General features: G+C 49.9%; 50 protein-coding genes and 1 riboswitch (1 of these 51 running past the window's edge). Of the genes, 30 read left to right on the top strand and 20 right to left on the bottom strand.

Annotated features, from left to right (window positions below; all coding sequences use genetic code 11):
- Positions 1-123 precede the first annotated feature (123 nt).
- The 10 genes from VNQ80_RS00470 to VNQ80_RS00515 all read left to right on the top strand — a co-directional run bounded on the left by VNQ80_RS00470 (position 124) and on the right by VNQ80_RS00515 (position 11,349).
- Positions 124-1,518: an OmpA family protein gene (locus VNQ80_RS00470; RefSeq protein WP_325635247.1), complete on the top strand. Its 1,395-nt coding sequence runs from the start codon at positions 124-126 to the stop codon at positions 1,516-1,518.
- A 162-nt stretch (positions 1,519-1,680) separates the two neighbouring features.
- Positions 1,681-1,866, top strand: coding sequence for a CsbD family protein (locus VNQ80_RS00475; RefSeq protein WP_325635249.1), 186 nt, complete (start codon positions 1,681-1,683; stop codon positions 1,864-1,866).
- Between the two features lie 91 nt (positions 1,867-1,957).
- Positions 1,958-2,734, top strand: a complete 777-nt coding sequence (gene surE / locus VNQ80_RS00480) for a 5'/3'-nucleotidase SurE (RefSeq protein WP_325635251.1) — start codon at positions 1,958-1,960, stop codon at positions 2,732-2,734.
- A complete protein-coding gene (locus VNQ80_RS00485; protein ID WP_325635253.1) occupies positions 2,735-2,992 on the top strand; it encodes a hypothetical protein in 258 nt (85 codons plus the stop codon). It begins immediately after the preceding gene.
- The gene (locus VNQ80_RS00490; protein WP_325635255.1) at positions 2,989-3,861 is read left to right on the top strand and encodes a 1,4-dihydroxy-6-naphthoate synthase; all 873 of its coding nucleotides are present in this window, start codon (positions 2,989-2,991) and stop codon (positions 3,859-3,861) included. Before VNQ80_RS00485 ends, VNQ80_RS00490 begins: the two co-directional genes overlap by 4 nt.
- A 112-nt stretch (positions 3,862-3,973) precedes the next feature.
- Complete coding sequence (gene secA, locus VNQ80_RS00495; RefSeq protein ID WP_325635257.1) at positions 3,974-7,264, top strand: preprotein translocase subunit SecA; 3,291 nt, start codon at positions 3,974-3,976, stop codon at positions 7,262-7,264.
- A gap of 12 nt (positions 7,265-7,276) precedes the next feature.
- A complete protein-coding gene (locus VNQ80_RS00500) occupies positions 7,277-7,723 on the top strand; it encodes an SPOR domain-containing protein (RefSeq protein ID WP_325635259.1) in 447 nt (148 codons plus the stop codon).
- Positions 7,710-8,897 carry a M20 family metallopeptidase gene (locus VNQ80_RS00505; protein WP_325635261.1) on the top strand — a complete coding sequence of 396 codons (1,188 nt, stop codon included), beginning with the start codon at positions 7,710-7,712 and terminating at the stop codon, positions 8,895-8,897. The genes VNQ80_RS00500 and VNQ80_RS00505 overlap by 14 nt, the downstream gene beginning before the upstream one ends.
- Before the next feature lie 9 nt (positions 8,898-8,906).
- Positions 8,907-9,422, top strand: coding sequence for a GNAT family N-acetyltransferase (locus VNQ80_RS00510; RefSeq protein ID WP_325635263.1), 516 nt, complete (start codon positions 8,907-8,909; stop codon positions 9,420-9,422).
- A gap of 139 nt (positions 9,423-9,561) precedes the next feature.
- Positions 9,562-11,349, top strand: coding sequence for a glycoside hydrolase family 15 protein (locus VNQ80_RS00515; protein WP_325635265.1), 1,788 nt, complete (start codon positions 9,562-9,564; stop codon positions 11,347-11,349).
- Here the strand turns inward: VNQ80_RS00515 and VNQ80_RS00520 are convergent.
- Positions 11,339-13,534, bottom strand: coding sequence for a bifunctional alpha,alpha-trehalose-phosphate synthase (UDP-forming)/trehalose-phosphatase (locus VNQ80_RS00520; RefSeq protein WP_325635267.1), 2,196 nt, complete (start codon positions 13,532-13,534; stop codon positions 11,339-11,341). The two genes, VNQ80_RS00515 and VNQ80_RS00520, sit on opposite strands and share 11 nt — an antisense overlap.
- A gap of 123 nt (positions 13,535-13,657) precedes the next feature.
- The gene (locus VNQ80_RS00525; protein WP_325635269.1) at positions 13,658-14,968 is read right to left on the bottom strand and encodes a M28 family peptidase; all 1,311 of its coding nucleotides are present in this window, start codon (positions 14,966-14,968) and stop codon (positions 13,658-13,660) included.
- 244 nt (positions 14,969-15,212) lie between these two features.
- Between VNQ80_RS00525 and VNQ80_RS00530 the strand changes: the two genes are divergently transcribed.
- On the top strand, positions 15,213-15,527 hold the full coding sequence (locus VNQ80_RS00530; protein ID WP_325635271.1) for a rhodanese-like domain-containing protein: 315 nt from the start codon (positions 15,213-15,215) through the stop codon (positions 15,525-15,527).
- A gap of 21 nt (positions 15,528-15,548) precedes the next feature.
- Positions 15,549-15,737: a DUF6358 family protein gene (locus VNQ80_RS00535; RefSeq protein ID WP_325635273.1), complete on the top strand. Its 189-nt coding sequence runs from the start codon at positions 15,549-15,551 to the stop codon at positions 15,735-15,737.
- A 2-nt stretch (positions 15,738-15,739) separates the two neighbouring features.
- Here VNQ80_RS00535 and VNQ80_RS00540 read toward each other — a convergent pair whose 3' ends face one another.
- The 7 genes from VNQ80_RS00540 to trmD all read right to left on the bottom strand — a co-directional run bounded on the left by VNQ80_RS00540 (position 15,740) and on the right by trmD (position 21,960).
- Positions 15,740-16,474, bottom strand: a complete 735-nt coding sequence (locus tag VNQ80_RS00540) for a 2-phosphosulfolactate phosphatase (RefSeq protein ID WP_325635275.1) — start codon at positions 16,472-16,474, stop codon at positions 15,740-15,742.
- Between the two features lie 9 nt (positions 16,475-16,483).
- Entirely contained in the window at positions 16,484-17,566 is a 1,083-nt protein-coding gene (gcvT, locus tag VNQ80_RS00545; protein ID WP_325635277.1) for a glycine cleavage system aminomethyltransferase GcvT, read from the bottom strand.
- Positions 17,567-17,711: 145 nt separating this feature from the next.
- The gene (locus tag VNQ80_RS00550; protein WP_325635279.1) at positions 17,712-18,053 is read right to left on the bottom strand and encodes a single-stranded DNA-binding protein; all 342 of its coding nucleotides are present in this window, start codon (positions 18,051-18,053) and stop codon (positions 17,712-17,714) included.
- Between the two features lie 153 nt (positions 18,054-18,206).
- The gene (gene trpC, locus VNQ80_RS00555) at positions 18,207-18,989 is read right to left on the bottom strand and encodes an indole-3-glycerol phosphate synthase TrpC (RefSeq protein ID WP_325635281.1); all 783 of its coding nucleotides are present in this window, start codon (positions 18,987-18,989) and stop codon (positions 18,207-18,209) included.
- Positions 18,986-19,630, bottom strand: a complete 645-nt coding sequence (locus VNQ80_RS00560) for an aminodeoxychorismate/anthranilate synthase component II (RefSeq protein WP_325635283.1) — start codon at positions 19,628-19,630, stop codon at positions 18,986-18,988. Before VNQ80_RS00560 ends, trpC begins: the two co-directional genes overlap by 4 nt.
- Positions 19,631-19,640: 10 nt before the next feature.
- Entirely contained in the window at positions 19,641-21,050 is a 1,410-nt protein-coding gene (locus tag VNQ80_RS00565) for an anthranilate synthase component I family protein (protein ID WP_325635285.1), read from the bottom strand.
- A 232-nt stretch (positions 21,051-21,282) separates the two neighbouring features.
- Positions 21,283-21,960, bottom strand: coding sequence for a tRNA (guanosine(37)-N1)-methyltransferase TrmD (gene trmD, locus VNQ80_RS00570; protein ID WP_325635441.1), 678 nt, complete (start codon positions 21,958-21,960; stop codon positions 21,283-21,285).
- Positions 21,961-22,027: 67 nt separating this feature from the next.
- On the opposite strand from trmD, the gene VNQ80_RS00575 reads away from it, so the two are divergent.
- Positions 22,028-22,762, top strand: a complete 735-nt coding sequence (locus VNQ80_RS00575; RefSeq protein ID WP_325635287.1) for an AAA family ATPase — start codon at positions 22,028-22,030, stop codon at positions 22,760-22,762.
- A 76-nt stretch (positions 22,763-22,838) separates the two neighbouring features.
- On the opposite strand, the gene metE is transcribed toward VNQ80_RS00575, so the two are convergent.
- From metE to VNQ80_RS00590, 3 genes are all read right to left on the bottom strand, one after another.
- Positions 22,839-25,160 (bottom strand): 5-methyltetrahydropteroyltriglutamate--homocysteine S-methyltransferase, encoded by a 2,322-nt coding sequence (gene metE, locus VNQ80_RS00580; RefSeq protein ID WP_325635289.1) that lies wholly within the window; start codon positions 25,158-25,160, stop codon positions 22,839-22,841.
- Positions 25,161-25,271: 111 nt separating this feature from the next.
- Positions 25,272-25,388: riboswitch (SAM riboswitch) on the bottom strand.
- A 55-nt stretch (positions 25,389-25,443) separates the two neighbouring features.
- Positions 25,444-26,133 (bottom strand): response regulator transcription factor, encoded by a 690-nt coding sequence (locus VNQ80_RS00585; protein ID WP_325635291.1) that lies wholly within the window; start codon positions 26,131-26,133, stop codon positions 25,444-25,446.
- A gap of 14 nt (positions 26,134-26,147) precedes the next feature.
- Positions 26,148-27,968 (bottom strand): ATP-binding protein, encoded by a 1,821-nt coding sequence (locus tag VNQ80_RS00590; RefSeq protein WP_325635293.1) that lies wholly within the window; start codon positions 27,966-27,968, stop codon positions 26,148-26,150.
- Between the two features lie 120 nt (positions 27,969-28,088).
- On the opposite strand from VNQ80_RS00590, the gene VNQ80_RS00595 reads away from it, so the two are divergent.
- Positions 28,089-28,493, top strand: coding sequence for a hypothetical protein (locus tag VNQ80_RS00595; RefSeq protein WP_325635295.1), 405 nt, complete (start codon positions 28,089-28,091; stop codon positions 28,491-28,493).
- Between the two features lie 20 nt (positions 28,494-28,513).
- Here the strand turns inward: VNQ80_RS00595 and VNQ80_RS00600 are convergent, their stop codons facing one another.
- The 4 genes from VNQ80_RS00600 to VNQ80_RS00615 form a co-directional block, all read right to left on the bottom strand.
- Positions 28,514-29,245: a TylF/MycF/NovP-related O-methyltransferase gene (locus VNQ80_RS00600; RefSeq protein ID WP_325635297.1), complete on the bottom strand. Its 732-nt coding sequence runs from the start codon at positions 29,243-29,245 to the stop codon at positions 28,514-28,516.
- Between the two features lie 3 nt (positions 29,246-29,248).
- Positions 29,249-30,679, bottom strand: coding sequence for a pyruvate kinase (gene pyk, locus VNQ80_RS00605; RefSeq protein WP_325635299.1), 1,431 nt, complete (start codon positions 30,677-30,679; stop codon positions 29,249-29,251).
- A gap of 211 nt (positions 30,680-30,890) precedes the next feature.
- Entirely contained in the window at positions 30,891-31,313 is a 423-nt protein-coding gene (locus VNQ80_RS00610) for an IPExxxVDY family protein (protein WP_325635301.1), read from the bottom strand.
- Positions 31,306-31,626 (bottom strand): hypothetical protein, encoded by a 321-nt coding sequence (locus tag VNQ80_RS00615; protein WP_325635303.1) that lies wholly within the window; start codon positions 31,624-31,626, stop codon positions 31,306-31,308. The genes VNQ80_RS00610 and VNQ80_RS00615 overlap by 8 nt, the downstream gene beginning before the upstream one ends.
- Before the next feature lie 77 nt (positions 31,627-31,703).
- Between VNQ80_RS00615 and VNQ80_RS00620 the strand changes: the two genes are divergently transcribed.
- From VNQ80_RS00620 to VNQ80_RS00665, 10 genes are all read left to right on the top strand, one after another.
- Positions 31,704-31,940: an acyl carrier protein gene (locus VNQ80_RS00620; RefSeq protein ID WP_079717265.1), complete on the top strand. Its 237-nt coding sequence runs from the start codon at positions 31,704-31,706 to the stop codon at positions 31,938-31,940.
- 27 nt (positions 31,941-31,967) lie between these two features.
- The gene (fabF, locus tag VNQ80_RS00625; protein ID WP_325635309.1) at positions 31,968-33,221 is read left to right on the top strand and encodes a beta-ketoacyl-ACP synthase II; all 1,254 of its coding nucleotides are present in this window, start codon (positions 31,968-31,970) and stop codon (positions 33,219-33,221) included.
- A gap of 55 nt (positions 33,222-33,276) precedes the next feature.
- Complete coding sequence (gene rnc / locus VNQ80_RS00630) at positions 33,277-34,008, top strand: ribonuclease III (protein ID WP_325635312.1); 732 nt, start codon at positions 33,277-33,279, stop codon at positions 34,006-34,008.
- A 161-nt stretch (positions 34,009-34,169) separates the two neighbouring features.
- Positions 34,170-35,555 (top strand): histidine--tRNA ligase, encoded by a 1,386-nt coding sequence (gene hisS / locus VNQ80_RS00635; RefSeq protein ID WP_325635314.1) that lies wholly within the window; start codon positions 34,170-34,172, stop codon positions 35,553-35,555.
- 65 nt (positions 35,556-35,620) lie between these two features.
- Entirely contained in the window at positions 35,621-37,732 is a 2,112-nt protein-coding gene (locus VNQ80_RS00640) for a M3 family metallopeptidase (protein WP_325635316.1), read from the top strand.
- A 277-nt stretch (positions 37,733-38,009) separates the two neighbouring features.
- Positions 38,010-40,349: a TonB-dependent receptor gene (locus tag VNQ80_RS00645; RefSeq protein WP_325635318.1), complete on the top strand. Its 2,340-nt coding sequence runs from the start codon at positions 38,010-38,012 to the stop codon at positions 40,347-40,349.
- A gap of 22 nt (positions 40,350-40,371) precedes the next feature.
- Positions 40,372-41,592: a DUF4374 domain-containing protein gene (locus VNQ80_RS00650; RefSeq protein WP_325635320.1), complete on the top strand. Its 1,221-nt coding sequence runs from the start codon at positions 40,372-40,374 to the stop codon at positions 41,590-41,592.
- A complete protein-coding gene (locus tag VNQ80_RS00655) occupies positions 41,592-41,930 on the top strand; it encodes a hypothetical protein (RefSeq protein ID WP_325635322.1) in 339 nt (112 codons plus the stop codon). Before VNQ80_RS00650 ends, VNQ80_RS00655 begins: the two co-directional genes overlap by 1 nt.
- Before the next feature lie 2 nt (positions 41,931-41,932).
- Entirely contained in the window at positions 41,933-42,208 is a 276-nt protein-coding gene (locus VNQ80_RS00660) for a hypothetical protein (protein ID WP_325635324.1), read from the top strand.
- 8 nt (positions 42,209-42,216) lie between these two features.
- Positions 42,217-43,803 carry a PepSY-associated TM helix domain-containing protein gene (locus VNQ80_RS00665; RefSeq protein ID WP_325635326.1) on the top strand — a complete coding sequence of 529 codons (1,587 nt, stop codon included), beginning with the start codon at positions 42,217-42,219 and terminating at the stop codon, positions 43,801-43,803.
- A gap of 12 nt (positions 43,804-43,815) precedes the next feature.
- On the opposite strand, the gene VNQ80_RS00670 is transcribed toward VNQ80_RS00665, so the two are convergent.
- Positions 43,816-45,579, bottom strand: coding sequence for an ABC transporter ATP-binding protein (locus VNQ80_RS00670; protein WP_325635328.1), 1,764 nt, complete (start codon positions 45,577-45,579; stop codon positions 43,816-43,818).
- Positions 45,580-45,630: 51 nt separating this feature from the next.
- Positions 45,631-46,434 carry a tRNA pseudouridine(38-40) synthase TruA gene (truA, locus tag VNQ80_RS00675; RefSeq protein WP_325635330.1) on the bottom strand — a complete coding sequence of 268 codons (804 nt, stop codon included), beginning with the start codon at positions 46,432-46,434 and terminating at the stop codon, positions 45,631-45,633.
- A 115-nt stretch (positions 46,435-46,549) separates the two neighbouring features.
- On the opposite strand from truA, the gene VNQ80_RS00680 reads away from it, so the two are divergent.
- Both VNQ80_RS00680 and folE read left to right on the top strand, forming a co-directional pair.
- Positions 46,550-46,966 (top strand): 6-pyruvoyl trahydropterin synthase family protein, encoded by a 417-nt coding sequence (locus VNQ80_RS00680; protein ID WP_325635332.1) that lies wholly within the window; start codon positions 46,550-46,552, stop codon positions 46,964-46,966.
- A gap of 22 nt (positions 46,967-46,988) precedes the next feature.
- Positions 46,989-47,621, top strand: a complete 633-nt coding sequence (folE, locus tag VNQ80_RS00685; RefSeq protein ID WP_325635334.1) for a GTP cyclohydrolase I FolE — start codon at positions 46,989-46,991, stop codon at positions 47,619-47,621.
- 7 nt (positions 47,622-47,628) lie between these two features.
- On the opposite strand, the gene VNQ80_RS00690 is transcribed toward folE, so the two are convergent.
- Positions 47,629-50,094 (bottom strand): DUF5686 and carboxypeptidase regulatory-like domain-containing protein, encoded by a 2,466-nt coding sequence (locus VNQ80_RS00690; RefSeq protein WP_325635336.1) that lies wholly within the window; start codon positions 50,092-50,094, stop codon positions 47,629-47,631.
- Between the two features lie 85 nt (positions 50,095-50,179).
- Here VNQ80_RS00690 and VNQ80_RS00695 point away from each other — a divergent pair, with 85 nt between their 5' ends.
- The 3 genes from VNQ80_RS00695 (at position 50,180) to VNQ80_RS00705 (ending at position 54,373) form a co-directional block, all read left to right on the top strand.
- Positions 50,180-53,359 (top strand): S41 family peptidase, encoded by a 3,180-nt coding sequence (locus VNQ80_RS00695; protein ID WP_325635338.1) that lies wholly within the window; start codon positions 50,180-50,182, stop codon positions 53,357-53,359.
- 180 nt (positions 53,360-53,539) lie between these two features.
- Positions 53,540-53,746: a hypothetical protein gene (locus tag VNQ80_RS00700; RefSeq protein ID WP_325635340.1), complete on the top strand. Its 207-nt coding sequence runs from the start codon at positions 53,540-53,542 to the stop codon at positions 53,744-53,746.
- 243 nt (positions 53,747-53,989) lie between these two features.
- Positions 53,990-54,373, top strand: a complete 384-nt coding sequence (locus tag VNQ80_RS00705) for an HU family DNA-binding protein (RefSeq protein WP_325635342.1) — start codon at positions 53,990-53,992, stop codon at positions 54,371-54,373.
- A 344-nt stretch (positions 54,374-54,717) separates the two neighbouring features.
- Here VNQ80_RS00705 and VNQ80_RS00710 read toward each other — a convergent pair whose 3' ends face one another.
- Positions 54,718-55,362, bottom strand: a complete 645-nt coding sequence (locus VNQ80_RS00710) for a hypothetical protein (RefSeq protein WP_325635344.1) — start codon at positions 55,360-55,362, stop codon at positions 54,718-54,720.
- A gap of 263 nt (positions 55,363-55,625) precedes the next feature.
- Here VNQ80_RS00710 and gcvP point away from each other — a divergent pair, with 263 nt between their 5' ends.
- Positions 55,626-57,671, top strand: the 5' portion of a protein-coding gene (gene gcvP, locus VNQ80_RS00715; RefSeq protein WP_325635346.1) for an aminomethyl-transferring glycine dehydrogenase. The gene runs 834 nt beyond the window's last position; only the first 2,046 of its 2,880 coding nucleotides appear in the window; it begins with the start codon at positions 55,626-55,628; the stop codon falls past the right edge of the window.

Genomic DNA, 57,671 nt, shown 5'->3' on the forward strand with positions numbered 1-57,671 from the left:
AGAAAATCATAAAAAGGAAAAAAACTGGAATAGTATTTGCAAATATTGCGGGAATCAAACTATTGGTTATTTTTGCGAGAAATTAGACAATTAAAAATTTTTAACCTTAAAAAAAACAAGAGTATGAATTATTCTACAATCAAAACGGCAGTTGCTTGCTCGCTTGTAGCGGCCTTCGGGCTCACAGATACAGTGCAGGCACAAGAGCCGACTGTATTTGGAGGAAGATCCCAATACAGGACATGGTCTATTGGTGTGAATGGTGGTTTTACTACGCCTTCAGTGATTATCGGTGGATCGAATGCGTTCAACCAAAAAGTAGGTTTCGGCGAGTACAAATTACGCGAATACTACGGCATCACCATCCGCAAGCAACTATCAAGCTGGTTTGGTTTGGAGGCTGCTGGTAACCGCGGTCGTATCTTCACGTACAACAACAATGGTGTAGGACACAATATGTTGTTCGGCGCTGCAAACGGTGGTGCGGCAGGGGCTTCTTACCAATCCGCTGAGACTTCCGTTCAATACGCAGCTAGCTTAAACGGTGTATTCCAGTTGGCAACAATTGATTTCCTACGTCGTGAGAACGCTGTCAATTTCTACGCAAGCGTAGGTTATGGTCTGATTGCTTTTAACCCAGTGGCTTACACTGATGCAGACGGTTCAGCTGGTGCTTGGGATAATAAAGGTGCGTGGGGCGAAGAATTCCCTGGTGAGCGTACCGGTGCCCATGACCGTGATTTCAAACGTGAAACCTACATCCCTGTTGGTGTGGGTGTGAAATTCAAGTTGTCTGATCGTGTGGCATTGAACTTGGGTTATACGATGAACTTTGTTGATGACAAAGCATTGTTCGGCCCAGTTGTTGACCGTGCAGCTAACGACAAATTCTCTTACACTTACGCTGGTTTAGAATTCTCTTTGGGTTCTTCTTCGAAACCGGATTTGACTTGGCACAACCCTGTGTCTACCTTGTATGACGAGTTGAAAGATCCTTCACTCCGCAACGAGCTGGAAGCATTGAAACAACGCGTATCTACATTGGAAGGCATTGTTGATGAGTTGAATAATGACGAAGACGGTGATGGTGTTTCTGATCGCTTTGACAAGTGCCCAGGTACTCCTGCTGGTACGCAAGTTGACGGTGCTGGTTGCCCGATTAAGTTCCCAGAGCCTGAAACCAAGAGTGTTTCTGGAACGTATTCGAACATCCAATTTGAGTTTGATAGCTCTGTATTGAAGACCGAATCATACTCAATCCTTGATCGGTTGTCTTCTGAATTGCGCGAAAGCGGTGCCACCGTTACATTGGACGGCCACGCTTCTGCTGAAGGTTCTGAAGCTTACAACATGACGTTGTCAAAAGACCGTGCTAACTCGGTAAAACAATACTTGGTTAACTCTGGCGTTGACGCAGCCAAAATTAACGTTCAAGCTTTCGGCGAATCTGCTCCGATCGCTTCAAACGCTACTGAAGAAGGCCGCGTACTTAACCGTCGCGTTGAAATCAAGAATTAAGCAAGATTCAATAAGAAATTGCTGATAAGAGAACGGCCAATCCAATACGGATTGGCCGTTTTTCTTTTGGGCTGTTTTACGTCTGCCGATCTATCGTGGGTTGAGGCAAACATTCCTGCCGTATACGTGTTAATATATCAGTATTAACTAGAACATATAACGATGAGTAATTTAAAGTTAAAAGGAACTTGGAATGAGTTGAAAGGAAAGGCCAAACAGCAATACGCGGAACTGACGGATGATGACCTGCTGTATGAAGAAGGCAAGGAGGACGAGCTGATTGGGCGTATCCAAAAGAAAACTGGTAAAGCGCGAGACGAGGTTGTCGATTGGCTGAATCAGTTATAGTCGGGTAACTGAAGCCGACTTAACGTAACAATTAGACGAAAGCGTTATGGGTATAAACACCGGTAACGCTTTTTCTTTTTAACTTAGCCGCATGGTAAAAAGGAAACCCTCTATCCTGGTCGTGAATGATGACGGTATTACGGCCCCAGGCATCAAAGTATTGATCGAAGAAATGCAGCAAATCGGCGATGTTACTGTGGTAGCGCCCGAAGGACCCCAATCCGGCACAGGACACGCGATCACTATCGGCAAACCCCTGAGAATCGATCGCATATACATTTACCCTGACGTGGAAATGTACAAATGCTCGGGTACACCCGTAGACTGCGTCAAGTTGGCCGTGAATAAAGTTTTTAAAGGTAGGAAACCCGATATCTGCGTTTCAGGCATCAACCATGGGCTCAACAATTCAATCAACGTATTATACTCCGGTACCATGTCTGCCGCAGTGGAAGGCGCCATTGAAGATATCCCTTCGATTGGATTTTCCTATGACGATTTGGAGTATGACGCCGACTTTTCCAACTGCAGGCCCTATGTTCGTAGCATCACCAAGCAAGTCTTGGCCAACGGATTGGCTAAAGGCACGTTGCTTAATGTAAACTTTCCGAAGGGTGACGAGATAAAAGGGATTAAAATATGTAGACAGGCCGACGCAAAATGGGCGGAGGAGTTCGATGAACGGACTGATCCCAGCAATCGCAGTTACTACTGGCTCACCGGTGTGTTCCAGCTGCGCGATCGCGGCGAGGATACCGACGTATGGGCATTGCAAAACGGATATGCATCAATTGTACCGGTCCAATTCGATATGACCGCCCACCATGCGATACCTGAACTCAATTCTTGGAGCTTTGACACAAAGTAAATGAAGAGAAATTCATTTATCTTAGGGTGTCTTTCGGGGGGAGTATCCCCAGCGGTTGCTTATTTACTGAAAGTGTCCGCTTCATTGGGTACCACCATGCATCCGTTGAGTCTATATGTTGTCGCTGGAGCTTTCAATCTCTTACTTATCCGTTTTTTTTACGCGAAGGGGCTAGACCGGTGTGCACAAGGCGTGCTATTGATTACTTTTGTAGCGGTGCTGCTTTTGATTTTTATCGACAAACTGTCGTTAGTATGAGACTTTCGCTTGGATTTTCCCCTTGCCCCAATGACACGTTCATTTTTGACGCGCTTATTCACCATAAGGTTGATACGGAAGGGCTTAGTTTTGATGTATACTACGACGATGTGGAAACACTGAACCGAAAGGCATTCAATGCTGAAATGGACATAACTAAGCTAAGCTATCACGCATATGCGTATGCAGCAGATAAGTACATTTTGCTAGACGCTGGGAGTGCGCTGGGGTTTGGTGTGGGACCGCTGTTGATTAGCAAGGATCCGGAGCTGGCGAATCGGTTGTCGGCGGTTGACGGTGGTGGGTTGGCGGTCGAGAGGCAATTAACGATAGGTATCCCTGGAAAATATACGACCGCAAACTTTTTGTTGGGTTTAGCATTCCCAGGATTGGCCAACAAGCAAGAGATGGTTTTCTCAGCGATTGAGCAAGCGTTGGTCGACGGGCATATCGATCTTGGCCTTATTATTCATGAAAATCGCTTTACCTATCAAGATAAGGGGCTACATAAGGTTATGGACCTCGGTGATTTCTGGGAAAGAACGACGGGTGCGCCCATTCCATTGGGCGGTATTGTGGCAAGCCGCCGCTTACCTGACAGTATAAAACATAAAGTAAATCGTGTTTTACGCAAAAGCGTCGAGTTTGCACTTGCCAATCCGCAGTCCGGCATCGACTTTATCCGCTCGCACGCACAAGAAATGAGCGAAGAAGTCATGTATAAACACATCGAGCTGTATGTCAATCGGTTTTCGGTTGCGCTCGGCGATGAGGGGCGTGCCGCTATTCATACGCTTTTTAACAAGGCTTGGGCACTGCAATTGGTACCCCAGACCGCTAAGGACCTGTTCCTAGAATCTACAATCTAACATCGGCAATCTAAAATCTAATGACTAACTTTGCCCAGTATGTCATATTGGCGGAGATTGGTTTTTGGTGCCATTATTGACGATGAGGTGTGTCAGATAATAAACAATAGACATGTTAACATTCTTAAGTAAAATATTCGGCAGTAAGTCAGACCGGGATATCAAGCATATTCAACCGTTGGTAAGCAAAATCCAAGAAGAGTATCCGAAACTGGAATCCCTTACGAACGATGAGCTGCGGGCGAAGACGAGTGATTTTAAAAGACGTATCGCAGATTTTCTTGGTGATATCGATAAGGAAATAGCGTCTTTGAAAGCTGAAGCGGATCAAGAAGGTGTCGAGATGGTCGAAAAGACGGCCATCTACGACAAAATAGACAAATTGGGTAAGGATCGCGACCGTCAATTGGAAGAAGTGTTACTGCAATTGCTGCCAGAGGCATTTGCTGTCGTGAAAGAAACGGCACGGCGCTTTACCGAAAACAGTGAAATAACCGTTACTGCATCTGATTTTGACCGTGAGCTTGCCGCGTCGAAACCACATATCAAAATTATAGGTGACCAGGCGATTTGGCAAAACACGTGGGTAGCGGCTGGAACCGAAGTAACGTGGAACATGGTTCATTACGACGTGCAATTGATCGGTGGTATCGTCCTTCATGAAGGCAAGATTGCCGAGATGGCCACGGGTGAGGGTAAAACATTGGTGGGTACATTGCCGGCCTACCTCAACGCACTATCTGGCCAAGGCGTCCATATCGTAACGGTAAACGATTATCTCGCACGGCGTGACTCCGAGTGGAATGGTCCGTTGTTTGAGTTCCACGGACTGCGCGTAGATTGTATCGATAAACACCAACCTAATTCGCCCGCTAGGCGCAACGCCTACATGGCGGATATCGTGTTTGGCACAAACAACGAGTTCGGTTTTGACTACCTGCGTGATAACATGGCGCAGTCGCCGGAAGCGCTGGTACAACGGAAGTTGCATTTCGCCATGGTCGATGAGGTGGATTCGGTGTTGATTGATGACGCACGTACGCCGTTAATTATCTCCGGTCCGATACCACGGGGCGACCAGCATGAGTTTTACGAGCTTAAGCCGCGTATTGAGCGGTTGGTCAATACACAGAAAGCATTTATCAACGGTGTATTGAACGAGGCGAAAAAAGCGATTTCTTCAGGCGATACAGATGCCGAAAGTGGCGGCCTCGCCCTCTTGCGCGCCCACCGGGGGTTGCCGAAAAACAAGGCTTTGATTAAGTTTCTGAGTGATGGCAATAACCGGCAAGTGCTCCAAAAAACGGAAAACTTCTACCTGCAGGAGCAAAGTAAGAACATGCCCAAGGTGGATGCCGAGCTTTATTTCGTCATCGATGAAAAGAATAACCAGGTAGAACTCACTGAAAAGGGAATCGAACTGATTACCGCTTCGGGAGAGGACCCCAATTTCTTTATCATGCCCGATGTGGGTAGCGATGTGGCCGAAATTGAGAAATCGGCCCTTAGCCCGGAGGAAAAGCTGTCTAAGAAGGAGGAATTGATGCGCGACTTTTCTGTTAAATCGGAGCGTATCCACTCGGTAAACCAACTCCTCAAGGCCTATACGCTCTTTGAGCGCGATGATGAGTATATTATTGACGACGGCAAGGTTAAAATTGTAGACGAGCAAACCGGCCGTATTATGGAAGGCCGCCGTTATTCCGACGGGTTGCACCAAGCGATTGAAGCCAAAGAAAACGTAAAAGTCGAAGATGCCACGCAGACCTACGCGACAATTACCCTGCAGAACTATTTCCGCATGTACCATAAGTTAGCTGGTATGACGGGTACCGCGGTTACGGAAGCGGGTGAGCTTTGGCAGATCTATAAATTGGATGTGGTTGAGATACCGACAAACGTATCCATCCAGCGTGACGACAGGCATGACTTGATTTATCGGACCGCCCGTGAGAAATACAATGCGGTAGCCGCGGAGATCCATCGGCTCACCCAAGAGGGACGTCCCGTGCTGGTGGGTACTACCTCTGTGGAAATATCAGAGCTACTCAGTCGGACGCTTAAATTGCGTGGCGTAAAGCACAACGTGTTGAATGCGAAGCTGCATCAACGCGAAGCCGATATCGTTGCGGAAGCCGGCCAGCCAGGTATGGTGACGATTGCCACCAATATGGCCGGTCGTGGTACGGATATTAAGCTGGGCCCCGGTGTAAAGGATGCCGGTGGATTGGCGATCATCGGTACCGAGCGACATGAGTCTCGGCGTGTAGACCGCCAGCTGCGGGGCCGTGCCGGCCGTCAAGGCGACCCGGGGTCATCGCAGTTCTTCGTATCGCTCGAAGACCCACTGATGCGGTTATTCGCCTCCGAGCGGATTTCCAATATCATGGTAAAGATGGGCGTAGAGGAAGGTGAGGTTATGCAGCATAGCATGCTTACCAAATCCATAGAGCGCGCACAGAAGAAGGTCGAAGAAAACAACTTCGGTATCCGTAAACGCCTGCTTGAGTATGATGACGTGATGAACTCCCAACGGAGTGTTATCTATGCTAAACGTAAAAATGCGTTGTTCGGCGAGCGCTTGGATGTGGACCTGAACAATACCGTATTCGATGTGGTAGAAGACATTGTGACGACATACAAGGAGGGAGGTTCATACGACGACTTCCAACTGGAGGTAATCCGTGTTTTCTCATTGGACCCCGGTATCGATGCGGCAGAATTTACAGATCGCAGCGTCGTATCCCTTACGGACAAGCTTTTTGAGCACGTTATTTCCTTTTATCGTGGGAAAGCCGAGAAAATTGCGAAACAAACGCTACCAGTGTTGACCGATGTGTTTGCTACGCGGGGCGAGCAAATCGAAAATATTGTCGTTCCATTCTCAGATGGCCTTCGCGGTATCCAAGTGGCAACCAATCTGAAAAAGGCTGTCGAATCGGGTGGCAAAGAAGTGTTCAAGTCGTTCGAAAAGGGAGTCGTCCTCGCGTTGATTGATGAGGCCTGGAAAGAACACTTGCGGGATATGGACGAGTTGAAACAATCTGTCCAAAATGCCGTATATGAGCAGAAGGACCCTATCATTATCTATAAAATGGAGGCCTTCAACTTGTTCCGCGACATGCTTATTGAGATGAATAAAGACATTGTTGGTTTCCTATTCAAGGGAGAGATCCCCCAGCAACAGCCCCAAGACGTGCGTGAAGCGAGACCGGCGCCTCGGCAGGAGGCTCGGGTAAAAACATCTAAGCCCGAACTTGTTGGGGCTGGTGGTGGTGCCCCCGTAGAAGATACCCGCGAGCTACAGCGTACCCAACCCGTTCGAAACGAACAGAAAGTAGGTCGGAATGACCCCTGTCCTTGTGGCAGTGGTAAAAAGTATAAAAACTGCCACGGCGCGTAATTGATAAAGGTTATGGAAAAAAAAGGTTTCGTTGTACTCATCGTCCTATTCCTTGGTTTTTCCTGTATGGATAGCTTCTCCCAGCAACGTGGCGCGGTAGAAGTTGTGGCCGACCCATTGATTAGCCTGATGCAACGGAGCCGGAAGGGTACCAATATAACGGCTACCTCTTCAACCCGGCCGCCCGTAGATAAGGAAACTGCTACGCGTACCACAATGATGGGCTTCCGTGTCCAGATCTATTCGGGATCGGACCGCTCGGAAGCTTACGCCGAACAGGCCCGTTTCAAACGGTTGTACAGAGGTATCGATACCTACTTGAGCTACGAGGAGCCTAATTACCGGGTGAAAGTCGGTGACTTCAGAAGTAGAAACGAAGCGCAGGACCTTATGCAGGGCCTTCGGAAACAATTCGACAATGTGTTCGTCTTTACTGAAGAAATCTATGTATATCAATAAAATCCGTTCCCTTGCCGCCGAGATCCATGAGCAGACGGTGGGATGGCGACGGCACTTGCATCAAAACCCAGAACTTTCTTTCGAGGAATACGAGACGTCGGCTTTTGTAAAAGCCCAGCTAGACAGCCTCCATATTCCATATACCCCCATGGCCGATACAGGGGTGGTTGCACACATTCATGGCGGGAAGCCTTCTGATAAGGTCGTGGCGCTTCGGGCCGACATGGATGCGCTACCCATTACCGAAGTGGGCGGGCGTGAATATGGGTCAAAGCGTACCGGAGTAATGCACGCCTGCGGCCACGATGTACATACTGCCTCGCTATTGGGCACGGCGTATATCCTTCAGTCACTGAAAGCGGATTTCGGGGGAACCGTCAAACTCATATTCCAGCCTGGCGAGGAGCGTCTACCGGGAGGTGCCAGTCTTATGATCAAAGCGGGGGCACTGCAAAACCCCGCGCCGCAAGCGGTCATCGGGCAACATGTGATGCCACTTATTCCCGCAGGGAAGGTGGGCTTCCGGGCCGGAAAGTATATGGCATCTACGGATGAATTATATGTAGCCGTCAAAGGCCGGGGGGGGCACGGTGCCCAGCCCCAGCAGAACATAGACCCTGTGGTAATCACGGCACATATTATCACTGCCCTACAACAGGTTGTCAGCCGCATCGCTGACCCCAAAATGCCAAGCGTATTGTCCTTTGGCAAAGTTATCGCCGATGGCGCTACCAATGTAATCCCTGATGCCGTGTACCTTGAGGGGACCTTCCGTACATTTGACGAAAAGTGGCGGAAAGAGGCACACGAGCGGATGGTAAAAATGGCCGTCGGCATTGCCGAAAGTATGGGCGGATCATGCGACTTTGAGGTACGTAGCGGTTATCCCTTTCTGGTTAACGAAGAAAAGCTGACAGCTGAAATCCGTGGTTATGCGGAGGATTTCCTCGGCAAGGAAAATGTGGTCGACCTCGATCTTTGGCTCGCTGCTGAAGACTTCGCTTACTATTCACAAGTAGCAGATGCCTGTTTTTACCGTTTGGGCACCCGTAATGAGGCCAGGGGCATTACCTCCGCTGTGCATACCCCCACATTCGATATCGACGAAAACGCGTTAGCGCTGAGTACGGGTTTGATGGCCTATATTACCCTGCGCCGACTGGGTAGTGCGTAATTCACTTCCATGACCTTGAATAATGTAATGCTACGAGCAGCGACGGTAGCAGATTTACCTATTATCCGCCAGTTGGCCCATGATATCTGGTGGCCTACCTACGGGAGTTATCTCGCCCATGATCAGATCAGCTTGATGCTGGAATTGATTTATTCCGAGCCTGCATTACTGGGGCAGTTTGAAAAGGGACAGTACTTTACCTTGGCCCTTCGGGATCAAACTGCGGTTGGGTTTGTCGGTTTCCAGCCCAAAATCGGTCAGTCACAGGTCATGCGGATTGAAAAACTCTATGTCACTTCGTCCGAGCGGGGGAAAGGTACAGGAAAGCTGCTAATCAACCATGTTTCCCAACGGGCGCTCGACGCGGGCTGCTCTGCACTGGAACTGAATGTGAATCGGGATAATCCGGCTACGACGTTTTATGGCCGACAGGGGTTCGTTATTGTCGATACGGTGGACATCCCATACCATGGATATATCCTAAACGACTACGTGATGCGGAAAGAAATAGGGAGCCAAGAATAAAAGTCCCGAATGAAGAGAGATCGATAAAATTTCTTTTATATAATGCTCGTTTATATTGCATATAAAAGAAATTTACCTAAGTTTGAGACACATCGCACTCGCATTTCCATTTTTTTGAAATGTGATTAATAGGATACATATGGGAAATCGACATGTATATCATAGTGGAGTTATAGGAAATTGCAGTTACTTGGCACACGTCCAGAAAGACAGCAATGTGTCTTGGTTGTGCTGGCCCTCTTTTGACAGTTCGTTCGTTTTCGGTGGGTTGTTGGACGCCCAGAAAGGTGGGCGGTTTTCCATCCAGCCGGTGGGCGAATTCACGAGTAAACAATACTATATCGAGAATACTAACGTGCTTCGTACAGAGATAACCACGGCGGAAGGCACTTATCGAATTACCGATTTTGCTCCCCGTTTTAGACAATATGAGCGTTACTTCAAGCCGTTAATGCTCGTTAGGAAAATAGAGCCGTTGTCGGGGCGGCCACGGGTACGGATTATCTGCGAGCCGGTAAGCGCTTACGGCGCACAGACGTACAATAAGTTCCGGGGGAGTAACCATGTCGAATTCAGCAATGGTGTTGAGCAGATACGGCTGACGACTGACGTTCCCGTAAGCCACTTTTTCGGTGAGGAGACATTTGTTTTGGGAGGAACCAAGTACCTCGCCCTTACTTATGGCCAGCCGCTCGAAGCACCGTTGGAGCGCACCGTTGAACACTTCCTTCGAGAAACTACGAATTATTGGCGTACTTGGATAAAACACGCTACCATATCCGCTTTCTATCAGGAGGCTGTCATCCGTTCAGCACTTGCCTTAAAAATCCACCAGTATGAAGACACTGGAGCCATTATTGCGGCAGGCACTACGAGTTTGCCAGAATATCCCGGTAGCGGCCGCAATTGGGACTACCGCTTCTGCTGGCTGCGCGATAGCTACTATGTTATCACCGCATTAAACCATATCGGCCAGTTTGAGGAGATGGAACTTTACTCAAATTACATTACGAATATTACCCATGCAGATACGGGCCGGCTACAACCCTTGTATGGAATAAACGGCCAGTCTGAACTGACAGAGCAGCTACTGGATAATTTGGCGGGCTACCAAGGTAATAAGCCGGTGCGGATAGGTAACCAAGCCTATGAGCACATTCAGAACGATGTATACGGCCAGGCGATGATTGCGTTGCTTCCATTGTATACAGACTACCGTTTCGTTTTCAAAGAGCGGTCCGACGCGGGGCGTTGGGTTGATTATATCTTGGAGAAAATCGAAAAGACAATCGATGAAAAGGATGCAGGTATCTGGGAGTTTCGGAATTTCGCCAACCACCATTGTTACACCAACCTCTTCCAGTGGGCGGGAAGTGCTGCTGCACAAAAAATCGGAAAGGTCATCGGCGACCAGCAATTGATTAAGCGTGCGGGAGCATTGATGGAGCGCGCAGCACATTATATCGAATCCTGCTATGATGCTGAGCGACAGGTGTATACCAATGCAATGGGAAGTCCGCATTTGGATGCCAGTACGTTGCAGCTGATTATGATGCACTATCTCGACCCCTCATCCGAGCGGGCGCGCAACCACCTGGCAGCACTCGAAAAGGAGCTGAAGACCCCTGAAGGGCTTTTTTACCGCTATTTGCATTCGGATGATTTCGGCAAGCCTAAGTCGACATTCCTTATTTGTGCATTTTGGCATGTTGAGGCTCTGGCTTGCGTTGGCCGGGTAGATGAGGCGATTGCAACGTTTGAGAAATTGCTTACTTATGCGAACCACTTGATGTTATTCAGCGAGGATGTAGATGAGTCTGATGGGAGTCAATGGGGCAATTTCCCCCAAGCGTATAGCCATGTGGGGCTTATGAATGCGGCGTACCGGATCTCGATGAAACTCGATCGTCCGATTTTTAAGGGTTAGTGGCTGGGGTTTCGTTGGCCAGTTTCTGAAGCAGGGTGCGCGCGTCTCGTTGGCGTTTTAGGTAGAACCTCGCAGCCGATACTTCTGTGCCTACTTTGATGGTAAAAGCCTCCCGGGGCAGCACGTGGAACGTATCTTCGTCGGTACGGTCATCACCGATCGATAGGATAAAATCATATCGGTTTTCATGAAGGATATCCAATGTTGCTCGTCCTTTGTTCACCTCGGCACTCCGTATTTCCACCACTTTATCGCCATCGAGCAGCTGCAGCCCATATGAAGCCGAATAGTCACGTAGACCCTCAATCAATTCGTTTGCACGGAGGGCCCCCAGATCGCGTTGAACTTTGCGATAATGCCACGCTAGCGAGAAGCTTTTTTCTTCCACGAACGCTCCAGGTGTACGGTCTGCATACGATTCCATGAAGGCCCCTACTTCTTCTTTCCAAGTACTGGATAAGCCGCTCTTTAGGCGCCATTCCGAGTCGGGTTCTTTTGTCCAAACGCCGTGCTCTGCAATTAGGCTGTACGGTTTATTTTGGAACCATTTTTCAAGGGTGCTATGCTTTCTGCCGCTGATGATGACCAAATGGTTGTTGATATCAGTCTCCAGTGTATCAAGCAACCGGTAGAGCTCGTCATCGGGTGATGCTTTGTCTATATCGTCTTGGAAACCTACTAGCGTGCCATCGTAGTCGAGCAATAGCAGTCTGCTGGCGGCCTCTTTATAGTGGGTGATGATTTGGTCTTCAATAACCGGTCCGACCAACCTAGCCCTCGTGGTGGATTGTACTCTTTTCGTCTCGTCCAGTCTATTCATAAATAAAGTTGCCCAATGTTGTACTGTAAATTTAAATACGATTTGGCGCATGGCTTCCATGCGTTTGTTTACCTCGGCTACCGGCATGTTTAGCGCGGTCAGCAGCGCGTCTTGGATGTCGTTTACATTGTTTGGGTTAACGATCAGCGCATCGATCAGTTCATTGGCGGCACCTGCCATTTCGCTGAGGATAAGTACACCCGTATGATCGTTACGGCTGGCAATGTACTCTTTGCTAACCAGGTTCATCCCATCGCGCATAGGGGTCACTAAACAAACGTCAGCGACATTGTATAGTGCCGATATTTCTTCCACAGGGTAGCCATGATAAAAATAAGCTACTGGGTACCAGTCATAAAAACCGTACTCCGCATTGATGTGGCCGACCAAGCGGTCAATCTGGTCTTTAAGCTCCCGGTATTGAGGAACGGTGTCTCGTGAGGGTACCACGACCATGTATAACGTCACCCGCTTATGGAACGCTGGGTTTTTTGCAAGAAACAATTCAAAAGCTTCAAGCCGCTGCAAGATTCCTTTACTGTAATCCAGGCGGTCTATGGATAGAATGATTTTCTGGTCCTTGAAATTCGATTTTAACTCGGTGACACGCGCCACCACTTTCTCGTTTGACGATAGCACGGAAAACCGGTTGCTATCGATACCCATGGGGAACGGCTCAACAACGATGGTACGCCCGTCCACTTCCAGCTTGTTGGAGTTACTGTTGGTACCGGTAAGCCGGGTGGCTGAGCTGATAAAATGCCGTACATCATCAAATGTATGGAAGCCGAGTAAATCTGCCCCCAACATTCCCGCTAGCAGTTCTCGACGCCAAGGAATCAAGCGAAATAGTTCTTGCGAAGGGAATGGGATATGTTGGAAAAAGCCGATGGAAGCATCGGGTAATGCATCCCGGAGCAAGCCGGGGAGCAACAACAGCTGGTAGTCGTGGACCCAAATGGTATCGTCGGGCCCGGCTACTTTGAGCACGAGGTCTCGGAATTTTTCGTTCACCCGGATGTAGATTTGCCAATTTTCCAGTTCGTAGACAGCATAGTTGGGCATGTAGTGGAAAATTGGCCATAACACCTCGTTGGAGAACCCCTCGTAAAAGCCTTTTACCTCGCTATTGTCGAGGAAGATGGGAACGAGCCGTTTCTCTTCCAATAATGCGGTGAAATGAGCTTCCTGTTCAGGGCTGTCGAGGATAATGCCCGGCCAGCCAATCCACGTATTCTCACCCTGTGCGTGGATGGAAGCCAGGCCGGTTGCCAAGCCACCTTCACTGGGGTGCAACGCATATCCGTCACCATCTTCTGTTATTTTTATGGGTAATCGATTGGATACAATAATGGTTTTACTCACAGTATTTGATTTTATATGCATTGCTTGGCCCATAGGGCGGCACCGCAAAAGCGAGCATGTCAGCCGGGTTTCAACTGCTCACTAATATAATGATAACGCAACTAACAACCAAAAGTTTGGCGCTTACCGCTCCAATTTGGGAACCCGGGTAGGTGTGTCTTTACCCGACACGATACTCCTCGCCCCCATTGCAATCGCTTGGATGGACGACACGATGTTGTTGATGTCCAGCGTTTCCACCTCGTCTTTAACGGTGTGGTAGTATCGGTCTTGATCAATCTGTACAGTTGCAAATGTGTGGGCTGGAACGCCCAACGCTGCTAAAGACGCGTTATCACTTCGATAGAATAGATTTTGAGCGGGATAAGGGTCGGGGTGAAAGGTGAAATCGGTGTTTTCCACGTTCTGCTGCATGATTTTCGCCAGGTTGGACTGATCATAGCCAGTTACGTATAACGAGTTGGGGCCAAACCGGGAATCTTTGCCGATCATCTCGATGTTAATCATTGCTACCACTTGGTCAGCATTGATTTGCGTTGAGAAATACGTTGACCCTACGAGGCCCATTTCTTCAGCTGTAAAAGCGACGAAGAGCAGGGTACGCGCATTATCATTTCGTTTTTTATAATAATTGGCCAGGCTAATGACGGCCGATACGCCGGAGGCATCGTCATCGGCTCCATTGGCAACGGAATCCTGGCCTACGGCATCAATAATGCCAATATGGTCATAGTGGGCCGAAAAGATCACATATTCCTGTGGTTTTGATTTACCCGGTAACATGCCCACCACATTAAACAAGGGTTGCTCTTCAATGCTGTTGGTGAATGCAACGCGGAAGGATGTAGGTATGTTGTTACCCAGTACATAAACGATCGACGGGGTCGGGGAAGTGCTATGATGATCCGGCTTGATACGATCGCGCATCAGGAGGTCCCGGTATCGATTAAACAGGTTGGCAAAACTGGTGTCGATGACGACGATGGCGTCTTTTCCGCCGGTTGCAGCTTCCCGGAAGCGTTGTGCAAAGTCCTCCCCAGCTCCGATTTTAATCAGCGAAACACCGGGATCGGTATTCCAATTCACGCCGGGCCTATTGCTCGATATAATGATGTGGTCTTGGGGTATCTCTACACCGTCGAACGTCACCTCCCACGTAGCGATGCGAATTTGCGATACTTCAAATGTCTGCCTGAAATGGGGCTCATCAGCAAAGGGTTGCAGTCCAATCCTAGTGAATTCCGAAGCGATGAAATCGGCAGCGCGTTCCACCCCGGGTGTAAATGCCGCCCTTCCCTGCATATCGTCTGCCGCGAGGGTATGCAATATCCTTTTCACCTCATTGGTGTCAACCACCCGTTGCGGTGATTGGCGGGCAGCACATCCCGCTAGTAAACAAAGCGCCAACAAAATCTGGCCTAGCCGTTTAATCATCACGTAATCGTTATAATATATTCAAATTTAGACAATTTTCCCTACTATCCTGCTTCTTATTTGGTGGATTAGCACTATCTTTGGGTACGACAAAGTAAGGCGATGAGCTCGACGTGATTGAAAAAGCGTTATTCCCCTTCATGCTTATTTAAAGGAGGCATGACGAATGCTTCGTCACTTAAGGGAGATTTTTCAGACATCACATCGGCTCCATCTGATCATTGAAAATTTAAATGATAATTAAATGAAAGCAATCACCGTTGAGGAACTCAAATCGAAAATTGAGAACAATGAAGATTTTCAGTTGATTGACGTACGAGAGGAATTTGAATACGAAACATCCAATATTAATGGGGAACATATTCCTTTGGCTGAAGTGGTACTTGAACAGGATAAAGTATCGCGTGATAAGCCGGTGATTGTTCACTGCCGTAGTGGCAAGCGGAGTGCCCAAGCCATTATGCTGCTTGAGCGGGAAGGGTTCGATAACCTTTACAACTTGGAGGGGGGAATACTGGCGTGGCGTGATGCGTTCGACCCGGATATGGAGGTGTATTGATTTCCGGCACTTACGGCCAAAATGAAGACATATTTCCTATATAACATCTTGCTTAATATCGCGTTGATTCTGATGGGACTCGCGGTTTGGGCAGCTTACCAGTCGGGCGAATACCCCATACTGGCCATTACCGTAGCGATCATCGCTATATTAGGTTGGTTGAAATACCGGCTGTTAAAACAGGTGAGGCAAGGTACCAAAGGTAAGTAACCTTATTGCGCAGCAGGCATATATTCGGGTAGACAGACCAGTTTACCTTTTTTCATCACCGGTATCGCCGTTACGAGATCCTCCTGCAGGCAGAAGGCAATGTCTTCTTCGATGCGAAGGTGTTTCATGCGCTTGCTATGAGAAGCTTTAGCCAGGAATGCCCCGAGGTTATCCCGGGCATTGAGATAGAGGCTTCGTGCGGCATTCGCTGCATCGTCCAGTTCCACTCCGCTGGCTTCGAGCCGATCAACCACAGCACCGGCGAAAACGGTGTCTTCCAGGCTCATGTGGTTCTTCCATCCCGCGCAGACCAACAGCACGTGGCCGTCCTGTTTTCTTAGCCAATGGGTAAGGGAACTGATGTTTAGAAACGAGCCCATTACCACCGTTTTTGCGTTTTTACAAAGGTTGATGGCTCGGGTTCCGTTCGTTGTAGTCAATACCACCGTCTTTCCTGCTACTTTCTCAGGCGTATAGGAAAAGGGTGAATTACCGAAATCAAACCCATCCACTACCGCACCGTCGCGCTCGGCAGCCAACAAGTAGCCTTTTTCCTTATAAGCCAAGCATTCATCTATTTCGGCAACAGGGATAATGGCACGCGCGCCGTTTGCCAATCCATAGCACATGGAAGACGAGGCTCGGAAAATATCAATCACTACGGCCGTTGTATTATCCGCGTCATAAAGCGGCAGCAATGCGGGGCTTAGGCATACGTTCACACTTTTTAGTGCCATTTGTTTCGGTTACTTTACAAAAGGGGGTTTTACAACCACCGCTTTCACACGGTTGTTGCGTATGGTAATGTATAGCTCATTTCCTTCCTTCGCCTGGTCTATGGCAACATACCCCAGTCCAATGGATTTCTTGAGTGTTGGCGACTGCGTGCCCGAGGTCACCCTGCCGATGGTGTTGCCGTCTGCATCCACGATGTCGTATCCTTGTCTTGGTATTCCACGATCAATCATCTCGAAACCTACGAGCTTATGCTTTAACCCCGTGTCCTTCTGTTTTTTTAACCCCTCGGCGTTGACGAAATCTTTCGTAAACTTGGTGACCCATCCCAACCCAGCCTCCAATGGGGAGGTGGTATCGTCGATGTCATTACCATAGAGGCAGAAGCCCATCTCCAGCCGCAGGGTGTCGCGTGCGCCCAAACCTATTGGTTTAATACAGTAAGGTTCGCCGGCTTCGAAGATGGCGTCCCAAACCTTTTGGGCGTCCTTGTTGGCGACGTAGACCTCGAATCCGCCCGCTCCCGTATAGCCTGTAGCAGATACGAGCACGTTGTCGGCCCCGGCGAACGAACCTTTGGCAAACGTATAGTAACTCATGGTGGCCAGGTCCATATCGGTGAGGCTACCCAATACATCTGCTGATTTAGGCCCCTGTACCGCAAACAGGGAGGTTTCATCAGAAATGTCTTTCATGGTAACACCATAGGAGTTATATTTAGAAATCCAATCCCAATCTTTTTGGATATTTGACGCGTTTACGACAAGGAGGTAGGTTCTTTCATCGATTCGATATATAAGGAAGTCATCCACTATGCCACCTGTCTCGTTCGGTATATAGGCGTATTGAATTTTGCCGTCTGTTAGGCGGGAGGCATCGTTGGCGCTGATTTTCTGGATGAGGTCCAGAGCGCCATCGCCCTTAAGGATGAATTCACCCATGTGGCTAACGTCGAATACGCCTACTCCTTTGCGGACAGTCTCGTGTTCGTCGTTGATCCCGGAATATTGAATAGGCATATTAAAGCCTGCAAAGGGAACCATCTTTGCCCCCAGGGCTACGTGTACATCAGTGAGTGCGGTGTTTTTTGCCATACAAGCCAACGTTAACTTGCCGCAAAGCTAAGGAAAAAAGCCTATAAAAGTCAATTTAACCACAAAGTAGACGGAGGGAGCGCGAAGCTGTCTTTGCGCTCCCTGGTTGCCTCTGGTACCCGAAGTATGCCATGAATTCGGCCCTTCACTCGGGTTTGCGGTTCAGTTGCAACACCTCCTTCACGTTTACTTCCGTAACATAGCGGGTTACGCCGTCTTTATCGACGTATTGGCGGTTTACCAGCTTGCCCTCAATAGCAATCTCGGATCCCTTCGTCAACGCTTTTTCGGCAAAAGCTGCCTGACGCCCCCAGAACACGAGGTGATGCCATTGGGTGTGGGTAGTCCATTCCCCCTGTTCGTTTCGGTACCGTTCATTGGTAGCCAACGATACCCGCGCTAGATTGGTGCTTTCGTTGAGTGTTTTCATTTCGGGGTTCTTTCCTAAAAACCCGGTTAGCCTAACGCTGTTTTTTAATGAAGCCATGATGCTTAAAAATTAATTAGTGAAACAATCGATTAACGACCGACGGCATTGCCAGCCATCGACAAAACAAAGATGGGGCTTCAAGGCAGGAATAGCCGTATGATAAACGGATATATCCGGATATATCCGTTTATAATCGGCTTTGGGAAGGATTTAGATTTTTTTCACGAATTCTTTTACTGCTTTCGTGGGGTCGGCGGTTTTCATAAAATTTTCGCCGATGAGAAACCCTTCGAAACCGGCACCGCGTAGCTGGCGGATGGTATCGGGGTTGCTGATGCCACTTTCGGAGACCTTGATGAACCGCTCGGGAATCAAATCTACCAATTCCAACGAATGGTCGAGCGAGACGGAGAAGTCGTTCAGGTTGCGGTTATTTACACCGATGGCATCCACGCTATCCATCGCGCTGCGCTCCAACTCCTCGCGGTTATGCACTTCCAGCAATACGTTCAGTCCAAGAGATTTTGCCGATTCCGACAATGTTTTAACCTGCTGTGCGTCTAGCACGGCTGCGATTAATAGGATGATATCCGCTCCGTGGGCCTTGGCTTCCACAATTTGATACTCATCGATAATAAACTCCTTGCGGAGCAGGGGTATCGCTAATGCGGTGCGGGCCGCAACCAAGTCATCGAGGCTTCCTTTAAAAAAAGGACTATCCGTCAGTACAGACACGGCTGAAACGCCGGCCTCCTGATACCCCCCCACCACGGTGGCTACCGGTGAGTGATCATTGATTATACCCTTTGACGGTGATGCGCGCTTGTATTCAGCTATGATGCCGTTCTTTTCCGGATGGCGTATGGCCTCGCGCAAGGAGAGGCAGGGATGAGCGAAGAGCGGCTTTCGCTCTAGTTTGGTAACTGGAACGGCAGCTTTTGCCTGTTCCACCTCCGTAATTTTCGTAGCGATTATTTTATCTAAAATGGTCATTGCTCCGTGTTCAATGATAAGTGATTGGTTGTGGGCGAAGGGTAATCAGTACCGGGCATTAGCCAATTGGCAATCATGGCTTTGCCGTGGTGAGTAAGTACCGACTCGGGGTGGAACTGTAATCCCTTAACGTCAAGTGTCCTGTGTGCAAGTGCCATGATAACGCCGTGTTCATCTTCGGCAGTGATACGCAGCACATCGGGGAACCCTTCGTGTGCCACGGCCCACGAGTGGTATCGGCCTACAGGAAAAGACTGCGGCAGGCCCGTAAATATCGGTTCGTCGTCGACCTTGATGAGCAGCGGGGTAGCCGTGCCGTGCACGGGTTTGCTGAGGTTATATAGCTTGCCGCCGAATACCTCGGCGATGGCCTGTTGCCCGAGGCATATGCCGAGGATGCTTTTTGTTGTGCCGTATTCGCGGATAACATCCAGAAGCAGCCCGGCCTCCTCAGGGATACCAGGGCCCGGCGACAGCAGGATTTTGTCAAAGCTGGCCACGTCTTCCAATGCAAATTTGTCATTTCGCCATACGGTGGCATCGTGCCCACACTCATGTAGCAAGTGCACTAAATTGAATGTGAATGAATCGTAATTGTCGATCACCAGTATCCGGGGTGATTGCTTTTGAACGCTGTCCATTGTATTTATATCAAATATCTTGTGCCAGTTCCATTGCTTTACGCAATGCGGCAATTTTGTTATTTACTTCTTGGAGTTCCTTTTCGGGATCCGAATCGGCTACGATGCCTGCCCCAGCCTGGTAGTGCAGGGTGTTGTTCCTGCTCAGGAATGAGCGAATCATAATGGCGTGGTTGAAATCATCATTGAAACCCATGTAACCAATAGCTCCGCTGTAGAAGCTTCGTTGTTGGTTTTCATACCGGTCGATGAGCTGCATGGCCATGTGTTTGGGGGCGCCGCTAAGCGTACCGGCTGGAAAGGTGTCGCCCACCACATCAAATGAGTTCACCCCTTCGCGCAGCGAGCCACAGACCTTAGACACCAAATGGATGATGTGTGAATAATATTGTGCTTCTTTGTAGGTTTTCACATGCACATCTTCACAATGCCTGCTCAGGTCGTTGCGCGCGAGGTCGACGAGCATCACGTGCTCTGCACTCTCTTTGGGGTCTTCTTTCAGTGCTGCTGCTATTTTCTCGTCCTGCTGCTGATTACCGCTTCGCTTGAAGGTGCCCGCAATGGGGTAGATCGTGGCTTCCCGGTCGCGGATGGTCAACTGTGCTTCGGGCGACGAGCCGAACAGCTTGAAATCGCCATAGTCGAAATAAAACAGATATGGTGATGGATTGATAGACCGGAGCGTGCGGTACACATTGAACTCATCGCCCAGAAACGGACGGGAAAATCCCCGCGACGGTACGATCTGGAAAACATCACCACGAAAAATATGGGTTTTCATTTTTCCGACCAGTGTTTTGAAGTCCGCATCGCCCATGTTTGACGCTTCGTCGCCATTGAGCGAGAAATGATATTCGGGAAAGTTTTTGTTCTGGATGAGGTACTGAATCTTTTCAAGTCCCGACGGGCTGTCATCATCTTCCAGCTGGTGTTCGAAAATAAAAAGCTGGTTTCGGAAATGGTCTATCGCGATGATATAGCGATAGATGTGGTATTGCATGAAAGGAATATCCCGCTCGGGGTCTTGCGGGGTTTCCAGCTGAATATCCTCAAAGTGGGAGACCGTATCAAATGTAAAGAAACCGAAAAGACCATTGGAAATGAAGTTGAATTCGTCTCCGACGCTGTCCGCAAAAGCACCCCTAAAGGTCGAGACTTCCTCACGGAGGTTGATTTCTGCTGCTGGCTTTCGTGTGACCGGCAGGCCGGGATACTGGATCTCGAGCGTATCACGATCAAGCTTGATGCCCGCAATCGGTTCGCAACAGATGTAGCTCATGTTGTTTTCACGGCTGTGGTAGTCGGAACTTTCTAGCAATAGGCTATTGGGAAATACATCGCGCAGCCGCAGGTATGTACTCACCGGCGTTGTCGTATCTGCCAGTAACCTTTTGTAAACAGTTTTAAATCGATATGCCATATCATTCGTTAAGTAAATCACACAAAAAAACCCGACGGATTCTTCAAAACGTCGGGCCGAATATTCTAAAGCCTTGGTTGATTAGGAATATACAACTGTTCCCTCAAACCCGACGTTATTACTGCCGAGCCACCACCATAATCCGATGTGGAACTTATTCATAATCATACGGAGCAAAAATATAAAAAAATTTAACGAAACAAATTTTATTTTGTTGCTATTTGCTGTTTGCTCAATCATCCAGTAAATCCGGCCTTCGCGATTCGGTACGAGCGAGGGCTTGCTCGTCGCGCCATCGGTTTATCGCTGCTTCATTGCCGCTGAGCAGTACGTCGGGTACTTTATGCCCACGCCAGTCGGCAGGCCGGGTGTAGATGGGCGCATCCAGCAGCCCCCCCTGAAACGAGTCTGAGAGTGCTGAAGTTTCATCCGAAAGTACCCCCGGCAGCAATCTTGCCACGGCATCCACCAGCACGGCGGCCGGTAGTTCTCCACCTGAAAGCACATAGTCGCCGATGGACAGTTCGCGCGTTACGAAGATATCACGGATGCGTTGGTCGATGCCCTTATAATGCCCGCAAAGGATGATGAGGTTGTCTTTGGTCGAGAGGTTGTTGGCGATAGACTGGTTGAGTGTTTCTCCATCCGGTGTCATAAAGATCACTTCGTCATATTGCCGGGCCGCCTGCAGCTTTTCGATACATTTGGCAAAGGGCTCCACCTGCATCACCATCCCGCTACCGCCACCATAGGGGTAATCGTCCACGCTTCTGTGTTTATTGTCTGCGTAATCTCGCAGGTTATGCACCACAATCTCGCACAATCCCTTTTTCTGGGCACGTTGCAGAATGGAATGCATAAATGGGCTTTCGAGCAGGCCCGGCAGTACCGTGATGATATCAAAGCGCATGGAGGCAAAGATAGGGTTTTGTCGTATATCGGAACTGCCGGTTGCTCGAATTTCCTTAACTTGCGGCATGCCGTATTTATCTCGTATATCTGTTCCGGTATTGGATGCCAGCAGTTATCTGGCCCATATTCCTTCTTTGCGTAATGGAGTGAACCTGTCGCTGCGTCGTAATGTTACCTTTTTCGTGGGTGAGAACGGTTCAGGCAAATCGACTTTGCTTGAGGGTATTGCCGAGCAATGTGGGTTTAGCCTACGGGGAGGCAATAGAAACCACAACTTGAACACGGGGCATCAATTTGATGGATATGAATCGCCCTTAGCACCGTTCGTCCGCTTGGCATGGACACCCACTCGTATTAGTGATGGTTTTTTCATGCGGGCGGAAAGCTTTTTCAATTTTGCTTCCTATATCGATGAGTTGGCGCTGGATGATAGTAGAATCCTTCGAGCCTATGGGGGAAGATCTCTGCACGAGCAATCCCATGGTGAATCGTTTCTAGCTTTATTCAATAACCAATTCGAGTCTGGGATTTACCTGCTTGACGAGCCTGAAGCGGCATTATCACCGGCGCGGATGTTAGCCTTTATTTCCGTAATCCATCGGTTGGCTACGAATGGGCGCGCACAGTTTATCATTGCAACGCATTCACCAATACTCATTTGTTATGCCGGAGCTGTGATTTACCAGTTTGATACCGATGGCATCAAAGAAACGACTTACCAAGACACGGAGCACTATCAGCTGACCAAATCATTTTTGGACAACCCGGATGCATATTTACGGCATTTAATGGAAGGGTAGGCCCATCGTGGCGTGAGCACAAAAAAAGCCCCGTTACTTGATGGCAACGGGGCTTGGAATAATACGGTCGGGTAGGCTACACGGCCTCGGCTACGCCCCGTAGTGTCTTCGCTGCTTCGACCATCGCTTCCAGCGCGGCCTTGGTTTCCGGCCAAGCGCGGGTTTTTAGGCCGCAGTCGGGGTTAACCCAAAGCTGCTCGGCAGGGATGACGGCTTTTGCCTTTTCAAGCAATTTCACCATCTCTTCCTTGCTCGGTACGCGCGGTGAGTGGATGTCGTAGACTCCGGGGCCGATATCATTCGGGTAGTTGAAGTCTGCGAAGGCATCAAGCAGTTCCATCTGCGAGCGTGACGTTTCAATGGTAATCACATCGGCATCCATAGCGGCGATGTGCTCGATGATGTCGTTGAACTCCGAGTAGCACATGTGGGTGTGAATCTGCGTATCGTCCGCTACGTTGGACGACGAGACACGGAAAGCACGCACTGCCCAGTCCAGGTAAGCCTTGTGATCTGCCTTGCGCAATGGCAACCCTTCACGGATAGCCGGCTCGTCAATCTGGATGATTTTGATGCCGGCTTTCTCCAATGCTTGCACCTCATCCAAAATAGCCAGGGCAATCTGATAGGTAGTTTCCGACCGCGGCTGGTCATTGCGTACAAACGACCATTGCAAAATGGTAACCGGACCGGTAAGCATTCCTTTTACGGGGCGATCAGTCAATGTCTGTGCGTAGGCCGACCAATAAACGGTCATATCGCTGGGGCGCGAAACATCGCCGTAGATAACCGGTGGCTTCACACAACGTGAGCCATAGGATTGTACCCAGCCATTTTTGGTAAAAGCATAGCCGGATAGTTGCTCACCGAAGTATTCGACCATGTCATTGCGCTCAAACTCGCCGTGTACCAGTACATCGATACCCAAATCTTCCTGAAGACGGATGGTCCGCTCGGTCTCTTCGGCGATGAGTTTATCGTATTCTTCTTGTGTAATCGCACCTTTCTTGAGGTCAGCGCGCCATTTGCGAACGTCTCTGGTCTGTGGGAAAGAGCCGATGGTCGTGGTGGCGAAGGCAGGAAGGTTGAACTTTGCCTGCTGCTGTGTTTTACGTTCGGCAAACGGACTGGTACGTTTAGCGTCGTCGTCCGTAATGTTTTTTACGCGGGTTTTCACCTCGTCGCGGTGGATGAGTGCAGAGGTACGGCGGCTTTGCTGTGCAGCCTTGTTCGCTTCGAAGCGTGAAGTAACGGCGCTACTCGCATCACCCGTAGCTAACGTAGCCAAGTCGGCCACTTCTGTAAGCTTCTGCTTAGCAAAAGCGAGCCAGTTTTTAACCTCGGCAGGTAGCGATTGCTCGTTATCTTCCAACTCAAGGTCGAATGGAACGTGCAATAATGAGCTGGACGGAGCTACCCAAACCCGATCGGCATCCAGTTTATCCACGGCTTGTTTAATCTTGCGGAGGGATGCTTCGTAGTCGTTTTTCCAGATATTACGACCATCAACCACACCCAGCGATAGGGTAAGATTGGCGGGTACGTTGTTCAATAATTCATCGAGCTGGTTTTCGCCACGTACCAAATCAATGTGCAAGGCTTGGACGGGCAGATTCAGCGCTGTTTCGGCGTTTTCGCGTAGCGACTCAAAGTAGGTGGCAACAAGGATTTGCGTGCCTTTTGCAGCGGCAGCGAGCCGGCTGTAAACAGTTTGGTAAAGCGCACGGGTTTTGTCGTCGATGTCCAATGCCAGGAAAGGTTCGTCAAATTGTACCCATTCCGCACCGGCGGTGGCGAGTTTACCCAATATTTCTTCGTAAACAGGTAACAGGCGGTCAATGAGGTCGATCCGATCGAAGCCGGCCTCTTTCTCCTTGCCCAGCAATAGGTAGGTGATGGGGCCGATCAGTACCGGCTTGGTGGTGACGCCCAATTGCTTGGCTTCGTTGAATTCGTTGATTACTTTCTCGGAAGTAAGATGGAACTGCTGTTCTTTCACGAACTCAGGCACGATATAGTGGTAGTTGGTGTCGAACCATTTGGTCATTTCCATGGCGGTTACGTCGAGCTCATCTTGCTGGAAACCACGGGCCATAGCGAAATATAGATCGAGGTTGTAAGAAGAAGCGCCTTCGACGGTGAAGCCTTCGTAGCGGGCCGGGATGGCACCCACGGTAAGCGAAAGGTCCAGCACCTGGTCATAGAATGAGAAATCGTTGGAAGGAATGAGCGCGATGCCAGCCTCCTGTTGCGTTTTCCAATTTCCCTCGCGAATGGTGCGCGCGGCCTCCAGCAACTCTTGCTGGCTGATCTTTTTTGCCCAATAGGCTTCGTTGGCTTTTTTCAGCTCCCGAAGGGCACCGATACGCGGGTAACCCAAATTGTTGGTTTTTAACATGATATTGTATGAATAAATTAATGTACAACACAGCGACATCCTTCCGTGACGGAAATGGGAAGTCTTTTTTCCTGGATGCTTTGGGGAGACGGCACAAGGGTCAATTGTGTCTGCTTATTTTTCCCTCTCCCCGCTTCAAGCGGGGGGAGAGTAGAATTTAGCACCTTGTCGGTGGACAGGTTGCTAAGGCTTCACAGGGTCCATTCCCTCTGCCTTTCTCCATAAGCGGCCGCTAAGGTCGGGATAAATTATGTAAACCGCAAATATTTTTGCGAATGGTCTACTAACTTACTAGGAGTTTATATCCCTTGCCGTGTACATTGACGATTTCTACATTGGGGTCGTCGCGTAAGTATTTGCGCAACTTGCTCAAAAATACGTCCATGCTGCGGCCATTGAAGTAATTGTCGTCGTGCCAGATTTTCAGTAGGGCCTCCTCGCGGGTGAGTACGTCATTTTTCTTGATGCAAAGCAGGCGCAGCAGCTCCGCCTCTTTGGTTGATAGCTTTTGTTGCTGCCCATCGTAGCTGATTTGCTGGGCCACGTAGTCGAAATGGTATTTCCCGATATCGAATTTGTCGGCATACGTTTCCTCCTGTTTTTCGCGCGATGCGCGTTTTAGGAGGGCGTGGATACGAAGCAGTAGCTCTTCTACACGAAAAGGTTTGGTGATATAGTCGTCGCCGCCTAGTCCGAACGCTTCGGTTTTGTCTTCCATCATCCCCTTTGCAGTAGCGAAGATGATGGGGATGTCAGCGTTGGTTTTGCGGATTTCTTTGCCCAGTGTGAAGCCATCCTTGCGGGGCATCATCACGTCTAGTATACAGAGATCGAACGGTTCTTTGTTGAACTGCCGTAGTGCCTCGTCGCCATCCTTGCACAGCGTAACTTCGAATTTGCCCTTCAGTTCCAGGTAATCTTTCAGGATATCGCCCAGGTTCGGGTCGTCTTCAGCCAATAGAATCTTTTGCATAGTGGTTAGTCTCCCTATCGTTCGAGCGGTAATATGATTTCAAATGTGGTACCTTTCTCTTTTTCGCTCTTTACTTGTACTTTCCCATCCAACCGCTTCACGATGTCGTTTACGTAGCTGAGCCCGAGGCCAAAACCTTTCACGTCATGGCGGTTTCCCGTTGGGATGCGGTAGAATTGATCGAAAATCTTAGACAGCTGGTCGCGGCTCATCCCGATACCCTTGTCAGCCACCGTGAGGTGGACTTGACTGCCGGTGGTTTTTGTTCTAATGGTAATGTCGGGATTTTCATTGCTGTATTTTATGGCGTTATCCAACAGATTGAACAGCACGTTGGATAGGTGTAGCTCATCACCCGATACGACGGCATCAGTCGCATCGAGGTGCATATTTACTTTGGCTTCGTGCTTTAGCAGTTGCAGTTCCATGCTGTCCACCACAGCCTGGGTCAGGTCGTTCATATCGACTGGATGGTGCTCCAGTTTCAGGTTATCTTTTTCGAGACGGGCAATATTGAGTACCCGCTCGATATGATTGCCCAAGCGCACATTTTCGTCATAAATGATATTGGCCAGGCGGGAGGCGCGCTGCCGGTCGGCCGCTATTTCGGCATCCTTGAGCGATTCGCTGGCAATCATGATGGTGGCCACCGGCGTTTTGAACTCATGGGTCATGTTGTTGATGAAATCCGTCTTCATCTCCGATATTTTCTTTTGGCGGAGCATGGTAAAGATCGTGTAGGTAAAGGAGCCAATCAACACGAGCAGCAGGGTAACCGACGAAAACAACATCACGGTCATGTTTCCCATCAGTACGTGGTCCTTGTTCGGGAAGTATACGGCAAGGCGGCCGGACGAACGTTGATTGTCTGCACGGAAAAGTTCCGTGGTATAAAGGCTTTGCTGGTCGGGTTGTTCGGCTTCCGAGAAGTTGGCAAAAGATGCATACAGTGTGGTATTTCTGTCTTTGATTATGAGGTCGAACGGGGAGTTGATGTCCCGCAGTGCCAGTTCTTTCTCGAGTTCCGATTGGATGTAACCTACATTGATGCGTTCACTGAGGGGGCGCTTGTACAGCTCTGCTTCCGCTTCAAAGCCTTGAACCATCATCAGGTTTTTGCCGCTTATAATGGCAATGGTGTCCATTAATGTGTTGGCCTGCAGCAGTTGCAGTTCCCGTTCTTTACGGGCGATTTCTTGGTTCATCTTGAGATCCTGCCGGGGGGGGAACGCTTTTATGGCATATTTTAATCGCGTCGTGTTGAACTCATCGGGCCCCATCGGAATGAAGTAACGCACACTATCGTCCTTCGCTTTGATTACAGGTACCTCCCGGGTAGCGGAAAGCCCGATGGAGTTGTCGTTACGTTGGAATCCGTTGTCGATTACAATGTTTGATTGATAGCTAATCGATACAAGACCCTGGTGTCGCGGATTGTTGATATACGTTTCGTAAAAATCGTTGTTCTCAATGGCAATAACGATTGGAAACTGCTGATTCAGTTCTTCCTCCTGTTGCAGGAATGCCAAGCGCAATTTTTCCTGCTTTTGGCGTAATTGTTCGATTTCTGTCTTTAGGCGAAGCTGTTCTTCGAGCTTACGTTGCTCGCGTTCAAGCTTTTCTTTATTTCTTCGCTGTGCATTGGCTAGCTGCATCACTTCCCGCTTCTCCGCTTTGGCGGCTACCGTGTTTAATGCGGCTTTGACAGATTCATCAAAAAGTTGGGCTTTCAGTACGTAGGATTGGCGGATGAAAAAATATTGCATGGCCACCACTCCCAAAAGGGCGACAGTCATCAAGCCGATGATCAAACCAATGCTCTTTTTATGTCTCATTCCTTACAAAAATACATAAGCTGCTAAGCAAAAGGTAGCTTTTAACAAATTTTAACACCGGGTGTGACATACGGTGTTCTATTATTTTTGCTAATTTTGGGTGTACCAATTGCATGGATTATGAATGGGCTTTATATTTTTTTGATCGCTATTTTTGGTTTGCCGGCAGTTGGGCTTGCCCAACAATACAGGGATATTGCGCACAGCTTACGTGTGATCAAGCTCGAAAAACCGACTGTTGTCGATTCTACCAAGTCGAGATCGCTGCTTAAACAGCATGGCGGCCGGGTGTTCGATACGACTCCCATGCCCAACGTATACCGCGGGGATTATGCCGTCCCCATGCCGAATGCCTATCGCGGCGACAACTGCGTACCCATGCCCAACGTTTACGAGGCAAATCCCACTGAACGCATCATTACATTAAAATTAGACAGCACGGATAAAAATACGCCCGACAGCTTGGTTCTCCAAAAACTCGACGAGCTGAGGGATACATTGGAAAAACAGCGGCCCAAAGAGTAGCCGCAGAAAGCTGAAAGGCCTTAGCGAGTCATTTTGGTGACGTGGAGCTTGCGCCCCACTTGGTTGAACGTATAACCCGATTTGTCGTTGAAGTATTCGTCCACTGCGTTGCGGCAGCCGGACCAATCGTAATAATCATCGAATATGATTTTTCCTCCGGGCGATAGGTGGGGTTCAATCTGGAGCAGACAGCTCATTACCGAAGCATACCAATCACAATCGATGTGGGCCAATGCCACCGCCTCGGTAATGTAGAGCGTATCTTCGAAATATCCTTTAATCAGCTTGATGTTGTTTTCCAGAGGTGGTAAACCGTGTTTTGCGAGATTGCCCGCCACCACTTCCTTCAGATTTTCCGTATACCCATAGTACCTGTCGCCACCAATTCCCTTTGATTTGCCACTTTTAATTTCCTCATACCGGGCGTGCACATCGGCATCGTCCTTGTTTGAGGGGGGCGGGATCATCCCGAACGCATCATATAGACGGAACTCGCGTTGGTTTCCCTTCGCTTTGCCCAACACAATGGCCGATCCGCCAAGCGCGCTGCCGGCCTCGATAAACAGACCGGGCACCCGGGCCTCCTCCACCTCCCTAGCCACCTCGTAGAGGTTGAGCAGGTCGCGCGTGGTGAGGTAGGTCAAACGCTGGGTCTTGACCCGTAAGATAGCCGCCTTTTGGCTATCGGTAAGGCGATACCACCAAGCGAGCGTCTTGGCGGTTGCACGGTCTACCACCTCATGGATACCCATCCGTTATTCCATTTCGGTGACCTTGATTGTATTGGTCTTACCCTTTTTGTGCAATGGGGTGGATGCCGTATTGATAACGATTTGCCCCGGTTGCACGAGCCTCTTGGATTTCAGTAGCGTGTTGACATCATGGATACTGCCATCGGTGCTTTCAAATTTATCGTAATAGAATGTTTTCACACCCCACAGGAGTGTCAGGGTGTTTAGCAATGTACGGTTGCCGGTAAAGATATAGATGTCGGCGTTAGGACGGTAGCTTGATATCTCGAAAGCGGTGTAGCCCGAGTAGGTCATTGCCACAATAGCAGAAGCACTGGTTTTCTCGGCCAAATACACAGATGAGCCGCAGATGGCATCAGGAATCACCGATTCGTCATCGTGTGGTGTGTCCTTAGAGCTATAATAAGGATAAGAGGTGCGCTCCACATGTACGATGATTTTGCTCATGGTCTCGATTACGATTTCGGGAAACTCGCCGACGGACGTTTCGCCGCTCAACATCACGGCATCGGCACCGTCCAGCACTGAGTTGGCTACGTCGTTCACTTCGGCCCGTGTGGGGCGAGGCGTGGTTATCATGCTCTCTAGCATCTGGGTGGCGATGATAACTGGTTTCGATGCGTTCCGGCATTTTTTGACAATCATTTTCTGCAATACCGGAACGTCTTCCATAGGCATCTCCACGCCGAGATCACCCCGCGCAACCATAATGCCATCGGTTACTTCGATGATGGTGTCAATATTGTCAATCGCTTCCGGTTTTTCTATTTTCGCAATCACGCGTGATGATTTCCCCGCTTCGCTGATAACGTCCTTTAGTCGCACGATATCTTCCGCGTTTCGCACGAACGACATCCCGATCCACTCCACGTCATACTGCAGCACGAAATGGAGGTTGTCGAGGTCTTCTTCGGTAAGGCTCGGAATTGATACTTTGGTGTTCGGCAGGTTCACTCCTTTACGCGATGTAAGCACACCGCCGTGTACCACCTCGCACCAGACGGTATCTTCCAGGTTGCTGCGCAGTACGCGAAGTTGGATTTTTCCGTCGTCGAGCAAAATGATTTCGTTCTCGTTTACGTCTTTGGGGAATTCGGGATAGGTAATGTAAATCCGACTTTCATCGCCCACGAGTTCATGGGTGGTGATTTCTACTTGGGCACCGTTGAGCAGTACTGCGCCGCCCTCTTTCATTTTGCCAATCCGGATTTTCGGACCCTGTAGGTCTGCCAAAATACCGATGTTCATGTTATACTCACTGTTGATTTCCCGTATGGTGTTGATTACAGCGAGGTGGTCTTCTTGGCTACCGTGCGAAAAATTAAGCCGACATACATCGACGCCTTTAGCTATCAGACTGGTTAGTATCTCTTTCTTTGCTGTTGCAGGCCCCAGCGTGGCCACGATTTTAGTTCGCTTTTGAACCTTTTCCATTTATTCCTGTTTGTTAATGTGTTGCTGCACGTATACCCTGTGCGGGCTGACGCTTGATTTGTTCGTTTTTAATCTATGGTGTGATTTATACACTTGGGCAAACTTAGATAAAGTTGCTTCGATATACAAATCTTAATTTACTAGTACCAAAGCAACTTTGTCGGTCTTTCCCCTACTATTGAAAGCAAAATTTTCACAGGGAAACATGGCACTAAAATATAAGATTTTCTTTAGATTTCAATTTTTGTGGTGCGATTTCACTTGCAGCGACCACCTCGTTTATCGCCAAAATGTGGTCCAATAGATTGGTTAAATCTTCATCGTCGATGAAGTTTCTGATAAGCAAAAAATAATCGGAATAGCGCATCTCGGGTATCAGCAGGCCACCATCTAGCCCCCTATTTGCCAATAAATAATACTCGGTGTCGTTGGTTTCGTCAATATCGGCATACCTGCTAAAAGAGGCCACCCCCACGGACGACCCCATCCCAATTTCGTAATCAGCTATTTTATGCAATTTTAGCCCTGTAACCTTATTGATGAAATAGCACAAACGGTAGTCCCTAAGTGATGACGTAATGGCAATCAGTACGAAATCGAGGTCCAATTCGTATTTTAATGTGACTTTATTCAAAGTATTTTTCTATATTCAACGCAAACTTAGGTAAATTTGCTGTATTGCAGATAAATGCAGCGAATTTATCGGTTTTGCCTGCTGAGGTTGCAAGCTCGGGTTCTTCGCTGCAATAGCGGGAAAAACAGGTGGGGCGGAAAATTACAAAAACAAAAGGGGCCGAATGCGCATTTACCCTAAAAAGAATGAAGTGAAACGCATAACAGTTGACGGATATATTAACCCAGTTAAAGAGGCTAACTAATTTTTTTGCTAAATCGCTGATATAAAAACGGTAATTCGATTTACAGCAAAAACCTGAATAATGCTCCAAAAATCAAATATGTTTTACTATTTGCCGAAATTTATTTTTCTTTGCACAGATTTATTAAACAATTAAACTATAGAATCATGTCTGATATCGCATCAAGAGTTAAAGCAATCATCGTTGAAAAGCTAGGTGTAGACGAAAACGAAGTGACCCCGGAAGCTTCATTCACCAACGATTTGGGCGCCGACTCACTCGACACCGTGGAGTTGATTATGGAATTCGAAAAAGAATTCAACGTAGCAATCCCCGATGACCAAGCTGAAACCATCAGCACGGTAGGACAAGCAATCGCTTATTTAGAAAAAAACGTTAACTAACTAAATTCATTAGGCCAATCGTTATAAATGGAGCTTAAAAGAGTAGTAGTAACAGGGTTAGGTGCGCTTACTCCGATTGGGAATACTGTCCCCGAATTTTGGGATAGCCTGATTAAAGGAGTAAGCGGCGCTGCTCCAATCACCAAGTTTGACGCGTCGAAATTCAAGACGCGTTTTGCTTGTGAGGTGAAAGGGTTCAACGCCGAGGATTTCATGGAGCGCAAAGAAGCCCGAAAAGTAGATCCATTTGTACATTACGCATTGGCCGTCACGGATGAAGCGATTGCTGACGCATCGCTAGCATTCGATAAATTAGATACCAACCGTATCGGCGTGATATGGGGGTCTGGTATTGGGGGCCTTAAAACCTTCCTGGATGAAGTAATCAACTTTTCAGCTGGTGATGGAACACCCCGTTTCAATCCCTTTTTCATTCCGAAGATGATTTTGGACATCGCGCCGGGCCATATCTCTATGCGCCATGGGCTGCGGGGGCCTAATTTTTCAACGGTATCGGCATGTGCCTCGTCCACGCATGCATTGATTGATTCCTTGAATTACATCCGTACCGGATATGCTGATGTCATCATCAGTGGCGGTTCGGAAGCCATCATCAATGAAGCGGGTATCGGTGGCTTTAATGCCATGCATGCGCTATCCACTCGCAATGACGAGCCGCAGACCGCATCGCGACCGTTTGATAAAGACCGCGACGGATTCGTGGCCGGTGAAGGCGGCGCAGCGATCGTGTTGGAAAGCTTAGAGCATGCCCAGGCACGGGGAGCGAAGATTTACGCTGAGCTTGCAGGGGCCGGCATGAGTGCCGATGCTTACCACATCACCGCTTCGCACCCGGAAGGGCTCGGCGCACGGCTTGCTATGGGCAATGCGCTCACAGATGCCCGGCTCACTAACCAAGCTATCGATTACATCAATGTACACGGTACGTCTACCCCGGTAGGCGATCCCAGTGAGATTATGGCTATCCTCGAGTTATTTGGCAAACACGCGTACGAGCTGAATATCAGCTCAACCAAATCCATGACCGGCCACCTTTTAGGCGCGGCAGGCGCCGTGGAGTCTATCGCTTCTATTCTCGCCGTCAAGAACGACATCGTACCTCCCACGATTAATCATTTCACAGACGACCCGAATCTTGATCCGAAATTAAACTTTACGTTCAATGAAGCTCAGAAGCGGACAGTGAATGCGGCTATGAGTAATACTTTTGGGTTTGGCGGTCATAATGCTACGGTTATTTTCAAAAAATTCGAAGATTAATTTAAGGCATTTCACACAAGGAAACCTTTTGTGTGCTTTTTCAGTTAGTAATCAGATGCCTGTTTCGAAGATTTACAAACTGCATTTTTCACCCAATCGCCGTTATGTGAGGGCGTTGAAGAACATGCTTGGCTTTGTTCCGGGCAACCTGCACCTCTATCAGCTTGCTTTCCGGCACAAGTCGGTAGCGGTACCCATTAAAGACGGCACCAAAAACAGCAACGAACGGTTAGAATTCCTAGGTGATGCCGTATTGGGTTCGGTGATTGCCGAGTTGCTCTTCAAAAAATACCCATACAAAGGTGAGGGGTTTCTTACCGAAATGCGGTCGAAAATCGTGAGCCGGGCACACCTCAACCAACTGTCGAGGAAGCTCGGCCTCAATGAGCTTATCCAATACGATGCCCGCATGGTGCACTACCCCAATAAACAGGGGTCACTCTTGGGCGATGCCTTTGAGGCACTGGTTGGCGCTATTTACCTCGATAAGGGCTACGCGTTTGTAAAAAACTTTCTGATTAACCGTATCATCAAGCCCCACGTAGACATCCAGTTGTTGGAGCAGACCGAAACCAATTTCAAAAGCCGCCTTATCGAGTGGTGTCAGCAGGCTGGCAAGGAAATTAGTTTTGTCCAAACGGAAAACGCCGCAGGCGACAGCGTGAAGATTTTCACGATCGATGCTGTGATCAATGGCGAAGTATACGGCACGGGCCGCGATTACAACAAGAAAAGCGCTGAGAAAATCGCAGCTGAAAAGGCATGCGAGGCGCTGAATGTGCTTTAGTTGGTCGTCAGTCGTCAGTCCAATTTCGCGTCTCAAATCTCACGTCTCAAATCTCATATCTATCTCTTACGTTTCCGCTATCGCATTTTGCCTCTCAGTCGCAGCGGAGAGATCGATACATTTGCCTTGCCTATACAGGCAAATATATCTAAGTTTGTCGCATGGCAGTAATCAAACCTTCATTGGCCAAGGGCACGCGTGATTTTTCGCCCGCGGAGATGGAAAAACGCAACCACATTTTCGACACCATCAAGTCGGTATTCATCAAGTACGGTTACCGCGAGATTCAGACTCCTTCGTTTGAAAACCTCCAGACACTTACCGGGAAATATGGCGATGAGGGAGATAAGCTGATTTTCAAGATACTCAACTCGGGCGATTACCTGGCCAAGGCGCCGGCCGACCTGCTGGAAGAACGGGCTTCCACGCCATTGATCCCCTACATCACCGAGCGAGCGTTACGTTATGACCTGACGGTTCCTTTCGCCCGCTACGTGGTGATGCACCAGCATGAGCTCACCTTACCGTTCAAGCGGTTCCAGATACAACCTGTATGGCGTGCCGACCGGCCCCAACGGGGTCGATATCGTGAGTTCTACCAGTGTGACGTGGACGTGGTGGGGTCAGATAGCCTACTCAACGAGGCCGAATTTGTACTCGTTTACCACGAGGCGTTGACGGCACTCGGGCTACGCGACTTCTCGATCAAGCTCAACAATCGTAAGCTCTTAACCGGCATCGCAGAGGTACTGGGTAAGCCTGAGCTGATTGTCGACATGACCGTGGCCATCGACAAGCTGGACAAGATCGGCTTGGAAGGGGTGAATAAGGAATTGCTGGCCCGCGGCTTTGGTGCCGAAGACCTGGAAAGGCTGAAACCTATCATCCAATTGCAAGGTACCAATAGCGAGAAAATCGAACAACTTAAGGACGTGTTGCACGCATCGGCCACGGGGCTTGCCGGCATCGATGAACTCGAGATTGTATTGGGCTACGTGGAGAAGCTATCGGGCGATACGACATTGCTTAACCGGTTTGTGGAGTTGGATATTACACTTGCCCGTGGCCTCAACTATTACACGGGGTCTATCTTTGAGGTGAAGACCAATGAAGTGACCATGGGCAGCATCGGCGGCGGCGGCCGGTATGACGACCTTACCGGCATGTTCGGGCTTAAGGGAATTACCGGAGTTGGGATCTCTTTCGGGGCGGACCGGATATACGATGTGCTGGAGGAGTTGGGACTTTTTCCCGAGTCTACTGCCCGATCCACCCAGGTGCTAATCAGTAATTTCGATAAATTAGCCGAGTTATATGCGTTGCCGCTACTTCAGAAATTGCGCGTCGCGGGTATTGCGTCAGAACTTTACCCCACCCCCGCCAAATTGAAGAAACAGCTAACATATGCCGACCATAAGAAAATCCCTTATGTCGTCCTTATTGGCGAAGAAGAGGTTGTGGCGGGCTTGTTTTCACTGAAAGATATGCTTTCGGGCGAGCAATGGAAACTGACCGAGGCCGAATTGTGTGCTAAGCTAATCGGTTAGCCTGCGTTGACCGATAGGAAACTTATGCCTATCTTTGGCGACTGCACTAATCCATTAGCACCAACATGAATAATAAACGAATTTTACCGCTATTGATGATTTCCACGGCATTCGTGGTGTCGTGTAACGGCACCAAGCAAACTACAGACAATCCATTTTTGAATGTGTATGACACGCCGTTCGGAGTACCCCCTTTCGACAAAATTAAAAGCGCGCATTTTAAGCCAGCATACGAAGAAGCTTTGCGGCAGCATAGTGCCGAAGTGGATTCAATTGCCAACATCAGTGAGATGCCGACGTTCGAGAATACAATCGTGGCGCTTGAGAACGCCGGGCGCCTGCTTGCAAGGGTGTCCTACGTATTCTCCAACTTAAGTTCGTCCACCACAAACGACACCTTAAAAGCGCTGGATACCGAATTGGCACCAAAACTGGCGGCCCATCGCGATAACATTTCCCTGAACGAGCAGCTATTCGGCCGTGTCAAGACGGTATGGGATGGTCGTGACAGCCTCGATCTCGATGGGGAGCAGCAGATGCTGCTCGAACGAAGCTATAAAAATTTTGTGCGCAACGGCGCCAACCTGGATGAGGCGGATAAAACGACCTTACGGGAAATCAATGCCCAACTCGCGGAGTTGACCACCCAATTTGGCCAAAACGTGTTGGCGGAAACCAATGCCTTTGAATTGGTCGTTGATAGCGAAGCGATGCTGGCCGGCCTTTCCGCTGGTATGAAAGCGGCAGCGGCGGAGACCGCTAACGCCAAGGGGTATGCGGGCAAGTGGGTATTCACCCTGTCAAACTCCAGTGTGATGCCTTTCCTCCAGTATGCAGACGACCGCGAACTGCGCCGACAGATCTGGGAGGCCTATAAAAGCCGTGGGGGCAACGGCAACGATAACGATAACAGCGATATTTTAGTGAAGATTGCCAACCTCCGCCTCGAAAAGGCCAACCTGCTGGGATACCCCACACACGCCCATTACGTGCTGGAGGAAGCCATGGCCGAAAATCCCACTAACGTGAAAAGGCTGCTAGACGACCTATGGGCACCGGCTATTGCCAAAGCAAAGACCGAAGCCTACGATATCCAAAAGGAAATAGAAGCAGCAGGCTTGGGCTTCCAAGCAATGCCCTATGATTGGCGTTATTATTCGGAGAAAATCCGCCAACAGCGCTTCTCGTTGAGCGAAGCGGAACTGCAGCCGTATTTCAGCCTATCCAGTGTTAGGCAGGGTGCTTTTGATGTAGCCAGCAAATTGTATGGCCTTCAATTCAAGCGACTGGAAGACATGCCGATCTACCACCCAGAGGTGGAGGTCTACGAGGTATCGGAAGCCGACGGCACGCAGGTCGGGATTTTCTATGTCGATTACTTCCCCCGCGAGTCAAAGCGGCCCGGCGCATGGATGAGTTCATTCCGTAGGCAGTATAAAGAAAAAGGTGAACGGATAGTGCCGATTATCGTGAATGTGTGCAACTTCACCGCGCCGGTGGGTGACCAGCCTGCACTCCTTACTTTTGACGAAGCCAATACCCTATTCCACGAATTTGGCCACGCGCTTCATGGGCTGCTGTCTGATGTCTCTTATCGAAGTCTATCCGGTACTTCGGTATCGCGCGACTTCGTTGAACTCCCGTCGCAGGTGATGGAAAATTGGGCAGAAGATCCAGCGGTGTTGAAGGAATATGCCAAGCATTTTGAAACGGGCGAGTCTATTCCCGATTCCCTTATCGCCAAGTTGGAAAGTGCGGGTACGTTTGGCCAAGGGTTTGCTACGGTTGAGTACCTCGCTTCAGCCATCCTCGATTTCGACTACCATACTATCACTAGCCCCATTACGGTAAGTGCCGAAGCGTTTGAAAAAGCATCCATGGAAAAAGCTGGGCTGATCGATGAGATTATTCCGCGCCACCGAAGCACCTATTTCAACCACATCTTCAACGGTGGCTACTCCGCAGGCTATTACAGCTATATCTGGGCAGAAGTGCTGGACGCCGACGCGTTCGCAGCATTTAAAGAGACCAGCCTCTATAATAAGGGCACCGCCGACGCATTCCGCCAGAATATCCTTGAAAGAGGGGGAACCAAAAAACCTGCAGAACTCTACCGTCAGTTTCGGGGTACCGATCCTGATCCGGTGTATTTAATGAAAAAACGAGGATTGGATTAATTAGTCCGCTATATAAGGAAATGGCTGCTAATTTTTTGGCAGCCTTTTTTGTTAGCAAAAAAAGCTGAAGCGAACACGGCACCCCAATTTTTCCGAAAAAAAACATTGATTATTTAGACTCAGTACAAATAATTTTATACATTTGCCCGGGTTAAAATAAAAAAAGGCCGCACAGCTGGAACCTGCGCGACCGCCCCGATAGGGGTTTACTTCATAAATCGTGATAATTTAAAAAGTAGTGCAAAATACGCTATTTTTGCTTATCGGTGGGCTTTGTATGAGTTTTTTTACAACGTCTGCCCAGCAACCGGTGGCACAGCTCACCGGAAAGGTCAGTAATGAGTACGGTGAGGTACTAGTTAAAGCTACCGTGCGTTTGACCGGCGGTGAAACCGTACTTACCGACAAGAATGGCCGCTACCTCCTCAAGCAATTGGCGCCTGGCCACTACACGGTCACCGTCCAAAGCGTGGGATACATGCCGCAATCCCGAGAAATTGAAATTTCTGGTACCGCACAGCAGCAGTTGAATTTTGTGCTGGCTGCGGGGGTCATTGCGATTGATGAGGTGGATGTTACCGGCATTGCCGTTCACCAGCAGGTCAACCGGCAGGCTTTCCATGTCACGGCGATTGACGCCAAGCAGTTACACAACTCCACCTTGGATCTTGCGCATGCGCTGGATCGCGTCTCAGGTGCTCGCCTGCGGGAAACTGGAGGAGTGGGCTCCAAGTTCAACTTTTCGCTCAACGGCTTCTCGGGTAAGCAGGTCAAGTTCTTTCTCGATGGCGTGCCTTTGGAAAACTTTGGATCAGCCTTCCAAATCAACAACATCCCTATTAACTTGGCCGATCGGATAGAGGTGTACAAGGGCGTGGTACCCATTACACTGGGTGGTGATGCGTTGGGTGGCGCAGTCAACATCGTTACTAATACCAGTCGGCGTAACTACCTGGATATATCCTATTCATATGGTTCATTCAACACGCATAGGTCCACAGTCAATGCCCGGTACACATCTGCAGGCGGATTTACGGCACAACTGAATGCTTTCCAGAATTATTCAGACAACAATTACAAGGTACTTGTGGATATCGTCGAGGATTTTGCCACGGGCCGCACACGCGAAGGCTGGGCCAAGCGGTTCCACGACACTTACCACAATGAAACAATTATCGCCAGTGCGGGTGTGGTTGATAAACCTTATGCCGACGAGTTGCTTTTTGGAGTCACCCTAGGTCAGGTCTATTCCGAGATACAGACAGGCAACCGGATGTTCGACGTCTATGGCGACCGGTTCACCGATGGCAATATCGTTGTACCCTCGGTCAAGTATGCCAAGTCGGATTTTCTGGTCAGGGGGCTGTCGGTCCACCTCAACGGCCATATCAACGTTGGGGAGAGCCGCGCCGTAGATACTGTTTTTAAACAATATAGCTGGTCGGGCACGGGCAAATACAAGACCCCCAGTGGCACTTGGGCATCAGGTGGCGAACGGTCACGTAGCCTCTATCGGTTCCGTAATAACAATTCGACGGCCAATGCCACGTTTTCCTACCATGTGAACGATTACCATACTTTCGTAGCCAATGCCGTTTATAGCGGCTTCAATCGAAAAGGGAAAGATGAGATCTCGCCAGATGACGAACTTGCAAAGCAACCACAGCTTGTAAATAAAACAGTGGTTGGTTTGGGCTACCGCTACTTGGTTGACGGCCAGTGGGAGGCTACGGCTTTCGTCAAGCAATATTTCCAAGACAATAGCTCTACGTATGTCATCGATTGGACCCACTATCCGCAACATAGCACGTTCAACGGCACCGGCTATGGGCTGGCTACGAGTTATTTTATCAAACCCCATATCCAATTAAAAGCATCTTATGAAAAAAGCTATCGCTTGCCAGAAGGCGAAGAACTATTTGGCGACGCCATCAATGTAAGCGCCAATACCACACTCGAACCTGAAAAAAGCGATAATATCAACCTCGGTATGCATGTTGCTGGGCGCGTGGGTACGGACCACAGCCTTCAAGCACAGGCAAATTACATTTATCGCAATGCAATAGGCTATATCCGGCCGGTAGTAAGTACGGTTGGTGTCGCCCAATTCCGGTACGCTAACCTCCGCGATGTCCGTAATCACGGCGTGGAAGGTGAGGTTCGCTATTCCTTCCGGCAGTTGATGGAGCTTGGTGTAAATGCCACGTATCAAAACCTGCGTAATCGAACCAAATATGAGGAAGGCTCTTCAACGCCGAGTCCCGTGTTCAACGATCGGATTCCCAATATGCCATACCTATTCGGCAATGCCCATGCACAAGTGTCGTGGCCGGGCCCGCTGAAGGCGGGCAATACCCTCACGTTGGGCTATAACCTGCTTTATGTCCATTCGTTTTTCCTCCGCTGGCCAAGCCAGGGCGATATCAAGACCGGCGTAATACCCCGCCAATGGTCGCATGATGCAATGCTGATGTATACGATGCGAGACGGGCGGTACAACGTGGTGCTGGACGGCCGTAACCTGGCCGATCACATCCTTTACGACAATTACCACCTGCAGAAGCCTGGCCGATCATTCAGTATTAAACTACGCTATTTCTTAACAAAAGATCACTAATAAAATCCAAAATAAGATGACGATGAACTATAAACAATTGACGTTAGCTATGCTGACCGCATTAGTACTCGGTGCCTGTTCGGATGATGGCCCTGAGGCTCCGGAACCGCCTGTGGAAGGTAATTCGCGCTACGTTTTCCAGATCCAGTCCGTGGGCTCCGGCGAGGAGACGGCAACCTACATTGTCCCTGCCGATGACATTTCCACGGGTAAGCTGTCTACGACAGGGGTTGGTACTGAAACAGACGGATACTCGTTTATCAACCAGAACAACCGCATTTTCGGTTTGGTTTGGGGTGGGCAGGGGCCCATTACACCGTATAAGCTAAACAAGCAAGGAAAAATCGAAGCGGTCGGAAACACCATCAATGCCGTGGTGGCATTGGCTTATGGACCGGTCAATGACGACGCATTTGTTTTCACATCGCTCACCAGCCAAAAGGCAAATCCGATAGCCACGATTATGAGCTACGACGCGAAGAACCTACAGATTGCTACACAAAATTCGTTTGATATCGCAGAGATTGTAGGTAATGGCGAAGTGGCCATCATGTCGGGCATTTTCCAAGTGGACGACAAGTTGTATGCACCCTTTTATTGCGCACCTGGAGTTTCTGGGCAGACCACGCAATTTAAAGATAGCACGTGGGTGGCTATATTCGATTATCCCAGCCTCGAATTCGAGAAAGTAATCCGCGACGGGCGTACCGGCGTAAGCGGATTCTGGTTTTGCCAGCGTAGCCTGCAACAGATCGAAAATGGCGACACTTACCTTTGGTCAGGTGCATTCGGTTCGAAAAACCCTTCAGCCTTTCTTCGCATAAAGAGCGGGGCAGAAGCGTTTGACGAAGACTACTTCTTCGATGTGGAAGCTGCTACCGATGGAAAGAAAATTGTACGGGGTAATTACCTAGCAGGCGGCAAATTCTTGGTGGCCTTGCTCACAGACAATAATGACCAGTCGGAACGCGATGGTGGTGGGCCGGTGAATGTGAAGCTTGCCATTGCCGATGCGATCAACCAGACAATCACTTACGTAGACGGCGCGCCGGAGTATGAAGCTCCTTGGTATGACTTCCCCGTATACGTTGAAGCTGGTGGAAAAACGGCTCAGTTTGTGCTGCGGGAGTCGGCCGAGCGTTATGCCGTGTATACAATAGACATACAAGGTGCCAGTGCAACCCGGGGACTGGAAATTATCGGGGCGAACGTATCTTCCATCAGTAAGCTTACGATGGAGTAATGTACACCCTGATCGGCCTTCTTTTCCTCGTAGGTTTTTACCTATGTTACCGCACGTCGAAGACGGTGAAAACGCCATCCGCTGCGCCGTTATTACAGCGGCGGATGGCTGCAAACCCGCAGGGCTTCCGGTGGGCCGCCGCCCTGGTATTTTTTGCCGGCTGGACATTATTGGTTATCACGATGGGTTGGGGAGCCGGATCGTTTGCCATGCTGGCTTACGCCATGTGTGCGGGGAGCTTGGTGGTACTGCTGGCTCCCTTTGGATTCGTCCGCCGGCGACAGCTGCTCATACTGGCCGCCGTTAGTCTGTTGTTGGAATTCCTCATCCGTTCATAACCATGCCGGCGAATAAAAAATACCTTACCAAGTCACCGATTGTACGGTTATTGAAGATTACGGCCGGCTTCTTCGGCGGTTATGCCGTTTCAGTTTCGTTCCACCTCCTGCTGGCCCATTTTTTTAATCCGGGCGACGTGCTGATTACCGCGTACTTTAGCTGTATCATGCTATGGGCGGTGCTGTTGCTGCTCGCGTTTCTGGTCGAGAACGTCTGGAAAATCTGGTTGATTTATGCCGTGTTGACCGTGGTTTTTTGCATACCTTTTTTTAGTTGATATCGCTAATGAACCTCAGACGATATAACGTTTATTTCCATACCCACACCATCAGCGGTATTTTCATAGCGGCCGTGTTGTATGTGATGTTCTTTGCGGGGTCGTTTGCGTTTTTCAAAGACGAGATTGCTGCTTGGCAAAACGATGCGTCGGGCAGACATCAGCCTTATAACAGCACCGTGGTTTTCAATACATTGCTGGATTCATTGGACGGGGTATATGGCCTCGATGGCCGCGATCTGTCGTTCACCATGCAGCCCAACAGCTTCCGGGCTTATGTGGGGTTGCAGCCCTCCAAAGACACCATAAATAACGACAAAGCAGCTGAACGGAGTTTTTTCAATTATGATTTCCACAAAAAGGAAACCGGAACCTATGCATCTTCCTATGATTTGGGCGAGTTTCTGTACCGGCTCCATTTCCTTGCTCAGTTAAACGAGGTGCCTATCCGGATTGGCTACCCTTTCGGTTACGTGGTAGCCGGATTGGTTTCCTTCCTGTTTCTGTTTGCACTCATTACCGGCTTGCTACTGCATTGGGATAAGATCCTCTCGAACTTTTATACGTTTCGTCCGTGGTCAAAATGGAAGACCATCTGGACAGATGCTCATACCGCACTCGGGGTCATCGGGTTCCCTTACCAATTCATGTTCGCCGTAACAGGGGTAATGCTCATCATCAGCTCGGTGTTGGTTGTTCCTTTCAGTAAGGCCCTTTATGAGGGCGATGAAACCGCGGTGTACCGCGATTTGCAACTTCCCTATTACCTCACGCCCCACCATGAGTTTTTGGCGAAGCCATTGGAGTCGAAGCCCGATATCGATCACTTCGTGCGGCGAACGCAGGCACTGTGGCCACATACGTTTATCACCAGCATTTCCATCAACAATTATGGCGACGAGAATATGCACATCCTGATGACGGGCGAGCCGGAGACCAAGTGGCATTTCGCGGGCCAAGGGGTAGTTTGTTATCGTGTATCAGACGGCGTGATTACCCAGCATAAGTCGGCCGAGCAAGGGGCCACCTACCTCGACAAAGTAAAGAGTCTTGTCTACCGGCTGCATTTCGGTGACTATGGCGGCTATCCGTTGAAAGTGGTTTATTTCATTCTGGGATTAGTTGGGTGCGTAGTCATCATTACCGGAATCCTTATCTGGCTGGTGGCGCGTGACAAGAAAAATGTACCTAACCACAAACGGGTATTCAATTTCTGGGCATCCAATATTTTTGTTGCCGCTTGCTTAACGCTATTTCCGGTTACTGCATTTTCATTTATCGCGGTGAAGGTAAACAGTGCTGGAGGTATGGAGTTCATTTACCGCATCTATTTTTGGAGTTGGCTGATGTTGTCTGCTATTTATATTGCCCGGCACAACCTAAGGCAAACCAACAAAGAGACGCTGCTGCTCGGCAGTATATTGAGCTTGCTTGTGCCGGTGGCAAACGGTTTGTATTCTGGCAATTGGCTATGGGTTACCTATCGGCAAGGCGAGTCGGATATCCTGCTGGTCGACGTGCTTTGGTTATGTCTTGCCGTAGTTGGTGGCATCGCGTTCCTCAAGATAAAGCCATTGGTGCCGCGCCGCGTGTAGCGGTGTGCTGCTTTATATCCCAGCGGAATGGAACTGTAGGTCGTACAGTCGCTTGTAGTACCCATCGATGCGGAGAAGTTCTTGGTGCGACCCCATTTCTTTCATCTCGCCCTTATCCAGCACGATGATCTTATCTGCTTTTTGGATGGTGGAAAGGCGGTGAGCAATCACGATGGAGGTTCTCCCCGCCATCAACTTATCGATCGCCTGTTGGATCAGTTCTTCCGACTCGGTATCTACGGATGAGGTCGCTTCATCGAGCACCAATATCTTTGGGTTGTGCACCAATGCCCGGATGAATGAAATCAGCTGGGCTTGGCCCGAAGAAAGGGTTGCCCCACGTTCCTGCACCTTATAGTCGTATCCCCCCGGTAGCCGCATAATGAACTCATGGGCACCTACCTGTTTGGCGGCTGCCACGATTTGCTCCCGGTTGATGGTAGGATCGTTGAGGCTGATGTTGCTGGCCACGGAGTCTGAAAACAAAAACACATCCTGCAATACGGTGGCAATGGTGCGGCGCAGGTAATTAAGTTCGTACTCGCGGATGTCTACACCATCCAGCCGAATAGAACCCTTGTTTACTTCATAAAAGCGGCTAAGGATATTGATGGTCGATGATTTTCCCGCGCCCGTGGCGCCCACCAGTGCCAGTGTTTCGCCGGGCTTCACCGTAAAGTTGATGTCTTTCAGCACCCATTGCTCCTCATTATACGCAAACCACACGTTGTCAAACACAATCTCCCCACGGATGTGTTCCGGCTGTTGGATGCCCCTGTTGGGTGTCTGCTCGTCGGTATCGAGTACTGCAAAAATCCGTTCGGCACTGACCATGCCCATTTGCAGCGTATTGAATTTATCTACCAGCTCGCGGATGGGGCGGAAAATCATGTTGATGTACATAATGAATGCCACGATTACACCGGGCGACAACGTATCGGCCAGCACCTGCTTGGAGCCGTACCACACCAGTAGGCCCAAGGATATCGCCATGATGATTTCCAATACCGGAAAAAAGATGGAAAAATACCAGTTTGCCCGGATATGGGCATTTCGGTGCTCCGCATTAGCCGCCTTGAATTTACGCATTTCCTGTTCCTCGCGCGCAAAATATTGGATGATACTGATTCCCGTGATGTGTTCCTGCAAGAACGTGTTGAGGTTGGAAACCCATTTGCGAACATCCTGAAAGGCCGATTTCATCGCTTCCTTAAAGACATATGTTGCGCCGATCATTAATGGCATAGGGATCAATACAATCAGTGTAAGTCGCCAGTCGGTGTAAAACATAACACCAAGGATCACCACGAGCTGGAGGAGATCGCCGATGATCTGGATAAGCCCCTGCGAAAAAATATTGGCAATGGTTTCGAGGTCGGAAATGGTACGGGTTATCAACCTACCTATCGGAGTACGGTCGAAATACTTGAGCCGGAGGCCGGTAATGTGATTAAACACATGGATGCGGAGGTCGCGGATAACCGATTGACCCAATGTATTGGTCGTTAGTGTGTGGTAATAGCGAACAACAGTCTGTAGCAGCAGCAGCCCCAGCATGAGCATGAGCATCAGTTGGAGGCCATCGATGTCATTCTGGAGAATAAACCGATCGAGCGTGTATTCCACCACCATGGGTAGTGCCGGGGCCACGCCGGCCATGAGGATGGTAAGCAATACGGAGACCACAAAAACCCCCTTATATGGCCTTACATAGCGCAACATCCTGCGGAGCAGCTGTGCATCATATGTTTTCCCGGTTACCTTCGGTTCGCTCATGGATAGCTGCAAAAGTACGACTTTGTCGGAATATCTCGGTTCATCGATTTGTCAAATGGCATTCACGTAGGGGTATTCCACCTTGGTGAGGTACAAGCCACATGCCGGGACCGAGGTGCCAGCCGCAGCGCGGTCTTTGCTTTGGATAACGCTATGCATGTGTTCGGGAGCCTGCTCGCCACGGCCGATTTCCATCAATGTACCCACGATGGCCCGCACCATATTGCGTAGAAAACGGTTGGCCGAAATGTGGAACACCAAGCGGTTGTTGCCTGTCCATTGCCATTCGGCATGTGTAACGCGGCAATTGTTGGTAAACACCTGGGTATTGGATTTGCTGAAGCATGAAAAATCTTCATACTGATGCAAAAGGGAGGCAGCTTCGTTCATTGCCGATACATCGGGGGCACCGCGCAACAACCAGGAGCGGCCGTGCAGAAAAGGATCCTTGTGGAGATGCACGTGGTATTCGTACGATCGCTTTACGGCATCGAAACGCGCATGGGCATCCGGTGCCACGGCGATGAGCCGTTTGGCGGCTATATCGTGTGGGAGCAACGCATTGAGCCGGTGTAGGAATTCGCGTTCTTCCAACGGAAATACAGTACTTTCCCAATCGAAGTGGGCAAACAATTGCTTGGCATGTACGCCAGTATCTGTCCGTCCGCAACCCACCGTGGCCGTGGGCTTACGTAGCAGGGTGGCCAGCGCCTTTTCGAGTACTTCCTGCACGGCAACTGCATTCGATTGGATCTGCCAACCGTGGTAGGCGCCGCCGTCGAAAGCGATTTCGATGAAATATCGTTGATGGGTGGTATCCACGGCTGCAAAGGTACGGATTTTGTGATTTGCCATTTGCGGTTTTGCACTTTGCTATTTGTACTTTGCTGAACAGACGAGCAAAAAAGCAAAAAGCACATTAGCAAAAAGCAGACTGCCAAATCAGCAAATTAGCTTATCTTTGCACGCTATGATATATCTTACACGGCGCGAACGGTTTAACGCGGCGCATAAATTATACCGCGAGGAGTGGAGCTTGGAACAAAATGAGGCTGTTTTCGGCAAGTGTTCCAATCCCAATTGGCATGGGCACAATTACGAATTGTTTGTAACGGTAAAGGGTGAGGTTAACCCGCAGACGGGGTTTGTGATTGATCTGAAGGAGCTGAAAAATATCATTGAGACCCATGTGATCGATAAACTGGACCATCGTAACGTCAATCTCGATGTCGATTTTATGCGGGGCAAAATGGCATCTACCGAGGTGTTGGCTATTGAGATTTTCAAGCAATTGAAGCCTCACGTCGCAGCAAACGGGGCCATACTTCATTCGGTGAAGCTGGTTGAAACCGAGAATAATTCCGTGGAATATTTTGGCGATGAATAGTGCCAAACATAAAAACTGAGCAATGGACAACGATTTCCCCCTCAACGAGGAAGAAATAGACGGGTACGTAAAGATAGACCGTTATAACCCTGAAAAGGTAGCCCGAATCGCGTCGCATTATGCGGAAATATTGGCACTGTTGGGCGAGGATCCCGCACGCCAGGGGCTGCAGAAGACACCCGAGCGTGTGGCCAAGGCGCTGCAATACCTCACCCACGGCTATGATGTCGATCCGGCTGCCGTTTTGCGGGGTGCCATGTTTGAGGAAGAATACAGCCAGATGGTGGTGGTAAAGGATATCGAGGTATATTCGATGTGCGAACATCACATGTTACCCTTCTTCGGCAAGGCGCACGTAGCCTACATCCCGAATGGCCACATTGTGGGTTTGAGCAAGATTCCCCGGGTGATAGACATCTATGCGCGCCGCTTACAGGTGCAGGAGCGGCTTACCAACGAAATCCGCGATTGCATCCAAGAGACGTTAAACCCGATTGGCGTGGCTGTCGTTATTGAATGCAAGCACCTCTGTATGTGTATGCGCGGTATTCAAAAGCAAAACTCAGTAACTACCACTTCCGCATTTACCGGCGAGTTTGCCAAGGAACGTACTCGGCAAGAATTCTTGCAGCTGATTACCGCTTCGCTGGGTTAAGGGCGACTTAGAATAACCGCAATCCTATCCGGACGGCTTCTTTTTCACCCAGACCGCCCGAGCTTCCGAGCGACCGTGCATAGATGATCCGGAGGCGCTGCCATTCGAGTCCGGCATGGATTTCCCCATAATGTTTAATGCCCGGCGTATGCAGGTAGTGTAAACCGATGATCTCGTTCAGTTTGAGCTTGCGGAGCAGGGGCACTTTGCTCGTGAGCAGCGTAGAGAGGTTGTATTCCCCGTGTACTTCCACAAAATTTCCCGGCGTACTGTGCTGGTAATAATCCAGCAACAGGAAAGTCGTCGATTGCTGATCGCTGATGAGTGTGCGTGTACCTTTGAAATGCCGGTAGTCGGTATAGTAGAGGGATTTATCATTCAGAAATGTGCCCACTCGTACGTCAAATGCCATACGGCCGTATAAGCCGAGGCCGATATCCGGTTTATGCAATCGCGTCACTAGCAGATCGTAGTCCACATCACTTCCCAATAGCTGTGGCACCCCCTTCGTATAAGAAAGAGATAAGGTGGGCCACGGCGATGGCAGGTACACTCGTCGGTGCGGATACGTCTCGTACTTGGTACTGAAGTCGTAGCTGAGATCCAAGGTCACTTTAAAAGCACGGTTTTCCGGAAACAGCGGTGTGTCTTCTGCCGGCGCCAGCGGGTTGTTGGAGGTGAGGTGTTCCTTATTTCGATCCCAAAAGGTATAATCCGTGCTGTTTGGCAGCCACAGGCGGTTTTCCCAAACGGCGGAAGTCGTTACGTGCACGTTGGCGGGCAAGGTATAACGCCATGCTATCCCACCAAAGGTACGCTCGTACCATTTGAGGTAATTGCGGCCAAAAAGGGTGGTGGTGATGGTGTTGAAGAGTGGTGGCAGCGATCCCCGGTTATTTATATCCTGCATGTTGCTGCCCCCATACACGTGGAAGAAGCTCTTGCCCAGTGGGAACGAGGAGCCCGCATAGCCGTTGAACCGCTCGTTGGCAAAACCATAGCGGATGTTGCCATATAGCGTGAAATTGCGGTTCAGCACCGTATCGACCTGCCGTGAGTACCGTACACCATAGTTGAGCGCCAACCCCTCCACACTGTTGAAGAGCAGCGAGGTTGCTAAGCCGTCGAAGGAAAGTGACGAGCGGTTCGCGCGGTTGCGGTACGTATATCCGGTCAGTAGGTCTTGCGGTTTCAGTTGATTGGAAACCCGGTCGAGCGAATCGAGGTATGGTTTGGACTCGCGCCGGCGTTGCAGGCTATCCTTGCGGATATAGTCTAGCTGTTCTTCTTCGGTGAGCAGCAGTGGGCGGTGGGTATTCCAATAGAGCGAGTCGCGCTTATTAACCCCTTCGGCAATACGCAACACCTCGTTGAATGCACCCTTCCGGATGGTTGGGTGTGTCGCATAATCGCTGTATACCGCCACAAAATAGCCGCCTATCCGGAACCCGAGTAGACCACCTACAAAATCAAACCGAATACTTGATGGTTGCCATTGAGCGCTGTCTATCGGGATATATTCCTGCCGAATATCCAGGGTGTCGATGATATTGATTCCTGAGGCTTTGGTAAGTTGCAAGTTTACGCCGTATACCCGCCAAAGGCCATCCATAATGTAGATGTCGCCTTGGTAGAGCGGTTCGCCCTTACGGCGCGGCGTCACTTCGATTTTATGGATGGTAAGCCCGTTTTCTTCGGTAGTACCCAGCAGTCGGTATCGGTAGTAACCGAGGGCATTGTCGGCAATGGGCGAAACGAAAGGCCTCGGGCTCAGCCCCTCGATGATAGGCTGGTTGTTTTCATAGAAATTGAGTTTCAGGTCGGCTGCCCGATTAAAGCTGAATGCGCGGTTATTTCCCGAAAACTTCGAGCTGATCATTTCCTCGCGGAAATCGTCGGGTGGCCGTACGGTGATGCGCGATTCGGATTCGGAAAGGTACACGATTCCCGTGCGGTTGGAGTCCAGCCCGATTTCACGGCCGATTTGATCGATGTCCACACCGAGGAACTTTTTGGGTGCCTGCAGCAGTCGCTGCACACCCTTGATATACACATTCGCTGTGTAAGGGGTAGCTTCGTGCAGGTGTTTCTTGCGTTGCCGGATGGCTTGCCGGATAATGGCATAGGCCGGATCCTCGCCGTTACCGATCACCACTTCATCCAGCAGGTACGATTCGGCGAGGAGGGTAATATATATGTGTTTATCCCCATCCATGGCAACCGGTTCGATGACTTGCCGGTAGCCTACTGAACGGACCACCAATTCATGTTTGCCGGCGGGTAGGGCCAATTTGAATATGCCTTCGCTGTTGGCTGACGTACCGCCGCTTACCCTGCTTTTGGGATAGATGCTGGCAAACGGTACCGGCTCGCCCTGGTCATCGGTTACTTGCCCAGTCAGCAGGTATGGCTGCGCGTGGACGAACAGGCTCGCCATGCTGATGAAAACAAGCGTAAGCCACGGTTTCAGCATAAACATCCTCAAAACTACCAAAAGGAGGTCGGATGTTGTTGTTAATTTTCGTTAATATTGCAGCCAGCACAATAGACTTAAAAACATGAATACCATCAACGCCTGCCTATTGACGGCAGTCCTCGCATTTGCATCACTTTCCGCCCATGCGCAGACTTCACCAACATTTATTTCATATCCGACATTGAGCCCGGATGGGCAGACCGTCGTTTTCAGCTATTCGGGTGACCTGTGGAGCGTGTCTTCCGCTGGCGGGCAGGCGCTTCGCCTCACGGCCATGCGCGGCGATGAAATCGCCCCACGTATCTCGCCCGATGGCCAGTGGCTGGCATTCTCGGCCAACCAATTCGGTAACCACGATGTGTACGTGATGCCCCTAGCCGGGGGTGATATCCGGCAGCTTACCCACCACGACGCGTCCGATGAGGTAGACAGCTGGAGCTGGGATAGCCAGACCATCTACTTCACCTCGGGGCGCTATAACCGCTTCACCACTTATGTCGTGGCGGCCCAGGGCGGAACGGCGGAACGGCTCTTCCCCCATTATTTCAATACCATACACGGGGTGGTGGAAAAGCCCGATGGCGAACTGCTTTTCAATAACACGTGGGAAAGCTATTTCAACGCGAACCGCAAGCGCTACAAGGGAGCGTATAACCCCGACATTATGGGATACCATCCCACCACTCACACGTTTACCCAGTATACCGATTACGAAGGCAAAGATTTCTGGGCTTCCGTGGATCGGCAGGGCAATGTGTTCTTCGCCTCCGACGAGACCAACGGCGAATACAACCTCTATACGTTTACGAATGGAGAAAAGAGGATACTGACCCATTTCGATACCTCAATCAAGCGCCCTAACGTATCGGCAGACGGCACGAAAGTGGTCTTCGAAAAAGATTACCAGCTGTATATTTACGATGTAGCTACCAAGCAAACCATAAAACCCGATGTTTCCGTGGGCCGGAACGCGATATTAGATGCCCAACAGGAGTTTGATGTGAACGAAAACATCTCCTATTTCGATGTATCGCCGGACGGTAAGAAGCTGGCTTTCATCTCGCGTGGGGAACTCTTTGTGAGCGATATCGAAGGGAAGTTTATCAAGCAGATGCCAAGCTCGGGCGAACGGGCCATGGAGGTGAAGTGGTTGGCCGACAACAAAACGCTGCTGTTTAACCAGACCCATGCGGGCTACCCCAATTGGTACACCATAGCGGCCGATGGTAGCGGCGGCACCAAGCAGCTCACGGCCGACTTGCGCAGCAACCGCGATATCACACTCAACGCTGAGCGCACCCAGGCGGTATACCTCAGTGGGCGCGACGAGGTGCGCCTGCTCGACCTCAAAACGCTGAAAAGCGCCACCGTGGTGAATGATGAAATATGGGCGTTCCAGAACTCCGAGCCGTCGTTTTCGCCAAATGGCGAATACATCCTGTTTACGGCCCACCGTAACTTCGAACAGGATATCTTTGTACACCATATCGCGAAGAAGCAAACCATCAACCTCACCAATACGGGCGTGTCTGAGGCCTCGCCGGTATGGTCGCCCGACGGTAAATCCATCTACTTCGCCAGCAACCGCACCAAACCGGCCTACCCGACCGGTATGCGCGATGCCAGCATCTACCGCATGGCACTGGATGATTTTGATGAACCGTACCGGATCGATAAGTTCGAGGAGCTTTTCGAGGAGAAAAAGAAAGACGAGAAAGGCGACGACAGCAAAAAGATGGGCAAAGATAAAGCCGGCGAAAAAGGCGATGATGCCGATAGTACGGCGATTGCCAATACGCCCATTGTAATCAATACCCAGGGGCTGCTCGACCGCATTACCCGGATAGGCCCGGCTTTTGGCACGCAAAGCAATCCCAAAACATTTAAAAAAGGCGAGAAGATCTACATCTTTTATGCCTCGAACCATGATGGTGGGCGGCGGGCCCTTTACCGGACAGTACGTGAGGCGTTTGAAGACGACAAGACCGAGAAGGTAGCTGACGGTGGCGTGGGTAACCTGGTGGAGGTAAATGGGAAATGCTATGCTCTTTCCAACGGCACCGTGCAGAAATACAACATCGATGGCAACAAGCTCGAAAAGGTGGACATCGCCTTCAAATTCCGCCGCAATCTGGAAGACGAGTTCAACCAGCTATTCTACGAGACGTGGGCAGGCATTGAAGAGAATTTTTACGATGATGATTTCCACGGGATGGATTGGACCGCGGTGAAAACCCGCTATGCGGCTTACCTGCCCTACCTGAACAGCCGCGCAGACCTGCGGGTGCTGCTTAATGATATGCTGGGCGAGCTTAACTCGTCGCACCTCGGCTTCAACTCAAGCGGCAGCGACGAGCGTAAGGATTTCTCGATGGTAACCAATGAAACGGGTGTGGTATTTGACAATGAGAACCCCTACCGCGTGTTGCGCGTGGTGGACCGGAGCAATGCGGCCCGCAAGGAAGTTGATATCCGGCCTGGCGATGTGTTGGTGGCGGTTAACGGGCAACGGGTGGATACCCTGGCCGATCGTGACCGGTATTTCACACGGCCGTCGCTGGCCGATGAAATGGTGCTCACTTTCCGGCGAGGCGGGGCGGAAGTGGCCGCTAAGGTTCGGCCCCAACGCAGCAGTGCCATGTGCGATCATCACTACGATGAATGGATACGCAATAACCGCCACAAGGTGGATTCACTGGGGCAGGACCGTATTGCCTACACGTATATGAAGAATATGGGCGGAGCCGAGCTGGAGCGCTTTCTATTGGACATGGTAGAGCAGGAGGCACATAAAGATGCCATCATCCTCGACCTACGGTACAACACCGGTGGCAACGTGCACGATGAGGTCTTGCGCTTCCTTTCGCAACGCCCATACCTGCAATGGCAATACCGCGGTGGCAAGCGCTCACCGCAGAGCAACTTTGCCCCATCGGGCAAGCCTATTGTGCTACTGGTAAACGAGCAGTCGCTCAGCGATGCAGAGATGACTGCCGCTGGCTTCAAAGCGTTGAAACTGGGTAAAATCATCGGTACCGAAACCTACCGCTGGATCATCTTCACGTCGGCCAAGGGGCTCGTAGACGGCTCGTCGTACCGGGTGCCGGCATGGGGTTGTTATACACTGGAAGGCGACGACCTGGAGCTGACCGGTGTGTTGCCCGATATTATGGTCAAGAATACCTTCATGGACCGACTGGAAGGCAAAGACCCGCAGTTGGAGCGGGCGGTAAAGGAGTTGTTAGGTGAATTGGGGAAGTAATGGGCGATAGCGTGGTTGCCATTTTCGTAATACGCGTTCTACCAGCGTTGAAAATATAAAAATCGTGCTGCGATGGCAATTATGAAATTCGTAAAAGTGATCGCTAAATCAAAGAAAAATAGGTGAATATTTTCGCTTGCGTTGATAGATTTGTAATTTTGCTGGAGCAATTTGGCAGATATGGAAATATCATTACCAAGATTAGCTGTTTATCCTTCGGATCTGCAACGGATCACTGGCCAGAGCGAACGCACCTGCCAGCGGCTCATCAACAAGATCCGGGATATGTTTGGGCTCGATAAGCACCAGCATGTGACGGTTTATCAAGCCTCGGATTACCTGGGCATTCCGGTAGCGGAACTTTCACGTTTCATGCGCCAATCCTGAACCCAGACAGTTGGCAAAGGGTTTGCCACGACAGCGCAAAGATTTTATGGGATAACCGTCTCGCTTCGGGCGAGGCGGTTTTTTTGTGCGCGACAAAACCGCCAATTCCGTCAATCCCGCCAAAGCCGCCAATTCCGACACGCCTTCTTGACATGTTCCGCAACTTTGTAATGCCGAGGGAAAGGTACCGCCCGCGGCACGGAGTATTATTCTATGGTTTAATGTTTTAAAAAAAGTAGAAACATGGCAATTAAATTCAACGTTTTGGAAATCGGTAAACCGGGCGACCCGGATGCACCGAAGAAGTTTTACCCACGTCCGGTGCATTCCGGAGAAATCACGCTTGAAGACCTGGCGGCGGACATCTCATACTCGTCTTCACTTACGGAATCCGATGTTTATGCCGTTTTGCAGAGCCTGGTACGCGAAATCCCGCGCAACATTTCCCACGGCTATATCGTACGCTTGGGCAACCTCGGCGCGTTCCGCCTGGGGAGCAACAGCACGGGAAGTGATACCGAGGAGGAAGTGACCGGGGCGAACATTTTCCGCACGCGCCTGCTGTTCCACCCGGGCAAACATGTCAAGGCGGTGGTTGACGGTTTAACTTTCGAGAAAATCCGCTAAAGCCCGGTCTTCCGATCGGCATTTCCAGCCGCCTCGTTTCAAACGAGGCGGCTTTTTTGTTGAAATCAGCCAAAAATGACGCTTGGTCACTTCAAAAACTGACTTCGGAGGCTTTCTGAAGTGACGGTGGTCGTTTAAAAATTGACTTCGGAGACTTTGGAAAGCGACTTCGGAGAGTTTTTCGGCTGGATTTCAAGTGCTAAAATAATCTACTAGGAAATTTTTTGTCTCGTGTTTTCCGATATTTTTCACTTGACAGCCCGTCCAGCAGAACTGACCTGCCTGCTTCTATGAAGGGAAAGTAATGGGATAACACGCATAAAAATCAAGGTATTCCGCAGTTATCACAGGCTTTCGGCATAACGGCATAATGCAATGATGCCCTTTACATCATTGAAATCCAACTCGTGGTCAGCTACGTATTTCTCCAATGCTTCGCTGTGGTTACGATATATCCGGTAGAGCTGCTTGAAGTTGGAGAACCTCTTCTGCTTTCCGCCATGCTCGATAACGTAATCGTGGTAAATCTCGGATACCTCGTGTTCTGGAGTTTTGCGGTCCGATCCCAAACCCCGAAAAAATGCAGTCGAATAGACATCGACCGAAGCAAGCTTGCTGGTGCCGCCATAGGCCACGGGAGGTGGTTTGAGCGTACTGTTCGCGTTGAATCGGATGTACATGATGGGACTGCTCGATACTTTTTCCAATGCATTTTTACCGTCTAGGAGAAAAGTGCGCCCAGCGATGACGAGCGAGTCGATGCCCCGATAATCAGCCACTACCTTTACCTGGCCATCCCGCTGATCGATGAAATGAAGCGCACTTTCCACCAGGTTATAGTTCACTTTTTCAGTCGATGTTTGTCCGCCGTGAAAATGTACTACCGCGTCGTGGTATTCATCAAAAAGAAAAGGCGACAGGGATTCCTGCGTGTAGCTGGGTGTTGAAAATACCACGAATAACAATAAAAGGAAGCCTGTAGGTTTCATATCATGTCGTTTTTATCTAATATCAGAGTGGCAGCCATTACGGCCGTAATCTGGCGGAAAGATAGTCAATATTCCGCTTACAAAAAAGATGCAGGGCAAAAGCTTTTTTTGATCCGAGCGACCGCACATGCTACCATTTAAAAACCATTGTGGATGGGGTGTCGAAACCCTTTATTTCACACGTTAAAATCCGTACCTTTGCCCCCGAAAATACCGGCTGCTTACAAAGCAGCATGGCTGCACTACGGTAGTAACATATCCGAATGAATAAAATACATTTCCAAGAGAAATTCGAAGGGCGGCACATCGGTCCGAGCGCCGATGAGACCGCCGACATGCTTGACGCGCTAGGGCTCGAAAGCCTCGGCCAGCTGATGGATGAAACGGTTCCCGCACAAATCCGAACCACGACGCCCCTGCGCCTGCCGGATGCATGGAGCGAAACGGCGTACTTGCAGCGGATGCGGGGTGTGGCCGATAAAAACCGGGTGTTTAAATCGTACATCGGCCAAGGATATTACGATGTTACCTTGCCCGGCGTCATCCAGCGTAATGTATTTGAAAACCCGGGGTGGTACACCCAATATACGCCTTACCAGGCGGAAATAGCACAAGGGCGCTTGCAGGCGTTGCTCAACTTCCAGACCATGGTCATTGACCTTACGGGGATGGAGTTAGCCAATGCCTCACTGCTTGATGAAGCGACGGCTGCTGCCGAAGCCATGTTTATGCAATATGGGCTCCGCAAAAACAAAGCAGCGGATACGTACTTCGTATCGGACAATGTGTTTCCGCAAACGCTAGCTGTGTTGCGTACCCGGGCGCAATCGTACGGGATTGAGCTGATGGTCGGTGACCTGCAGCAGATTCCCGATAGCGATGTTATTTTCGGTGTGTTGGTGCAATATCCGGCTGGTGACGGCTCGATAAGTGATTACAAGCACTTGGTGGAGCAATTGCATAACCGCAACATCTCGGTATGTGCGGTGGCCGATTTGCTGAGTTTGGTATTGCTGGCCGCTCCCGGTGAGTGGGGCGCCGATGTGGTGGTGGGCAGTACCCAGCGCTTCGGTATCCCTATGGGTTTCGGCGGACCGCATGCGGCTTATTTCGCCACTAAAGACGCTTACAAACGGAATATTCCCGGCCGCATCATCGGCGTTACCGTGGATGTAGACGGCGAATATGCGTTGCGCATGGCGCTGCAAACCCGAGAGCAGCATATCCGGCGCGATAAAGCGTCATCCAATATCTGTACGGCGCAGGCGCTGCTAGCCATCATGGCCGGGTTTTACGCTGCCTACCACGGGCCGAAGGGCTTGCAGCAGATCGCCGACCGTATCCATGGACTGACCAACCTACTCGACAAGGCACTGCAGCATTTGGGTTATACCCAATATAACGAAACGTATTTCGATACGCTGCGGATAGAGTTGGGTGAACTTGCCGGGCCGCTACATGCGGAGGCGCTCAACAACGAGGTGAATCTCCATTATCAAGGCACCATTGCCGGCATTTCCATAGACGAAACCACCACATACCAGGATATCGAGACCCTTGTGCGTATCTTTGCTAAATTGAAGGGCCGAAAGCTCGACGATGCGGACCTGCAAGCACAGGCGCAACGTATCGTCCCGGCCATTCCGCAGGCCTTGCAGCGCACATCGGCATACCTCACCCACCCAGTGTTTAATAGCTATCACTCCGAGCACGAAATGCTAAGGTACATCAAGTCGCTGGAAGCCAAAGACCTTTCGTTGTGCCATTCCATGATTCCATTGGGATCATGTACCATGAAACTCAACGCAACCACCGAAATGGTTCCCGTAACATGGCCCGAATTCGGTAGCATCCATCCGTTTGCCCCTGTAGACCAGGTGGGAGGATACATGCAGCTTATCGGCGAGCTGGACGAGTGGTTAAGTGAGATCACCGGATTTAACAAGGTGAGCTTCCAGCCCAACTCGGGCGCCCAGGGGGAATATGCCGGGCTGATGGTGATCCGCGCATACCACGAAAGCCAAGGAGATATGCACCGCAATGTGGTGCTTATTCCAGCATCGGCTCACGGTACCAATCCCGCATCCGCCAGTATGGCGGGTATGGATGTAGTGGTGGTGAAGTGTGACGAGCGCGGCAACATTGATGTGGTCGACCTACGCGTCAAAGCGGAGCAGCACGCATCAGATCTTGCTGCATTGATGGTTACCTATCCCTCTACGCACGGTGTTTTCGAAGAACCTATTATTGAGATATGTGAAGTTATTCACCAACACGGTGGACAGGTTTATATGGATGGTGCCAACATG

Origin of the sequence: Parapedobacter sp., from assembly GCF_035556095.1 — a bacterium.
Taxonomy (GTDB): Bacteria; Bacteroidota; Bacteroidia; order Sphingobacteriales; family Sphingobacteriaceae; genus Parapedobacter.

Coding starts and splice junctions, on each gene's coding strand:
- rnc (WP_325635312.1), top strand. CDS start 33,277: ATGCCTGTTTCGAAGATTTACAAACTGCATTTTTCACCCAATCGCCGT.
- VNQ80_RS00620 (WP_079717265.1), top strand. CDS start 31,704: ATGTCTGATATCGCATCAAGAGTTAAAGCAATCATCGTTGAAAAGCTA.
- fabF (WP_325635309.1), top strand. CDS start 31,968: ATGGAGCTTAAAAGAGTAGTAGTAACAGGGTTAGGTGCGCTTACTCCG.
- surE (WP_325635251.1), top strand. CDS start 1,958: ATGGTAAAAAGGAAACCCTCTATCCTGGTCGTGAATGATGACGGTATT.
- VNQ80_RS00680 (WP_325635332.1), top strand. CDS start 46,550: ATGATATATCTTACACGGCGCGAACGGTTTAACGCGGCGCATAAATTA.
- VNQ80_RS00590 (WP_325635293.1), bottom strand. CDS start 27,968: ATGAGACATAAAAAGAGCATTGGTTTGATCATCGGCTTGATGACTGTC.
- secA (WP_325635257.1), top strand. CDS start 3,974: ATGTTAACATTCTTAAGTAAAATATTCGGCAGTAAGTCAGACCGGGAT.
- trmD (WP_325635441.1), bottom strand. CDS start 21,960: ATGCGCTTTGATATCATCACGGTACTGCCGGGCCTGCTCGAAAGCCCA.
- VNQ80_RS00650 (WP_325635320.1), top strand. CDS start 40,372: ATGAACTATAAACAATTGACGTTAGCTATGCTGACCGCATTAGTACTC.
- VNQ80_RS00510 (WP_325635263.1), top strand. CDS start 8,907: ATGACCTTGAATAATGTAATGCTACGAGCAGCGACGGTAGCAGATTTA.
- VNQ80_RS00540 (WP_325635275.1), bottom strand. CDS start 16,474: ATGGCACTAAAAAGTGTGAACGTATGCCTAAGCCCCGCATTGCTGCCG.
- trpC (WP_325635281.1), bottom strand. CDS start 18,989: ATGACCATTTTAGATAAAATAATCGCTACGAAAATTACGGAGGTGGAA.
- VNQ80_RS00505 (WP_325635261.1), top strand. CDS start 7,710: ATGTATATCAATAAAATCCGTTCCCTTGCCGCCGAGATCCATGAGCAG.
- VNQ80_RS00660 (WP_325635324.1), top strand. CDS start 41,933: ATGCCGGCGAATAAAAAATACCTTACCAAGTCACCGATTGTACGGTTA.
- VNQ80_RS00690 (WP_325635336.1), bottom strand. CDS start 50,094: ATGCTGAAACCGTGGCTTACGCTTGTTTTCATCAGCATGGCGAGCCTG.
- gcvT (WP_325635277.1), bottom strand. CDS start 17,566: ATGGCAAAAAACACCGCACTCACTGATGTACACGTAGCCCTGGGGGCA.
- pyk (WP_325635299.1), bottom strand. CDS start 30,679: ATGGAAAAGGTTCAAAAGCGAACTAAAATCGTGGCCACGCTGGGGCCT.
- VNQ80_RS00710 (WP_325635344.1), bottom strand. CDS start 55,362: ATGAAACCTACAGGCTTCCTTTTATTGTTATTCGTGGTATTTTCAACA.
- VNQ80_RS00640 (WP_325635316.1), top strand. CDS start 35,621: ATGAATAATAAACGAATTTTACCGCTATTGATGATTTCCACGGCATTC.
- VNQ80_RS00470 (WP_325635247.1), top strand. CDS start 124: ATGAATTATTCTACAATCAAAACGGCAGTTGCTTGCTCGCTTGTAGCG.
- VNQ80_RS00575 (WP_325635287.1), top strand. CDS start 22,028: ATGCCGTATTTATCTCGTATATCTGTTCCGGTATTGGATGCCAGCAGT.
- VNQ80_RS00535 (WP_325635273.1), top strand. CDS start 15,549: ATGAAGACATATTTCCTATATAACATCTTGCTTAATATCGCGTTGATT.
- hisS (WP_325635314.1), top strand. CDS start 34,170: ATGGCAGTAATCAAACCTTCATTGGCCAAGGGCACGCGTGATTTTTCG.
- VNQ80_RS00515 (WP_325635265.1), top strand. CDS start 9,562: ATGGGAAATCGACATGTATATCATAGTGGAGTTATAGGAAATTGCAGT.
- VNQ80_RS00700 (WP_325635340.1), top strand. CDS start 53,540: ATGGAAATATCATTACCAAGATTAGCTGTTTATCCTTCGGATCTGCAA.
- VNQ80_RS00475 (WP_325635249.1), top strand. CDS start 1,681: ATGAGTAATTTAAAGTTAAAAGGAACTTGGAATGAGTTGAAAGGAAAG.
- VNQ80_RS00655 (WP_325635322.1), top strand. CDS start 41,592: ATGTACACCCTGATCGGCCTTCTTTTCCTCGTAGGTTTTTACCTATGT.
- VNQ80_RS00500 (WP_325635259.1), top strand. CDS start 7,277: ATGGAAAAAAAAGGTTTCGTTGTACTCATCGTCCTATTCCTTGGTTTT.
- VNQ80_RS00695 (WP_325635338.1), top strand. CDS start 50,180: ATGAATACCATCAACGCCTGCCTATTGACGGCAGTCCTCGCATTTGCA.
- VNQ80_RS00565 (WP_325635285.1), bottom strand. CDS start 21,050: ATGGCATATCGATTTAAAACTGTTTACAAAAGGTTACTGGCAGATACG.
- VNQ80_RS00665 (WP_325635326.1), top strand. CDS start 42,217: ATGAACCTCAGACGATATAACGTTTATTTCCATACCCACACCATCAGC.
- VNQ80_RS00670 (WP_325635328.1), bottom strand. CDS start 45,579: ATGAGCGAACCGAAGGTAACCGGGAAAACATATGATGCACAGCTGCTC.
- folE (WP_325635334.1), top strand. CDS start 46,989: ATGGACAACGATTTCCCCCTCAACGAGGAAGAAATAGACGGGTACGTA.
- VNQ80_RS00530 (WP_325635271.1), top strand. CDS start 15,213: ATGAAAGCAATCACCGTTGAGGAACTCAAATCGAAAATTGAGAACAAT.
- VNQ80_RS00705 (WP_325635342.1), top strand. CDS start 53,990: ATGGCAATTAAATTCAACGTTTTGGAAATCGGTAAACCGGGCGACCCG.
- truA (WP_325635330.1), bottom strand. CDS start 46,434: ATGGCAAATCACAAAATCCGTACCTTTGCAGCCGTGGATACCACCCAT.
- VNQ80_RS00485 (WP_325635253.1), top strand. CDS start 2,735: ATGAAGAGAAATTCATTTATCTTAGGGTGTCTTTCGGGGGGAGTATCC.
- VNQ80_RS00645 (WP_325635318.1), top strand. CDS start 38,010: ATGAGTTTTTTTACAACGTCTGCCCAGCAACCGGTGGCACAGCTCACC.
- VNQ80_RS00585 (WP_325635291.1), bottom strand. CDS start 26,133: ATGCAAAAGATTCTATTGGCTGAAGACGACCCGAACCTGGGCGATATC.
- VNQ80_RS00550 (WP_325635279.1), bottom strand. CDS start 18,053: ATGGCTTCATTAAAAAACAGCGTTAGGCTAACCGGGTTTTTAGGAAAG.
- VNQ80_RS00525 (WP_325635269.1), bottom strand. CDS start 14,968: ATGATTAAACGGCTAGGCCAGATTTTGTTGGCGCTTTGTTTACTAGCG.
- VNQ80_RS00595 (WP_325635295.1), top strand. CDS start 28,089: ATGAATGGGCTTTATATTTTTTTGATCGCTATTTTTGGTTTGCCGGCA.
- metE (WP_325635289.1), bottom strand. CDS start 25,160: ATGTTAAAAACCAACAATTTGGGTTACCCGCGTATCGGTGCCCTTCGG.
- VNQ80_RS00600 (WP_325635297.1), bottom strand. CDS start 29,245: ATGGGTATCCATGAGGTGGTAGACCGTGCAACCGCCAAGACGCTCGCT.
- VNQ80_RS00490 (WP_325635255.1), top strand. CDS start 2,989: ATGAGACTTTCGCTTGGATTTTCCCCTTGCCCCAATGACACGTTCATT.
- VNQ80_RS00560 (WP_325635283.1), bottom strand. CDS start 19,630: ATGGACAGCGTTCAAAAGCAATCACCCCGGATACTGGTGATCGACAAT.